Origin of the sequence: Alkalihalobacillus bogoriensis ATCC BAA-922 (assembly GCF_000621445.1) — a bacterium.
Classification (GTDB): domain Bacteria; phylum Bacillota; class Bacilli; order Bacillales; family Bacillaceae_F; genus Bacillus_AO; species Bacillus_AO bogoriense.
This window is the reverse complement of the sequence record NZ_KK211278.1, coordinates 1-57,671: the sequence shown is the minus strand read 5'-3', so window position 1 is coordinate 57,671 and position 57,671 is coordinate 1. Positions and strand designations below refer to the sequence as shown.

At 37.8% G+C, this 57,671-nt stretch carries 62 protein-coding genes (1 of these 62 running past the window's edge); 17 read left to right on the top strand and 45 right to left on the bottom strand.

What is annotated here, in order from left to right:
• The 17 genes from T323_RS0118710 to T323_RS0118630 form a co-directional block, all read right to left on the bottom strand.
• On the bottom strand, positions 1–222 hold the 5' portion of the coding sequence (locus T323_RS0118710; protein WP_026674654.1) for an ABC transporter ATP-binding protein. Its footprint begins 486 nt before the window's first position; only the first 222 of its 708 coding nucleotides appear in the window; the start codon lies at positions 220–222; the stop codon falls past the left edge of the window.
• Positions 209–979, bottom strand: coding sequence for an ABC transporter ATP-binding protein (locus T323_RS0118705; protein ID WP_026674653.1), 771 nt, complete (start codon positions 977–979; stop codon positions 209–211). The genes T323_RS0118710 and T323_RS0118705 overlap by 14 nt, the downstream gene beginning before the upstream one ends.
• 3 nt (positions 980–982) lie before the next feature.
• The gene (locus T323_RS27105; protein ID WP_051556614.1) at positions 983–1,969 is read right to left on the bottom strand and encodes a branched-chain amino acid ABC transporter permease; all 987 of its coding nucleotides are present in this window, start codon (positions 1,967–1,969) and stop codon (positions 983–985) included.
• The gene (locus T323_RS0118695; protein WP_026674652.1) at positions 1,969–2,832 is read right to left on the bottom strand and encodes a branched-chain amino acid ABC transporter permease; all 864 of its coding nucleotides are present in this window, start codon (positions 2,830–2,832) and stop codon (positions 1,969–1,971) included. Before T323_RS0118695 ends, T323_RS27105 begins: the two co-directional genes overlap by 1 nt.
• 70 nt (positions 2,833–2,902) lie before the next feature.
• Complete coding sequence (locus T323_RS0118690; protein ID WP_026674651.1) at positions 2,903–3,886, bottom strand: quinone oxidoreductase family protein; 984 nt, start codon at positions 3,884–3,886, stop codon at positions 2,903–2,905.
• Positions 3,887–3,951: 65 nt separating this feature from the next.
• Positions 3,952–4,707 carry an SDR family NAD(P)-dependent oxidoreductase gene (locus tag T323_RS0118685; RefSeq protein WP_026674650.1) on the bottom strand — a complete coding sequence of 252 codons (756 nt, stop codon included), beginning with the start codon at positions 4,705–4,707 and terminating at the stop codon, positions 3,952–3,954.
• A 12-nt stretch (positions 4,708–4,719) separates the two neighbouring features.
• Entirely contained in the window at positions 4,720–6,495 is a 1,776-nt protein-coding gene (locus T323_RS0118680) for an acyl-CoA dehydrogenase FadE (RefSeq protein ID WP_026674649.1), read from the bottom strand.
• 2 nt (positions 6,496–6,497) lie between these two features.
• Entirely contained in the window at positions 6,498–7,223 is a 726-nt protein-coding gene (locus tag T323_RS0118675) for a 2-phosphosulfolactate phosphatase (RefSeq protein ID WP_169737913.1), read from the bottom strand.
• Between the two features lie 9 nt (positions 7,224–7,232).
• The gene (locus T323_RS0118670) at positions 7,233–8,300 is read right to left on the bottom strand and encodes a phosphotransferase family protein (RefSeq protein WP_026674647.1); all 1,068 of its coding nucleotides are present in this window, start codon (positions 8,298–8,300) and stop codon (positions 7,233–7,235) included.
• 14 nt (positions 8,301–8,314) lie between these two features.
• Positions 8,315–9,097: an enoyl-CoA hydratase gene (locus T323_RS0118665; protein WP_026674646.1), complete on the bottom strand. Its 783-nt coding sequence runs from the start codon at positions 9,095–9,097 to the stop codon at positions 8,315–8,317.
• Positions 9,098–9,979 carry a 3-hydroxyacyl-CoA dehydrogenase family protein gene (locus T323_RS0118660; RefSeq protein WP_026674645.1) on the bottom strand — a complete coding sequence of 294 codons (882 nt, stop codon included), beginning with the start codon at positions 9,977–9,979 and terminating at the stop codon, positions 9,098–9,100.
• 81 nt (positions 9,980–10,060) lie between these two features.
• The gene (locus tag T323_RS0118655; RefSeq protein WP_026674644.1) at positions 10,061–10,624 is read right to left on the bottom strand and encodes a TetR/AcrR family transcriptional regulator; all 564 of its coding nucleotides are present in this window, start codon (positions 10,622–10,624) and stop codon (positions 10,061–10,063) included.
• A gap of 84 nt (positions 10,625–10,708) precedes the next feature.
• A complete protein-coding gene (locus tag T323_RS0118650; protein ID WP_026674643.1) occupies positions 10,709–11,461 on the bottom strand; it encodes an SDR family NAD(P)-dependent oxidoreductase in 753 nt (250 codons plus the stop codon).
• Positions 11,462–11,464: 3 nt separating this feature from the next.
• Complete coding sequence (locus T323_RS0118645) at positions 11,465–12,643, bottom strand: thiolase family protein (protein WP_026674642.1); 1,179 nt, start codon at positions 12,641–12,643, stop codon at positions 11,465–11,467.
• 136 nt (positions 12,644–12,779) lie between these two features.
• On the bottom strand, positions 12,780–13,553 hold the full coding sequence (locus T323_RS0118640) for an SDR family oxidoreductase (RefSeq protein WP_026674641.1): 774 nt from the start codon (positions 13,551–13,553) through the stop codon (positions 12,780–12,782).
• A 12-nt stretch (positions 13,554–13,565) separates the two neighbouring features.
• Positions 13,566–15,209 (bottom strand): long-chain-fatty-acid--CoA ligase, encoded by a 1,644-nt coding sequence (locus T323_RS0118635; RefSeq protein WP_156942483.1) that lies wholly within the window; start codon positions 15,207–15,209, stop codon positions 13,566–13,568.
• Positions 15,209–16,429 carry an acyl-CoA dehydrogenase family protein gene (locus T323_RS0118630; protein ID WP_026674639.1) on the bottom strand — a complete coding sequence of 407 codons (1,221 nt, stop codon included), beginning with the start codon at positions 16,427–16,429 and terminating at the stop codon, positions 15,209–15,211. Before T323_RS0118630 ends, T323_RS0118635 begins: the two co-directional genes overlap by 1 nt.
• Before the next feature lie 293 nt (positions 16,430–16,722).
• Between T323_RS0118630 and T323_RS0118625 the strand changes: the two genes are divergently transcribed.
• Entirely contained in the window at positions 16,723–17,655 is a 933-nt protein-coding gene (locus T323_RS0118625) for a Na/Pi symporter (protein WP_026674638.1), read from the top strand.
• Between the two features lie 159 nt (positions 17,656–17,814).
• On the opposite strand, the gene deoC is transcribed toward T323_RS0118625, so the two are convergent.
• The 13 genes from deoC to gpr form a co-directional block, all read right to left on the bottom strand.
• On the bottom strand, positions 17,815–18,483 hold the full coding sequence (gene deoC, locus T323_RS0118620) for a deoxyribose-phosphate aldolase (RefSeq protein ID WP_026674637.1): 669 nt from the start codon (positions 18,481–18,483) through the stop codon (positions 17,815–17,817).
• 409 nt (positions 18,484–18,892) lie between these two features.
• Positions 18,893–20,236: a tRNA (N(6)-L-threonylcarbamoyladenosine(37)-C(2))-methylthiotransferase MtaB gene (mtaB, locus tag T323_RS0118615; protein WP_026674636.1), complete on the bottom strand. Its 1,344-nt coding sequence runs from the start codon at positions 20,234–20,236 to the stop codon at positions 18,893–18,895.
• Between the two features lie 10 nt (positions 20,237–20,246).
• Complete coding sequence (locus T323_RS0118610) at positions 20,247–20,999, bottom strand: 16S rRNA (uracil(1498)-N(3))-methyltransferase (protein ID WP_026674635.1); 753 nt, start codon at positions 20,997–20,999, stop codon at positions 20,247–20,249.
• An 11-nt stretch (positions 21,000–21,010) separates the two neighbouring features.
• Entirely contained in the window at positions 21,011–21,949 is a 939-nt protein-coding gene (prmA, locus tag T323_RS0118605; RefSeq protein ID WP_026674634.1) for a 50S ribosomal protein L11 methyltransferase, read from the bottom strand.
• Positions 21,950–21,977: 28 nt separating this feature from the next.
• Positions 21,978–23,102: a molecular chaperone DnaJ gene (gene dnaJ / locus T323_RS0118600; protein ID WP_026674633.1), complete on the bottom strand. Its 1,125-nt coding sequence runs from the start codon at positions 23,100–23,102 to the stop codon at positions 21,978–21,980.
• Between the two features lie 131 nt (positions 23,103–23,233).
• The gene (gene dnaK, locus T323_RS0118595; protein WP_026674632.1) at positions 23,234–25,072 is read right to left on the bottom strand and encodes a molecular chaperone DnaK; all 1,839 of its coding nucleotides are present in this window, start codon (positions 25,070–25,072) and stop codon (positions 23,234–23,236) included.
• Between the two features lie 43 nt (positions 25,073–25,115).
• Positions 25,116–25,688, bottom strand: a complete 573-nt coding sequence (gene grpE, locus T323_RS0118590; RefSeq protein ID WP_084309354.1) for a nucleotide exchange factor GrpE — start codon at positions 25,686–25,688, stop codon at positions 25,116–25,118.
• 115 nt (positions 25,689–25,803) lie between these two features.
• Positions 25,804–26,835 carry a heat-inducible transcriptional repressor HrcA gene (hrcA, locus tag T323_RS0118585; protein WP_026674630.1) on the bottom strand — a complete coding sequence of 344 codons (1,032 nt, stop codon included), beginning with the start codon at positions 26,833–26,835 and terminating at the stop codon, positions 25,804–25,806.
• A gap of 84 nt (positions 26,836–26,919) precedes the next feature.
• Positions 26,920–28,059, bottom strand: a complete 1,140-nt coding sequence (gene hemW, locus T323_RS0118580; protein ID WP_026674629.1) for a radical SAM family heme chaperone HemW — start codon at positions 28,057–28,059, stop codon at positions 26,920–26,922.
• Between the two features lie 73 nt (positions 28,060–28,132).
• Entirely contained in the window at positions 28,133–29,962 is a 1,830-nt protein-coding gene (gene lepA, locus T323_RS0118575; RefSeq protein WP_026674628.1) for a translation elongation factor 4, read from the bottom strand.
• A 297-nt stretch (positions 29,963–30,259) separates the two neighbouring features.
• Positions 30,260–30,631, bottom strand: a complete 372-nt coding sequence (locus T323_RS0118570) for a DUF3679 domain-containing protein (RefSeq protein ID WP_026674627.1) — start codon at positions 30,629–30,631, stop codon at positions 30,260–30,262.
• A 24-nt stretch (positions 30,632–30,655) separates the two neighbouring features.
• Entirely contained in the window at positions 30,656–31,828 is a 1,173-nt protein-coding gene (spoIIP, locus tag T323_RS0118565) for a stage II sporulation protein P (protein WP_026674626.1), read from the bottom strand.
• A gap of 99 nt (positions 31,829–31,927) precedes the next feature.
• Positions 31,928–33,052: a GPR endopeptidase gene (gene gpr, locus T323_RS0118560; RefSeq protein WP_026674625.1), complete on the bottom strand. Its 1,125-nt coding sequence runs from the start codon at positions 33,050–33,052 to the stop codon at positions 31,928–31,930.
• Between the two features lie 143 nt (positions 33,053–33,195).
• On the opposite strand from gpr, the gene rpsT reads away from it, so the two are divergent.
• Positions 33,196–33,462, top strand: coding sequence for a 30S ribosomal protein S20 (gene rpsT, locus T323_RS0118555; RefSeq protein WP_026674624.1), 267 nt, complete (start codon positions 33,196–33,198; stop codon positions 33,460–33,462).
• 34 nt (positions 33,463–33,496) lie between these two features.
• Here rpsT and holA read toward each other — a convergent pair whose 3' ends face one another.
• A complete protein-coding gene (gene holA, locus T323_RS0118550; RefSeq protein WP_026674623.1) occupies positions 33,497–34,540 on the bottom strand; it encodes a DNA polymerase III subunit delta in 1,044 nt (347 codons plus the stop codon).
• Positions 34,541–34,892: 352 nt separating this feature from the next.
• On the opposite strand from holA, the gene T323_RS28515 reads away from it, so the two are divergent.
• Positions 34,893–35,030, top strand: coding sequence for a YqzM family protein (locus tag T323_RS28515; protein WP_026674622.1), 138 nt, complete (start codon positions 34,893–34,895; stop codon positions 35,028–35,030).
• Positions 35,031–35,065: 35 nt separating this feature from the next.
• On the opposite strand, the gene T323_RS27100 is transcribed toward T323_RS28515, so the two are convergent.
• From T323_RS27100 to T323_RS0118525, 4 genes are all read right to left on the bottom strand, one after another.
• Positions 35,066–37,399, bottom strand: coding sequence for a DNA internalization-related competence protein ComEC/Rec2 (locus T323_RS27100; protein WP_051556612.1), 2,334 nt, complete (start codon positions 37,397–37,399; stop codon positions 35,066–35,068).
• Between the two features lie 14 nt (positions 37,400–37,413).
• On the bottom strand, positions 37,414–37,983 hold the full coding sequence (locus T323_RS0118535; protein ID WP_026674621.1) for a ComE operon protein 2: 570 nt from the start codon (positions 37,981–37,983) through the stop codon (positions 37,414–37,416).
• A gap of 81 nt (positions 37,984–38,064) precedes the next feature.
• Positions 38,065–39,357 carry a homocysteine synthase gene (locus T323_RS0118530; RefSeq protein ID WP_026674620.1) on the bottom strand — a complete coding sequence of 431 codons (1,293 nt, stop codon included), beginning with the start codon at positions 39,355–39,357 and terminating at the stop codon, positions 38,065–38,067.
• An 88-nt stretch (positions 39,358–39,445) separates the two neighbouring features.
• A complete protein-coding gene (locus T323_RS0118525; protein ID WP_026674619.1) occupies positions 39,446–40,066 on the bottom strand; it encodes a helix-hairpin-helix domain-containing protein in 621 nt (206 codons plus the stop codon).
• A 50-nt stretch (positions 40,067–40,116) separates the two neighbouring features.
• On the opposite strand from T323_RS0118525, the gene T323_RS0118520 reads away from it, so the two are divergent.
• A complete protein-coding gene (locus T323_RS0118520; RefSeq protein WP_051556611.1) occupies positions 40,117–40,371 on the top strand; it encodes a DUF2533 family protein in 255 nt (84 codons plus the stop codon).
• A gap of 93 nt (positions 40,372–40,464) precedes the next feature.
• On the top strand, positions 40,465–41,277 hold the full coding sequence (gene comER, locus T323_RS0118515) for a late competence protein ComER (RefSeq protein ID WP_026674617.1): 813 nt from the start codon (positions 40,465–40,467) through the stop codon (positions 41,275–41,277).
• A gap of 81 nt (positions 41,278–41,358) precedes the next feature.
• Here comER and T323_RS0118510 read toward each other — a convergent pair whose 3' ends face one another.
• Genes T323_RS0118510 through yqeH form a run of 8 tightly spaced genes read right to left on the bottom strand, consistent with a single transcriptional unit; the run spans position 41,359 to position 46,719 of the window.
• Positions 41,359–42,093 (bottom strand): class I SAM-dependent DNA methyltransferase, encoded by a 735-nt coding sequence (locus tag T323_RS0118510; protein WP_026674616.1) that lies wholly within the window; start codon positions 42,091–42,093, stop codon positions 41,359–41,361.
• On the bottom strand, positions 42,090–42,947 hold the full coding sequence (locus T323_RS0118505; RefSeq protein ID WP_035179292.1) for a CvfB family protein: 858 nt from the start codon (positions 42,945–42,947) through the stop codon (positions 42,090–42,092). The genes T323_RS0118510 and T323_RS0118505 overlap by 4 nt, the downstream gene beginning before the upstream one ends.
• On the bottom strand, positions 42,947–43,300 hold the full coding sequence (gene rsfS, locus T323_RS0118500; RefSeq protein ID WP_026675056.1) for a ribosome silencing factor: 354 nt from the start codon (positions 43,298–43,300) through the stop codon (positions 42,947–42,949). Before rsfS ends, T323_RS0118505 begins: the two co-directional genes overlap by 1 nt.
• Before the next feature lies 1 nt (position 43,301).
• Positions 43,302–43,880 carry a bis(5'-nucleosyl)-tetraphosphatase (symmetrical) YqeK gene (yqeK, locus tag T323_RS0118495; RefSeq protein ID WP_026674614.1) on the bottom strand — a complete coding sequence of 193 codons (579 nt, stop codon included), beginning with the start codon at positions 43,878–43,880 and terminating at the stop codon, positions 43,302–43,304.
• On the bottom strand, positions 43,858–44,445 hold the full coding sequence (locus T323_RS0118490) for a nicotinate-nucleotide adenylyltransferase (protein WP_026674613.1): 588 nt from the start codon (positions 44,443–44,445) through the stop codon (positions 43,858–43,860). The genes yqeK and T323_RS0118490 overlap by 23 nt, the downstream gene beginning before the upstream one ends.
• A 35-nt stretch (positions 44,446–44,480) precedes the next feature.
• Positions 44,481–44,771: a ribosome assembly RNA-binding protein YhbY gene (gene yhbY, locus T323_RS0118485; RefSeq protein WP_026674612.1), complete on the bottom strand. Its 291-nt coding sequence runs from the start codon at positions 44,769–44,771 to the stop codon at positions 44,481–44,483.
• Positions 44,765–45,595 (bottom strand): shikimate dehydrogenase, encoded by an 831-nt coding sequence (gene aroE / locus T323_RS0118480; RefSeq protein ID WP_026674611.1) that lies wholly within the window; start codon positions 45,593–45,595, stop codon positions 44,765–44,767. Before aroE ends, yhbY begins: the two co-directional genes overlap by 7 nt.
• A 14-nt stretch (positions 45,596–45,609) precedes the next feature.
• The gene (yqeH, locus tag T323_RS0118475; protein WP_026674610.1) at positions 45,610–46,719 is read right to left on the bottom strand and encodes a ribosome biogenesis GTPase YqeH; all 1,110 of its coding nucleotides are present in this window, start codon (positions 46,717–46,719) and stop codon (positions 45,610–45,612) included.
• 628 nt (positions 46,720–47,347) lie between these two features.
• On the opposite strand from yqeH, the gene T323_RS0118470 reads away from it, so the two are divergent.
• Complete coding sequence (locus T323_RS0118470; RefSeq protein ID WP_026674609.1) at positions 47,348–47,488, top strand: sporulation histidine kinase inhibitor Sda; 141 nt, start codon at positions 47,348–47,350, stop codon at positions 47,486–47,488.
• A gap of 52 nt (positions 47,489–47,540) precedes the next feature.
• Here T323_RS0118470 and T323_RS0118465 read toward each other — a convergent pair whose 3' ends face one another.
• Positions 47,541–47,735: a hypothetical protein gene (locus T323_RS0118465; protein WP_026674608.1), complete on the bottom strand. Its 195-nt coding sequence runs from the start codon at positions 47,733–47,735 to the stop codon at positions 47,541–47,543.
• Positions 47,736–48,120: 385 nt separating this feature from the next.
• On the opposite strand from T323_RS0118465, the gene T323_RS0118460 reads away from it, so the two are divergent.
• Genes T323_RS0118460 through mnhG form a run of 7 tightly spaced genes read left to right on the top strand, consistent with a single transcriptional unit; the run spans position 48,121 to position 53,886 of the window.
• Positions 48,121–50,529: a Na+/H+ antiporter subunit A gene (locus T323_RS0118460; protein WP_026674607.1), complete on the top strand. Its 2,409-nt coding sequence runs from the start codon at positions 48,121–48,123 to the stop codon at positions 50,527–50,529.
• Positions 50,526–50,951 carry a Na(+)/H(+) antiporter subunit B gene (locus T323_RS0118455; RefSeq protein ID WP_026674606.1) on the top strand — a complete coding sequence of 142 codons (426 nt, stop codon included), beginning with the start codon at positions 50,526–50,528 and terminating at the stop codon, positions 50,949–50,951. The genes T323_RS0118460 and T323_RS0118455 overlap by 4 nt, the downstream gene beginning before the upstream one ends.
• A complete protein-coding gene (locus tag T323_RS0118450; RefSeq protein WP_026674605.1) occupies positions 50,951–51,289 on the top strand; it encodes a Na(+)/H(+) antiporter subunit C in 339 nt (112 codons plus the stop codon). The genes T323_RS0118455 and T323_RS0118450 overlap by 1 nt, the downstream gene beginning before the upstream one ends.
• A complete protein-coding gene (locus T323_RS0118445; RefSeq protein ID WP_026674604.1) occupies positions 51,282–52,763 on the top strand; it encodes a Na+/H+ antiporter subunit D in 1,482 nt (493 codons plus the stop codon). Before T323_RS0118450 ends, T323_RS0118445 begins: the two co-directional genes overlap by 8 nt.
• A gap of 4 nt (positions 52,764–52,767) precedes the next feature.
• The gene (locus T323_RS0118440; RefSeq protein WP_026674603.1) at positions 52,768–53,244 is read left to right on the top strand and encodes a Na+/H+ antiporter subunit E; all 477 of its coding nucleotides are present in this window, start codon (positions 52,768–52,770) and stop codon (positions 53,242–53,244) included.
• Positions 53,244–53,531, top strand: coding sequence for a Na(+)/H(+) antiporter subunit F1 (locus T323_RS0118435; protein WP_026674602.1), 288 nt, complete (start codon positions 53,244–53,246; stop codon positions 53,529–53,531). The genes T323_RS0118440 and T323_RS0118435 overlap by 1 nt, the downstream gene beginning before the upstream one ends.
• Positions 53,506–53,886, top strand: coding sequence for a monovalent cation/H(+) antiporter subunit G (mnhG, locus tag T323_RS0118430; RefSeq protein ID WP_035179288.1), 381 nt, complete (start codon positions 53,506–53,508; stop codon positions 53,884–53,886). The genes T323_RS0118435 and mnhG overlap by 26 nt, the downstream gene beginning before the upstream one ends.
• Positions 53,887–53,939: 53 nt before the next feature.
• Here the strand turns inward: mnhG and T323_RS0118425 are convergent, their stop codons facing one another.
• Positions 53,940–54,716 carry a phosphatidylserine decarboxylase gene (locus tag T323_RS0118425; protein WP_026674600.1) on the bottom strand — a complete coding sequence of 259 codons (777 nt, stop codon included), beginning with the start codon at positions 54,714–54,716 and terminating at the stop codon, positions 53,940–53,942.
• A gap of 424 nt (positions 54,717–55,140) precedes the next feature.
• On the opposite strand from T323_RS0118425, the gene hbs reads away from it, so the two are divergent.
• The 4 genes from hbs to T323_RS0118400 all read left to right on the top strand — a co-directional run bounded on the left by hbs (position 55,141) and on the right by T323_RS0118400 (position 57,565).
• Positions 55,141–55,413, top strand: coding sequence for a non-specific DNA-binding protein Hbs (gene hbs / locus T323_RS0118415; RefSeq protein WP_026674598.1), 273 nt, complete (start codon positions 55,141–55,143; stop codon positions 55,411–55,413).
• Positions 55,414–55,641: 228 nt separating this feature from the next.
• Positions 55,642–56,010: a GntR family transcriptional regulator gene (locus T323_RS0118410; protein ID WP_026674597.1), complete on the top strand. Its 369-nt coding sequence runs from the start codon at positions 55,642–55,644 to the stop codon at positions 56,008–56,010.
• Entirely contained in the window at positions 56,007–56,888 is an 882-nt protein-coding gene (locus T323_RS0118405; protein WP_026674596.1) for an ABC transporter ATP-binding protein, read from the top strand. Before T323_RS0118410 ends, T323_RS0118405 begins: the two co-directional genes overlap by 4 nt.
• Positions 56,885–57,565 carry a hypothetical protein gene (locus tag T323_RS0118400; protein WP_026674595.1) on the top strand — a complete coding sequence of 227 codons (681 nt, stop codon included), beginning with the start codon at positions 56,885–56,887 and terminating at the stop codon, positions 57,563–57,565. Before T323_RS0118405 ends, T323_RS0118400 begins: the two co-directional genes overlap by 4 nt.
• Positions 57,566–57,671 lie beyond the last annotated feature (106 nt).

The following is a 57,671-nucleotide window of genomic DNA, read 5'->3' as shown; positions in this document are numbered from 1 at the left end:
GACCAAACGATTGGGAGCGAGTCCATGAATAGTCCGATCTTCAAATTTCATTTCACCTTGACTAGGTTTCATTAATCCGCTTATCGTTTGAAAAAGTGTACTCTTTCCAGCACCGTTTGAGCCTAATAAAACAACCAATTCTCCTTTTTCAACCGACAAAGAAATCTCGTGTAACGCTCGAACATTTCCATAATAAGTAGAGATCCGATTAAGCACTAACATGGGCATCTCCCCCTAAATACGCTTCAATGACATTTTTGTTTAACTGAATTTCTTCCGGTGTTCCTTCAGCTATTTTCTCACCATGATTTAGTACGATAATATGGTCGGCTAAAGACATAATCATCGGCATTTTATGCTCAATTAAACAAACCGTTTTTCCGTGACTTACCATTTTTCGAATTAGTTGAACTAATCCATCTGTTTCATCTGGATTCACCCCTGCGGCTGGTTCATCTAATAACACAATTTCTGGGTCTGTCGCTAACGCTAACGCAATGGCAACTCTTTTTTTCTCTTCCTGAGTAATAGAAGAAACAGAGGTGTAAGCTGCATGTAATAGTCCAACGAAACTTAACACTTCTTCCGCTTTTTCCTTACATTGCTTTTGCTCTCTTTTTTCTCGTTTTGTTTTAAAAATAGCATCAAATAATCCTGATTTTGTTCGTAAACGATGTCCTATTAACACATTATCCATAATCGTCTGTTGTTCAAATAAGTGGGTCGTTTGGAACGTTCTGCCGATCCCTAACCTTGCGACTTTTTCCACCGGTAATGTCGTAATATCTTCGCCTTGAAAAGAAATGTGACCTGATGTAGGCTGATGGAACCCACTAATTAAATTAAAGAACGTTGATTTTCCCGCTCCATTTGGGCCAATGACAGCCGTAATTTTTCCTTTTTCAATGTTCGCATCGACTTGATTAACCGCTGTCAGTCCCCCAAATGATTTTGTCAGCTTTTCAATTTGTAACAACAATGATTAAGCCTCCTTTGTCTTGTTATTGCTTTCTCTTTCACTCTTTTTCTTCTGTTTCATTTTCCATACTAAATATCCACCAGCAATTCCCCTTGGATAAAATAAAATCAGTAAAACGACAACAGGACCAAAAACGAGCATTCGATATTGCTCTAAAAATTGAAGCATTTGAGTGAGCACGACAACAATCAATGTACCTAAAATGGGACCCGCCATTGTTCCTATCCCACCGACTAAAAGATAAAGTAGCAGTTCGAATGATTTATGAATGTCAGCCATTTCTGGCCCAATAAAGCGAATATATGACGCATATAAAGCTCCAGCCATTCCCGCAATGACAGCAGAAAGAACAAAAGCAATCAACTTATTTTTCATCACCGAAATTCCAAGTGTTTGCGCTAATTCTTCACTATTACGAATAGCTACAAAAGTTCTCCCTAATAAAGAATGAGTTAATCGATACATAAAAAAGATAACGAGTAACAGGAAGGCCAGCATTAAATAGTATTGAGATGTTATCGTTTCAAATGTTAACGGACCAAGCGGAGTGGGATTCGGAATACCAATTAACCCTCGAACTCCCCCGGTTAAATCATCCCATTTATAAATAATGAGGTAAATTAAAAAGCCAACAGATAACGTATAAATCGCAAAGAAGTGTGATTTAGTTCGTAATGCGACAAGACCAATTAACAATCCAATCACAGCACAAATGACAAGGGCGAGAAAAAAAGCTATCCAAAAAGGGAGTTCAACTGATACGGTTAAAATTCCTAATCCATATGCACCAATTGCAAAGAATCCAGCATGAGCAAGTGATAATTGTCCGGTTAATCCTGTTATCGTATTTAGTCCATAAACAGCAATAGACCAAATAAATACTAAAATTAAAATTTGAATATAATATTGATTTGGAATAAAAAGCGGAAATAGTATAAAGAACAGAAGTAATCCTCCATACAACAAATAATGTCTAGTTGCAATTGGCATTAATGAACCCCCTTCCCAAATAAGCCGTTCGGTTTCATCGTTAAGATAATGACGAGTAAGGCAAAAGCAATAACGTCTTTATAATCAGCAGAAATATAAGTTCCACCTAAGCTTTCGGTTATGCCTAAAATATACCCACCAATAATTGCTCCGGGAATACTCCCCATTCCTCCAATAATAATTATGACAAACGCTTTCATAATGACTAAATTTCCCATGCTTGGAAATACAAGATTAATAGGGGCTGACAATGAAGCTGCAGCTGCAGCTAATCCACCGGCAATTGCAAACGTTAGCATGGCAACTTTATTTGCATTGATCCCAACTAGAAATGCTCCTTTTCGATTTTGAGACATCGCCACAATTGCCGATCCTGTCATTGTTTTCGTCAAAAACAAATGCAATAAAATCATTAATATAACAGCCGCTACAATAACGAGGATTCGTTGATACGTGACGGTAATCCCAAGAAATTGAACTGTATCTCCGTACGGTGTTATCATTCGTTGATATTGACTTCCCCATAAATAAAGGGCCGCTGATTCAAGAAAAAACAATATACCAATCGCCGCAATCATCATCGCAAGCGGGTCTTTTGCATCAATCCGACTAAATACGAGACGTTCAAACACGATCGATAATAACCCGACACTTACAATAGAAATAATAATCGCTATCCAATAATTCATACCGAGTGCGGTCATCACAAGAAGAGTAATATAAGCACCAATCATGTAAAATGCGCCATGAGCAAAGTTCGGAACATGCAATATTCCGAATACAAGGGTCAACCCAAGTGCAACTAGGCTATAAATACTTCCTACCGTAAGGCCATTTACAAGCTGTTGTAGAAATAAATCCACAAGTTTGCCCTCCTTTTAAATCCAGAATATTCAGTAATTTTTATCTATAGGGAAGGGGAAGCCCAGTCCCCTATGGTTGCAATATTAATTTCCCTATCGTTTTCCTTCCCTGAAGCAATTCATGAACTTGACTTGCTTCTTCCAATGGGTATGTCCCCCCAATTGTGAGCTTTAATTTACCTGTACCTACAAGCTTAAGCAATTCAACAAGACTTTGTTGGAATAACGCCGGTTTTCTCATCATTTGTGGAAGAAAGAAACCAATAACAGACTGGTTTTTAGCCATTAGAGATGAAGGATAAAACCGACTTTGCTCTCCACTAGCCACACCGTAAATCACAACTCTTCCAAACGGTGCGAGGCATAAAAGTGTATCATTGAAAATTCTTCCTCCTGCCATTTCAAGAGCAACATCGACTCCTTTGCCTTCCGTTGCTTCTAACACACGCTCATACCAGTTTTCCTCTGTATAATTGACTGTCACATCTGCCCCAAGTTGTTTGGCAACCGATCGCTTTTCTTCCGTGCTTGCAGTGGCGATTATATTCCCCGCTCCAAAATGTTTTGCTAGCTGGACCGCTAACGAGCCAACTCCTCCAGCTGCCGCATGAATCAATACGGTTTCGTCCTTTTCTAGACGTCCCATCGTTTTTAATATATGGTAGGCACTTAAACCTTGTAATGGAAGCGCACAAGCTTGCTCAAAGCTCACATTTTCTGGGACGGGGATTAAACCAGACTCATGTGCCACCGTATATTCAGCATATCCCGTTGCTCGTTTTGAGCTTAACAAGGTGACGACTTTATCCCCTACCTTTGTTTTTTTTACTTGTTCACCAACAGCAGTAACAATACCGGCTACTTCGGCCCCTGGAACAAACGGTAAAGGGGTAGGAATGACATATTGCCCCTCTCGTCTAGCAGTATCCGCATAATTTACACCAATCGCTTTAATTTCGAGTAACACTTCATTTTCCTTCGGAGCAGGTACGTCAAGTTCGACGAGTTTGAGTACTTCTGGACCACCATATTGACTTAGTTGAATCGCTTTCATATTAACACTCCCTTTTGTTTGTCTTTCCTTAGAAACTATCTCTTTTTTTATGACTGGATTTTGACTTATGTAATAAGCCAACCACCATCAACAAGCAAGTCAGTTCCTGTCATATAACTAGCATCGGATGAGGCAACAAATGCAACGACCTTCGCGATTTCGTGCGGCTGTCCGATTCGATTCAGAGCCGTATGCCGTTGAATCGTCTTTTGAAACTGTTCATTTTCAAGATTTCCGGCTGTCATTGGCGTCTCGACAAATCCTGGTGAGACAGAATTGACTCGAATTCCTTTTGGGGCAAGCTCTGCTGCTAATGCTTTTGTAAAGTGAATAACCGCTGCTTTTGCTGTACTATAATGAGGGATTTTCGCTCCTGCTTTATGTCCTGATAACGAAGCAATATTCACAATCGCTTTATTTTCTCCCTCTATCAACGATGCCATATGTTTTGACATTAAAAATACACTTGTTACATTTGCCGTTTGAACTTTTTCCCACTCAGACTGATCAAGGTTTACTATTGAACTACCTGAAGACATTCCGGCATTATTTACTAATACCGTTATATGTCCATACTTGTCTTTAAGGTGACCAGCTAATTTTTCGATTTCCTTTTCGTTCGTTACATCGGTTTGATAGTAAGAGGCGGTGTTTTTACCGAAACGTTCATTAATCTCTCTTGTTACGGCTTCAAGCTTTTGCAACGTCCGACCGACCAAACATATTTTTGCCCCTTCTAATGCTAGTTGAATAGCAACTTCTTTCCCAATTCCACTTCCTGCCCCTGTGATAACCGCAATGTCATGTTGAAATCTCTGCACAAATTCACCTCCTTAATCACATCTATACTCCCTTGCTTCAATGATAAAGTTCGCGATATCCCGATTTCGCTTCGTCGCACTTGAAAATGAATAGCAGGAAAACTCTGTTGCTAAAAACTTCAATAAGCCATCTCGCTTTTGTGAAACATCAAAACCATAAAGCAATTGCTTTGTTAACGCATCCACTTTTTGTAGACTACCTTGAATACTAGAAATCATCATTTGCTTTTTTAGGTCAGCCTTTTCTTCCCCTTGCTTTTCTATCGCTTTTACAGTTCGTAACAATGTCGATTCACTAGCATATAATTCAATGGCGATATCCGCTAACTTCATTGTCACCTCTTGATGTTCTGTTAGTTGGTCACCCAGTTGTTCATATGCAAATCCGGCTAAGGTTAAAAAAGCACGTCTGATAGATGATACAACTGCTCGTACTTCAGATAATTGCTCGACTTCCCGACTTTCATCGTTTTGTTTCAGCTCCATTACTGCACTCTCTATCGCATGTTGTATCGGTAGTTCACCCTTTGCGCCTTTCTTAAAAAAAGTGCCTGGGATAAGGAGACGGTTAATTTCGTTTGTTCCTTCAAAAATTCGATTAATTCTAGAATCTCGATAAGCCTGCTCTATCGGGTATTCTTTAATATACCCCGCTCCTCCATGAAGTTGTAACGACTCATCGACGACATAATCTAGCACTTCAGAGCCATAGACTTTACAAATTGCGCATTCCATCGCAAATTCCATTAATCGTTTCGTGACAAGAGAACGGTCCTCAATATCATAAACATCGTGTAGTACCCCTTCTAGTAAACCAGCAGAGCGATATTGCAGAGATTCTGCCGTATAAAGCTTACAAGCCATTTTTGCAATTTTTTCTTTTGTGGCACCAAAATCAGCTATTAATCTATTAAACTGCTTTCTTTGTGTCGTGTGCTCAATGGCTAACCCAAGTGCTGCTTTTGCTCCTCCCATACAAGCAGCCCCCAAATTAAACCGTCCTAAATTCAAGACATTTAAGGCAATGAGATGACCATTTCCTATTTCTCCTAAGACATTTTCTATCGGTACAAGGCAATCTTCAAGCACGACAGAACGCGTTGAAGAACCTTTAATTCCCATCTTTTTTTCTTCTGGTCCAAGCGAAAGACCCGGAAAGTCTTTTTCTACTATGAAAGCTGTAAATTTAGTTCCATCTACTTTTGCATAAACGATAAACGTATCTGAAAAGCCAGCATTTGTAATATAAAGTTTTGTTCCGTTTAAAATATAATGAGTATTTTGTTCGTTTAATACCGCTGTTGTTTTTGCTGCTAAAGCATCTGAGCCGGAACCTGGTTCGGTTAAACAATATGCCCCTATATACTCACCAGATGCTAATTTCGGTAAATACTTTTGTTTTTGCTGCTTTGTACCGTAATACGTAATCGGTAACGTTGCAATACATGTTTGATTTGAATGGGCAACCCCATAAGTACCGGCACGACCGACCATTTCACCGACAACAGCATTACTCATCTTGTCTAACCCTAATCCACCGTAAGATTCTGGAATACTATGGGCTAGTAACCCTAATTCCCCTGCCTTACGTAAAAGCGAAACAACCGTATCAAAATCTTGTTCTTCTATTGTTTCTCTTTTCGGGTATACTTCATTTTCAATAAACTGTTTCCCTGTTTGCTTTATCATGTGATGCTCATCAGAAAAGTCTTCTGGAGTAAAAACCATATCTGCTTCGATTTCAGACGTTAGAAATTGTCCACCTCTTATTTCCATTTTTGTTTCCATACTTACTCCTCCTTTTTAATAATTTCATGGCCATTAAACACCGGTACAACCGTATAAATTCCTTTTTGTGCAACATAGTCAAGTGCTTCATCATAACCGTATTGAGCTAAAAGCATTCCTACTTGCGATTCCCGCAGTATCGTGTTCGCGTTTCCTGTCTTGTAAAAAGAAAGTGCTGCCTTCGCTGAATCTGTTAACCTCCACCCTTTTTCGTGAGCCAAAAACTCACGGATAAGATAACCAGCACCATAGAAGTCTTCTAAGCAAAATTGATTGGAAGACCCTGAGCAAACGATAACGACCGACTGAGCCTTTTCTATCGTTTGATAAATCTCTTTAACAATTGCCGTTGCATTTAATAGACTTGCAATATAAAGTTGCTTTGCAGCTTTTGCTTTCACAATCGCAACTGTCCCATTCGTTGTTGATAAAATTACGTGTTTGTTTTCCACTTGACGTTGTAGTTCAAGAGGGTTTGGTGATAAAAAACCTTCCAATGTTTGACCCTCATACTCACCAATAAAGATTGTGTCTTTTTTTTCATATAGTGTAGAAACGTAGGTAACATCTTCTTTCTTTTCTAATGGAAGAATAGACTTCGCTTTATGCTGGAACAACGACACTATCGTTGAAGTTGCTAAAAGAACATCTAATACAATCACAATATTACTTGTAAGCTTTTCAGGGATGATGTCTTCTTTTTTTAATATGACTTGTAATGTCCTCATCATTTCCTCCTAACGAAAAGCTTGCAGTGATGTTTCTCTTCCATGTGTTATTAAAGAGGCGACGGTTTCATTAAAACGCGCAAAACGTGGATCTTTTGTTTGCCCCATTTTATAACGATAATAAATTTGTTGAGCGATGACCGCTAATTTAAAATAGGCAAATGTGATATAGTAATTGAGATGTTGAAGATCTCGCCCACTTCGTTTTGCATACTGTTCTGCAAATTGTTGTCGCGTGTAAAAACCTGGTAATACCGTAACAGGTGGTTTCCCGAATCCTTGCTTTAATAAAGAAGGGTCATCTTCTTGAATCCAATAACTCAACGCCACACCGAGATCTGCTAACGGGTCACCAATCGTAGCCATTTCCCAATCGAATAATCCATTCATCTCCGTAAACGAAGGTGAAAACATCGCATTGTTTAATTTAAAGTCGTAATGAATAATCGTTGGTGGTAAAGACGACGGGATATGTTTGGCAAGCCATGCTGTTAACTGTTCAACATGAGGAACCTCATCCGTTTTCGCCTTTTCATATCTTTTTATCCACCCAAGCACTTGTCTCTCTAAAAACCCTTCAGGACGACTAATGTCTAGTAATTTTGTTTTTGAAAAATCAATATCATGAAGCTTCACTAAAGATTCAACCATAAGATTTGAAATTGTCTCATTCATTTCTTTCGTAGGAACGATTTCTTCTGGAAATTGCGTATCAATCACAATCCCTCTTCTTCGTTCCATAATAAAAAATTCACTACCAATTAAGTCAGAGTTCTCATAATATAAGATTGGCTTTGGGGCAAGTGGAAAAAACGGATGAATTTCTTGTAGTATAAATGATTCACGTTTCATATCATGAGCCTTTGCAGCAACAGGTCCTAATGGTCTTTTTCGCAGTACTGCTTCCCAATTACTAATTTGAAGGGCGTACGTTAAATTCGAATGACCTGATGGAAATTGTTCAATTTTTAATGGGGCCTCAGGAAGGTCACTGAGTTGTCTTCGTAAAAATCGTTCTACTTTATCTTTATCGAGTTCTTCACCTGGCCGAACCGAAATCGTATCTTTATAGGTCAATGGCATTCACTCCTTTAGCGGTGCTGAAAACTTGGCTTACGCTTTTCGATAAAAGCTGAAACACCTTCTCGAACATCTTCAGTGCGAAACACCGCTTCAAATAATGAGGCTTCAAGTTCAATTCCCGCAGCTAAATGTTGCTCTCCACCTTCATCTACTGCTTTTTTTATACGAGATAATGATTGAAGAGAATGACGGGCGATTTTGTTGGCCAGATTCTTTGCTTTTTCCATCCCTTCTCCTGTTGAAACAACATGATTCACTAACCCTATTTTCTCCGCTTCTAGGGCTGAAATAGGATCCCCTGTAAACATCATTTCTTTTGCCTTTGCTTCTCCAATTAACCTAGGTAATCGTTGCGTCCCCCCACTTCCAGGAAATAATCCAAGCTTTACTTCCGGTAATCCGATTTGACTATGCTCTTCTGCGATGCGTATATCACAAGTTAATGCCAGTTCACATCCTCCACCAAAAGTTAAGCCATTTAATACGGCAATCGTCGGTTTGTGTAAGAAGTCAATTTGATTGTAAACAGCATGTGTTGCCAATACACTTTCTTTCATATTTGGGTCATCCATAAGATGAGGAAACTCCTTTATATCTGCTCCTGCCATGAATGCGGTGTTTCCTGCTCCTGTTAAAATCACAACGATAACTTTTTCGTCAGTTTCAAGTTCAGTAAACACGCTCTGTAATTGTTTAACTACTTTAGCACTTAACACATTCAGAGGGGGATTATTTATTGTGACTGTTGCAATTCCCTTCTCTATTTCAAGCTCAACAACCTGTGATTCCATTTATTTCACCTCTACCTGTTCATAGTTATACCAGCCTTGCCCCGTCTTTCTTCCTAGAGTACCTGCTTTTACTTTCTCCTCTACACATTTTGGTGGCTTGTCATTTGGATCTCCTGTTTCTGCATAGCGTTGCTGGTCGACAAAATAGGCAATATCAATCCCAGATAAGTCCATTAAAGCAAATGGTCCAATTGGGTGATTTAGTGCTTTTGTACAAATGAGGTCGATATCTTCAAAGTCAGCATATCCTTCTTCATAAAGAGAAACCGCTTCTCTTGTTAACGCTCCTAAAATTCGGTTCGCAATAAATCCAGAAATTTCTTTATGAAGCAGCACTGCCGTACGATTAATGCGCTTACATAAATTCATTGTAATTTGGGCTGTTTCATCTGAGGTTTGCTCACTTTTCACAACTTCAACACAATCCATCACTAATGGTGGGAAAAAGAAATGCATATTACAAACTTTTTCAGGTCGATTTGTGACTGCGGCAATTTTTGAATTGACGATCGTTGACGAGTTTGTTGCTAAAATGGCATGTGGAGGTGCAAGTTGATCTACTTTTTGAAACACTTGCTGCTTCACATCTAGTTTTTCGACTATCGCTTCGATTACAAAATCTGTATGAATAACTGCTTCTTCTAAACTTGTAACAAATGTTAATCGTGAAAATGCCGCTTCCTTATCAGCCTCAGATATTTTTCCTTTTTTCATCCATTTCCCGATTTGGTACTCTAAACTCTCTTTTGCTTTTTGTAATGCTGTTTCTTCTATATCTTGAATCGTAGTTTCATAGCCACCTAGCGCACATAACATTGCAATTTGATGACCCATAGAACCTGCACCTAACACTGTAATTCTTTTAATATTATCAATATTCATGTTCATATCCACCTTCCTTGACTAACCGGTTAGTATGTTATTACAATACTCCACTCTAGCAAGAGTAGAAGAGTGAATGAATTAAGCTTGAATTCCATTTATAATTAAATCTAAGTATATATCTGAGATTTGCAATTCTGTTAATGGACCCTTTGGATCAAACCAATGATAGCCCCAGTTTGCAGCACCTAATATCGCCAACGTAATAATTTCAGCATTAATGTCTTGCCGAAATTCACCCATTTCCATACCTTTTTCAATGACAAATTGCGTTTGCTTTCGGAATTGGTCTCTTTTCTTAAAAATATCTTGTAAATGTTCTTCATTTAAATTTTGCATTTCACGGAAAAAGACTTTTGCACTTTGTCCTTGACCTTCAATGTTTTTTAATAACATATAAACGATTCCGTGTAATTTCTCTTTAGCAGATTTTGATTCATCTTCAACAATCGCTTTTTGCGTTTGAAGTAACTCATTGATAAAACGCAAATGGATTTCCATTAGCAATTCTTCTTTACTAGTAAAATAATAGTAAAAGGTTCCTTTCGTGACGCCTAGCTCTTCAACTATATGTTGGATTGAAGTTTCCGTAAACCCATTTTTCCCAAATAAAATGATGCTTTTTTCAAAGATTTTTTCTTTCATGTTGCAAGCTCCTCACTATTCTCAAGTCATTTTTTAGTATACCATACCGTTGTACACCTCACTTTAGGTTTACCTAAATTCCACTTAAAATGTCAAGCCTCCACCATCGACCATAATCGTCGTTCCTGTAATAAAAGAAGATTCTTTGGATGCTAAGAAAACAACAACGTTGGCGACCTCTATCGGAGTGCCTAATCTTCTTAACGCATTTGCTCTTGAAATAATGTTCCACTTCTCTGGATGTTTTCTCCATTCATCGATAATAGGTGTGTCAATGACTCCAGGCGCAATCGCATTAACGCGAATATTTTGTTCCCCATATTCTAGAGCTGCATTTTTCGTCAACGTTAGGACACCAGCTTTTGATGCATTATACGGCGCTACATATTTTTTCCCTTTAATCCCTAAAAGACTAGAAGTGTTAATAATGGAGCCACCTGTTTGCTTCATCATTTCTGGGATAACATATTTCATCCCAAGAAATATTGACTTTAAATTCACATTAATGACCTTATCCCATTCTTCACTCTTCATGTCTACAAGTCTTTTTTCTTCATTGCCAATGCCGGCATTATTGAAGAGAATATCGATTCGGCCAAATTGACTAATCGTCTTATTTACTACTTGTTGAATTTCTGTTTCGTTTGTTACATCAGCTTTAACAAATAAGGCATCATACCCATCGTTTGTCAGTGTTTGTTGTAACTGTTGTCCTTGGTCTATCTTTATATCTGTTAAAACTAGTTTTGCCCCTTCTTCTGCGAATCTAAATGCTGTTGCTCGACCAATTCCGCTGCTAGCTCCAGTAATAATCGCGACCTTTCCTTCAAGACGCACGAATTAATCCTCCTCTCGTTTCAGCAATGTTGCGATTCCTTGACCACCACCAATACAAGCTGACACAACTGCATATGTCCCTTGGCGTCGCTTTAATTCATACACTGCTTTTGTTATTAATATTCCTCCTGTCGCACCAAGTGGATGTCCATGGGCAATCGCGCCACCATTGACATTCAACTTTTCATCAGGGATGCCTAGTTCTTTATTACATGCTAATATTTGAGCGGCAAAGGCTTCATTGATTTCAACAAAATCAACTTCATCTAATGACACTTTTGTTTTTTCAACTAACGCATGTATCGCTGGGACAGGACCAATCCCCATTTTATTTGGGTCGACACCGGTAACCGTATACCCAATAACTGCACCCAACGGTTTTACCCCGAGTTCTTCTGCTTTTTCTCTTGACATAAGTACAAGTGCAGAAGCTGCATCATTCAAGCCTGAACTACTCCCAGCAGTTACTGAGCCACCTTGGATAAAAGCAGGGGGAAGTTTCGCTAATGCTTCTAACGATGTATTTGGTCTAGGATGTTCATCTTCTTGAAACACAATCGGTTCGCCTTTTCGAGTAGGTATGGAAATCGGAACTATTTGCTCTGTAAAATAGCCTTGTTTCATCGCTTTAGCCATTTTTTGTTGACTGCAAAGGGCATACTTATCCTGTTCTTCTCTAGTAATCGAATATTCGTTTGCTAGATTTTCAGCCGTTATCCCCATCGGTGGATCTCCAATTTCTTTCGGAGAGAGTTGTGCTGGTAAAATCTTTGGCGGAGCTGTAGCATATGCTTTTGTCGGTTTTTCTAATAAGAAAGGGGCACGACTCATACTTTCTGTACCACCTGCAACGACAATCTCGCAATCTCCAGCTTTTATCGCTTGCGCCGCTAAGTTTATGGCATTAATTCCTGATCCACACTGACGGTCAACCGTAACTCCTGGAATCGATAGTGATAGTCCTGTTTGTAATGCAGATAATCTAGCAATGTTGCCTCCGCCACTTAACACATTTCCAAAAATAACATCATCAACATGTTCTGCATGAACCTTTGCACGACTTAAAGCCTCTTTAATAACAACAGCTCCAAATTCATGTGCTTTTAACGAAGCCATTGCTCCTCCTTGCTTTCCAATCGGTGTCCGTACGGCAGCTACAATGACCGGATCTCGTTTTGACATGATATTTCCCCTCCTTTTAAAGCCATCTTTGAAATCACGAAAATTACTTCACACGTTTTTTCATAGTGTTTTGTCTATTAGAACTCTTCTATTGAACATTTTCTCTTCGGTTTTCGCTGAGTTTGACTGATACTCGCTACATCGCATTCATACCACCATCAACAACAACAACTTCTCCTGTCACATAATCAGAAGCTTGCGATGCTAAAAATAAAGCTGCTCCTTTCAAGTCATCTTCATTTCCAAATCTTTGTAAAGGGGTTCGTTCTAAAATTAAATTTCCACCATGTTCTAATAATCCTTTTGACATTTTCGTTGGGAAAAAGCCTGGTGCTATGGCATTCACGTTAATTTGATGTTGCCCCCATTTTGCAGCTAAATCTTTCGTAAACGTAATCACAGCCCCTTTACTCGTGTTGTACACAATCGTATCCATATATTTAGGGTCAGCTCCCCTTAAGCCCGCTACTGAAGCAATATTTATGATTTTTCCGTTTTTTTGTTCAATCATCACTTTTCCAACCGCTTTTGCCATTAAGAACGTTCCCGTTACATTCACGTCCATTACTTTTTTCCATGCTTCGCTCGGCATATCAACAACTGGTGTTCCCCATGTTGCTCCACTATTATTGACAAGAATATCGATAGTACCAAACCTGTTGACGGTTTGTTCTACTACATTCGTGACATCAGTTTCGCTTGTCACATCACATGCGAGGGATAATGTTTGGACCCCTTTTTCCTCTAACTCCTTTGCCACTTCATCACACGCTTCTTTTTTCCGGGAACAAATGACAACATTTGCTCCCGCATCGGCAAAGGCGTGGGCGATTTGTGCCCCTAATCCTCGTCCTCCTCCTGTTACGATCGCGGTTTTCCCTGTTAATTGAAATAATGAGAGTGCATTCATCATGGGCCTCCTTTACGACAATTGGTTCGTGTTTTGTTTTTGAAGTTCCTCATCGCGGAGTTTTCGCTTAAGTAATTTTCCAACTGCTGATTTTGGAAGCTCATCTCGAAACTCTACTAGTTTAGGAACTTTGTAGGCTGCTAAGTATTTTTGACAAAATTGTATGATCGACTCCTCTGTTAATGTTGTATTCGGTTTTGGTGTGATATAAGCTTTAATAGTCTCTCCACGGTATGCATCTGGAACTCCTAAAACAATGACTTCCTGCACTGCATCATGTTGATAAATTACTTCTTCGATTTCTCGCGGATATACATTGTAACCGCTTGCAATAATCATATCTTTTTTTCGATCAACTATATAAAAATACCCATCCTCATCCATCTTTGCTAAATCGCCTGTAAAAAGCCAGCCATCCTTTATCGTTTGCGCTGTCACTTCTTCTTTGCGCCAATAGCCTTTCATCACTTGAGGACCTTTAATGACGAGTTCACCTACTTCACCAATTGGAACTTCTTCAATCCCTGCATCTGTTTCACGAACAACTCTAGCATCTGTACTTGGAATCGGAATCCCGATACTGCCTGCTTTTCTTTCTCGAAATGACGGATTAAAATGGGTCACTGGCGCTGTTTCTGATAAGCCATAACCTTCACAAATTTGATTGTTCACCGCTTTTTCAAACGTTTCTAATGCTTCAACTGGTAAGGAAGAACCCCCACTAATAAAAGCTTTAATTTTATCAAGGTCAAACTTCTGATGTTCACCAACAGCATTAAAGCCAACATACATTGTCGGTACACCTGAAAAGGAAAATGGCTGTTCTCTTTTTAATGTTTCAAGGACCTCTCGCATTTCAAAACGCGGAAGTAAAATTTGGTTTCCACCAATTCGAACCGTTAAGAAATTGGCACAAGTTAAACTGAAAATATGAAACAGCGGGAGCACATTCATAATTTTGGCATTTTCCGGTATATCATCTCGGACACGGTACATAAAGTCATAAGTTTGCTCTATATTTGAAATAAAATTTAAATGAGTGAGCATAACTCCTTTAGATACACCTGTCGTTCCTCCCGTGTACTGAAGAACAGCAATATCCTCTTCAGGATTGATATCAACTGTTGGTGCTCCCTTTGTTCCTTTTTTCAAAAAGTCTTCAAAGTGTTCGTCACCTTCTGAAAGTTGAAGGTCTGAATCAGCTTTTAAACTAACGACAATCGCTTTTTTTACACTCGTCTTTTCTCTTACTTGCTCTAGTATCGGATATAAGTCGGATAAAATGACAATATGTGTAGCCCCAGAATCATTTAATATATACTCTAGCTCTCTAGCGACATACATTGGGTTTACTTGAACAACCGTTCCCCCTACTCGAAATGTCGCAAATAAGCTAAATACATAATGAGGACAGTTTGGTAACATAATCGCAAGACGATCCCCTTTTTGAAATTGTTCCTGATGAAGGGCACTAGCAAATGCTTCTGCCATTTGTACCAATTGGTTATATGTCCACTTATGCTCATAAAAAGTAAGAGCTGTACTATCCCCTGATTTGTTTTGCGTTTGGAGAAGAAGCTCATATAAAGATTTTGATTGGACCGTTGTCGTTTCATGTAATGATTCATGATAAAGTGATAACCATCTTTTTTTCATCATCCCTCATCCTTTCTGTAATAAGGCTTTAATTCTAATTTGGCGACCGCTTCTTGATGGACTTCATCAGGGCCATCCGCTAACCGTAATGTTCGAATACTTGCATATTGAAAAGCGAGTGGGAAATCGTTGCTGACACCTGCCCCTCCTAATGCTTGAATTGCTCTGTCAATCACATGAAGAGCAATATTTGGAGCAACGACTTTTATCATAGCAATCTCTTTTTTCGCTTGTTTGTTTCCGACAGTGTCCATCATATATGCTGCTTTCATCGTTAATAGCCTTGCTTGCTCAATTTCAATTCTTGATTTCGCTATCCATTCTCTTATTACTCCTTGCTCAGCCAACGGTTTTCCAAATGCCTCACGATGAATTACACGGTTACATAAAATTGATAATGCTCTTTCTGCTGCTCCTATCGTTCGCATACAATGATGGATTCGGCCTGGTCCTAATCGGCCTTGAGCTATAGCAAACCCCATCCCTTCTCCTAACAACATGTTTTCTGCCGGAACACGGACATTGTTAAATGTAATTTCAGCATGACCGTGTGGTGCATCATCATATCCAAACACCGGTAACATTCGTTCAATCGTTATGCCTGGAGTATCGAGTGGAACTAGAATCATAGATTGTTGTTCGTATTTATGAGCATTTGGGTCGGTTTTCCCCATAAAAATTAAAATTTTGCATCTTGGATCACCAGCACCAGAGGACCACCATTTTTTTCCATTTATTATATAACCATCCCCACTACGACGAATTTCTGATTGGATATTCGTCGCATCAGAGGAAGCTACAGCTGGCTCTGTCATTGCAAAAGCTGACCGAATGTCCCCTTGTAAAAGTGGAGTAAGCCATTTATCTTTTTGTTTTTGGGTACCGTATCTAGCTAACACCTCCATATTGCCTGTATCTGGAGCATTACAATTAAACACTTCAGGTGCAATCGGGGAGTGCCCCATGATTTCACAAAGGGGTGCATATTCAACATTTGTTAAACCTGCTCCATATTCACTTTCAGGTAAAAATAAATTCCATAGGTTTCGCTCTTTTGCTTTTGCTTTCATTTCTTCCATGATGGGAGGGATTTTTGAGAATCGATTTTCTTTACACAATTGTTCTTCATACACTTTTTCGTTTGGATATATCACTTCATCCATAAACTGCAGTAGCTCATCTTGTAAGCGCTTTACTTTTTCGGAATGCTCAAAGTACAAGTAATGTTCCTCCTTCTCTTATATTATACTAACCGGTTAGTATGTTATGAACATAAAAAATAAAATAAACCTTGAGAACCATAGATTATTGTTCACAAATACTAACTAACCAGTCGGTATGTTTGATGTAAAAAAATAACTAACCATCTAGTATGTTAATTGAAAAATAATACAATTCCTATTACATTTTTTACTATAACTGATATTATCTAAATTTTCAATCATTATATTTATCTTTTTTTCTGTCATTGTCTGAATTCCTTGTCCATACATTTAATATAGAGGTGATACTAATGACGAAAGAAATTCTTTCCCTACTTGCTGTTTTTATATCGATATTTCTATTTGGCATGATTATCATGCGGTTTGGGTTATTAAATTTAGGGGAAGAACGAGTAAGACAAGTTTTACATAAGATGACAAGTGCCCCGTGGAAAGGGCTTCTAGCAGGAACACTCATTACTGCAGTCATCCAAAGTAGCTCAGCTTTAATGGTGATTGTTGTTGGACTTGTGGCTGCTCGTTTTATCACCTTTCGCCACTCAATCGGTCTAATATTAGGGGCCAATATCGGGACGTGTTTAACTTTAGAGCTCATTGCGATTGATTTGTCTTCTTATATACTACCCATGTTATTTTTAGGATTGCTTTTACTGCTCATTCCAAAAGCGTTAACGTATTCTTTAGGATGTGTTTGTTTTGGACTTGCTTGTATTTTTGTTGCCATGGATGGGCTTGAAACTTTAGCGTATCCGTTAGCCAGCATTCCCATCTTTCATTCTTTTTTTGAAATCACGAATGAGGTTTATATTTTAGGTGTTGCGATTGGCACTGTGTTAACCGCTATTATACAATCGAGTACGGCTACTACTGCAATTGCAATGGGATTTTTAAATGAAGATGTCTTATCCTTACCATCAAGTGTTGCGATTATGCTTGGTGCCAATATTGGAACTTGTGTGACAGCCTACCTTGCTAGTCTCGGTGCCGGAAGAGAAGCTAAGCTTGTCGCTTACGCTAATATTTGGTTGAATGTTATTGGGGTATTACTATTTTTGCCTCTCATCGGATTACTTAGTGCTGTCGCTAGTTCATTGGCTGATTTACCAAGCTTACAACTAGCCCATGCTAGCATGATATTTAATATTGTCTGCTCATTATTATTTTTCCCGTTTATTTCAATGTTTGCTACATTTATCACTGCCGTCCACGGCCGACATTTATAGCAGAAGGACCAAAAGGAAGTTCACCTTTTGGTCTGTTTCGTTCCGCTCGCTGCGCGCATTCGAGAAGAAGATCGCTTCTCGATGCTTAAAGAACGGCAGCGGCTTCTCTTCACTGACGCAGAAGGACCAAAAGGAAGTTCACCTTTTGGTCCTTCTGCTTTAGTATTCTGTTGTTCCTTTTTTGCCTTTGATGATGGCGATTCCGGCGCTGGCTCCGATTCTTGTTGCTCCGGCTTCTGTCATTGCTTTAGCTCCGGCTGCGTCTCTTACTCCGCCAGAGGCTTTGACTCCGATTTCTGGTCCGACTACTTTTCTCATGAGCGCGATATCTTCTACGGTTGCTCCACCTGTTGAAAATCCTGTTGATGTTTTGACAAAGTCTGCCCCTGCTTTAACAGCTAGTTCGCATGCTCTTCTTTTTTCTTCTTCGTTTAACAGGCTTGTTTCAATAATTACTTTTGTTAGTGCTTTTCCTTTTGCTTCTTGTACAACAGCTCTTATGTCCTCTTCTACTAAAGCATCATTTTTATCTTTTAACGCGCCAATATTTATGACCATATCTACTTCTGTTGCACCATGGGCAATCGCTGTTTTTGTTTCGAATGCCTTTACTTCTGTCGCTGTTGCTCCTAAAGGAAACCCAATTACTGTACACACTTTTACAGCTGGTGTGTCAGCTAATAGTTGGGCACAATATTTCACCCATGTTGGGTTTACACAAACAGAGGCAAACTGATATTCTTTTGCTTCATTACATAATGTTAAAATTTGTTCTTTTGTCGCATCCGCCTTCAGCAATGTGTGGTCGATCATTTGTCCGATATTCATATTTCCAATCCTTTCTCTTTTACATTTCCATTTTCTATCATACCATAATTCTCACTTATCAAATAATGCTATCCACTATACTCCTAAGAGCTATTTATCGGACATCTATTCCTCTATTTCGATTAAAAGCTAGGTTTGTTTATTTCTTACGGACATCTGTTCCGTTATTGGACCAGAAACTGTGTTTAAATTTGCTCTTTTTCATAATATAACGGAACAAATGTCCGATAGCTTTTGAAAAACCTTATTTTTTGTTGAATTAGCGGAACAGATGTCCGTAAAGAAACACACACAGGTGCAAGCCTTCGCTGTTCTAGGATAAGCTTTCAAAACTTTTCTTATCTTTTAAAAAAAGCTGTCGATCTATTCTCGACAGCTTGAGCCTATTTTTATAAAGAAAACGTTATCCTTATCCGTGAACCACTTCTTTTTGTTCAGACACGATGCGGACAAATTCCCCTTCGTTATAAGGATACCCGGCTTTTGTAATTTTAACTTTTACAATTTCACCAATGAGCTCATCAGTACCTGCTACTTTTACTTTTAAATAATTATCGGTATAGCCAATATACAGTCCGCTTTCAGGGTTGTCTTTGTCTCGTTCTTCTGGAATGATTTCTAATACTTCTCCCTCAAACTGTGATGCATATTCTTTCGCAAGTTGATTCGATAATTCAATGAGACGATGAACGCGTTCGTTTTTCACATCTTCATCAACCTGGTCTTCCATTCTTGCTGCAGGTGTACCTGTTCGTTTTGAATAAGGAAACACATGAAGTTCGGAAAATTTATGCTTTGCGATAAAATCATATGTTTCTTGGAATTCTTCAGCTGTTTCTCCTGGGAATCCAACAATGACATCGGATGTCACCGCTAATCCTGGTAACACTTCTTTCAATCGTTCTAGACGTTCAGCAAAAAAGGCCATTGAATATTTTCGTCTCATTCGCTTTAATACCGTGTCTGAGCCTGATTGAATCGGAATATGCAAATGGCGTACAATTTTTGTTGATTTATCAATAACAGAAATCACTTCATCTGTAATTTGGCTTGCCTCAATCGATGAAATTCGAATTCGTTTCAAGCCTTCAACTAACTCTAATTCTTCTAACAAACGGGCTAAACTATAATCTTTTAAATCTTCCCCGTACCCACCTGTATGAATTCCAGTTAACACAATTTCCTTATAACCAGCTTCAACAAGCTGAGTTGCTTGTTTAATAACTTCTTGTGGGTCTCTTGAACGCATAAGACCTCTTGCCCACGGGATGATACAAAACGTACAAAAGTTATTGCAGCCTTCTTGGATTTTTAAAGAGGCTCGTGTTCGGTCCGTAAAGGCAGGAACATCGAGTTCTTCATACACCCGTGATTTCATAATATTTCCTACACCATTTATTGGCTTTCGTTCTTCTTTAAATTGTTCAATATACCCAAGCATTTTATTTCGATCTTGCGTGCCTACTACGATGTCGACACCTGGTATCGCCATAATTTCTGCTGGTGATGTTTGCGCGTAACAGCCAGTAACACAAATAACTGCATCTGGATTTTTTCGGATCGCACGTCGAATGACTTGACGACTCTTTTTATCCCCTGTATTCGTGACAGTACATGTATTTATAACATAAACATCGGCAGCCGTTTCGAACTCTACTTTTTCATAACCTTCACTTTTAAACAATTGCCAAATGGCTTCTGTTTCATAATGATTTACTTTGCAACCTAATGTATGAAATGCTACTGATGACATTATTTCCACCTCACATAATTTCAAAATGGTAAGAGACTGCTGATAACACATACATTGCTGCGGTTTCTGTTCTTACGATTCGTGGCCCTAAACTACAAGGGATAAATCCTGCATCAGTAAGCTTTGTTACTTCCTTCGTTGTTAACCCGCCTTCAGGTCCGATAACACATACGAAAGAATCCCCTCGATTTGTATGATTCAACAGTTTATACAATTGACTTGGTTCATCTGTTTTTTTGGCTTTTTCCTCATAAGCGATCATCTTTGTTGTATAGGATTTTGTCTTTTGAATAATTTCCTCTACTGACATCGATTGTGTGATATAAGGAATTTTGGCTCGGTATGATTGCTCTGCTGCTTCTTTCGCTATTTTTTCAAGACGTTCGATTTTCTTCTCTTGTTTTTTTCGGTCCCATTTTACAATCGTCCGTTCACTTTGAAACGGAATAAACATGGAAGCTCCTAGCTCTGTTCCTTTTTGGACAATCGTATCTAACTTGTCTCCTTTAGGTAAGCCTTGGACAATCGTAACGTTGATAGGCAGCTCTGTGTTTGTCGTGATATCTTCCAAAATATTTGTATGCACAGCTTGATCTGAAATGCTCTCAATCTCTACTTTACAGACTCTTCCCTGATTATTGCAACAAATTATTTTATCTCCTTGTGACATTCTCATCACTCGGGCAATATGCTTTACATCCTCACCAATAATTTCAACGGTTGTTTCCGTCATTTGCTCTGGCTTTACAAAATATCGCTGCATCTCTTCACCCACTACGCCTTTTTTGCTATAATGGCAACCCAATCTTCCATTTCAATGATTTCTTCAATCGTAAATTGATGGGCGAGGAGGGCATCTTTTACTTCTTGCTTTTTCCGTTGAATGATTCCTGATGTAATAAAAATGCCATCTTGCTTCAGTACTTTTGCTGCGTCTTCAACAAATCTAACAATAATTTCAGCCAAAATATTGGCAACAATCACATCTTTTGATTCGTGAATGCCTTCGATCAAATTATTTTGTTTTACACTAACAATATGTTCGACTTGATTTAGTTCAACATTCGTTTGAGCACTTTTCACCGCAACATCATCAAGGTCAAGTGCTAGTACACTTTTCGCTCCTAGCTTTGCAGCAGCAATACTTAAGACACCTGAACCTGTTCCAACGTCAATAACCGTATCTCTTTTTTTCATCCACTTTTCCAAAGCTTGTATACACAAAACCGTCGTTGGATGCGTACCTGTTCCAAATGCCATCCCAGGATCTAACTCAATGATGCATTCATCTTCTCGAACTGGGGTATACTCTTCCCATGTAGGAATAATCGTAATCGAATTTGATACTTTTACTGGCTTGTAATACTTTTTCCAAGCTGTTGCCCAATCTTCTTCTTCAACTTCATGTAATACAACTTTATTAAAACCGAGGTCAATATCATATAATAATAACCCATTAATCGCTTCTTTCGTTTCTTCAATTGTCTCTGCTAAAAAACTATTGACTGGAAAATACGCTTTTACGATAACCCCTTCTTCTGGGTAATCATCAGGGGAGAGTTGATAGATTTCACCAAGATTTACTCCCCACTCCTTTACTAAGTCCTGTGGGTCTTCAATGACAACACCGCTTGCACCTGCTTCATGCAAAATATTACAAACCGGTTCAACTGCCTCTTGGGTCGTATGGATACTAAATTCAGACCATTTCATTCTACCAACTCCATTTCAAATACTCGTATTATTCCCCTTTAAATGCGCGTTTCACTTTAGCAAAGAAATTTTCTTGCTGTTCATCGACTTTTTGGTTTCCACTTTCGACTCCAAATTCACGTAATAATTCTTTTTGTTTCTCACTTAAGTTTCTCGGAGTAATGACACGCACTTTCACATGTTGGTCACCTTGGCCTCGTCCATGAACATTGGGAACCCCTTTACCACGCAAGCGGAAGCTTGTTCCTGTTTGTGTGCCCGCTGGAATTTTTAGCTTTACTTTTCCTTCTAATGTTGGCACTTCGATTTCATCGCCTAATGCAACCTGGGTAAACGTTAACGGCATTTCGCAATAAATGTCATCGCCTTCACGTTCAAAAAACTCATGTGGTTTTACATTAAAGACAACATATAAATCACCTGGAGGTCCACCGTTTGCACCTGGCTCCCCTTGACCAGAAATACGAATTTGTTGACCGTAATCGATTCCTGCTGGTACTTTCACTTTAATTTTCTTACGTTTTTGTACTTTTCCATCTCCACCACAAGTACGGCATTTTTCTTTAATAAATTTCCCAGTACCATTACAGTGGTGACATACTCTTCGATTCACAATTCGTCCAAACGCCGTATTTTGCTCGACATTTAACTGTCCAGAGCCACCACAATGTGAACAAGTTTCCGGTTTCGTACCTGGCTTTGCCCCTGAACCATCACATGTTTGACACTCTTCCTCACGCGGAATTTCAATTTCTGTTTCTTTTCCGAAGACAGCTTCTTTAAACGTAATTGTCATTGTATATTGCAAGTCTGCCCCTTGACGAGGTGCGTTCGGGTTACGGCGATTGCCACCGCCCCCAAAAAACATATCAAAGATATCGCCAAATCCACCGAAATCTTGACCACCACCACCAAATCCACCAAACCCTTGATTTGGGTTGGAATGTCCGAATTGGTCGTAATGTGATTTCTTTTGTGGGTCACTTAGTGTATCATACGCTTCTTTTACTTCTTTAAACTTTTCTGTCGCATCCGGTGCTTTGTTCACATCTGGATGGTATTGCCGAGCAAGTTTACGATACGCTTTTTTCACTTCATCAACCGACGCATTTTTATCAACACCAAGTACGTCATAATAATCTCTCTTACTCATCCTATCCACTCCCGATTCCTATTACATAACGATAATCTTACCACTTTTTCTTTTGTTTTTGCAAGGGTGCCATTACATTCGAAAAAGTCAAAGCCAAGATACCCTGACTTTGACTTTTCCCGTTTGTTCGATTATTTCTTTTCTTCGTCTTTTACTTCTTCATAATCAGCGTCAACGACATTGTCATCTGATTTTTGTTCTGCTTGAGCTCCCTCTGAACCTTCTTGTCCTTGTGCGGCTTGAGCAGCTTGCTCATATAATTTTACAGATAGCTGTTGAACAATTTCTTGAAGCTCGTCTTTAGCCGTACGAATCGCTTCAATATCTGTTCCTTCTAACGCAGATTTTAATTTATCTTTCGCTTCGTTTGCTTTATCGATTTCCGCTTGGTCAACTTTATCACCTAAGTCTTTTAACGTTTTTTCAGTTGTAAAGACTAAGTGGTCCCCTTCATTGCGAAGGTCAGCTTCTTCACGTTGCTTTTTATCCGCTTCCGCATTTGCTTCCGCTTCTTTCACCATTTTTTCGATTTCATCATCAGATAAACCTGAAGAAGAAGTAATCGTAATGGATTGTTCTTTATTTGTTCCTAAGTCTTTTGCTTTTACATTTACAATTCCATTTGCATCAATATCAAAGGATACTTCGATTTGAGGTACTCCACGTGGTGCAGGAGGAATATCTGTTAATTGGAAACGACCTAATGTTTTGTTGTAAGCCGCCATTTCACGCTCCCCTTGCAATACGTGAATGTCTACAGATGGCTGATTGTCAGCCGCTGTTGAGAATACTTGTGATTTACTTGTTGGAATTGTAGTATTTCGCTCAATTAATTTTGTAAAGACGCCACCCATAGTTTCAATCCCGAGTGAAAGTGGTGTTACATCAAGAAGAACAACATCTTTTACATCACCAGTTAACACACCCGCTTGTACTGCAGCCCCTAAAGCAACAACTTCATCTGGGTTTACCCCTTTATGTGGGTCTTTTCCAGTTAATTTCTTAATTTCTGCTTGTACTGCTGGAATACGAGTAGAACCACCTACAAGGACAACTTTATCAATTTCATTTGCTGTTAAACCAGCATCTTTTAAAGCTTGACGAGTTGGGCCAAGTGTACGTTCAACAAGGTCAGCAGATAACTCTTCGAATTTAGCACGGCTTAATGAAAGCTCTAAGTGCTTTGGTCCTGTAGCATCAGCTGTAATAAACGGTAGTGAAATTTGGGTTTGTGTTACACCTGATAAATCTTTTTTCGCTTTTTCAGCTGCATCTTTTAAACGTTGCATCGCCATTTTATCTTGAGATAAATCAATACCATTGTCTTTTTTAAATTGTTCAACAAGGTAATCGATAATCACTTGGTCAAAGTCATCTCCACCAAGTTTGTTATCACCAGATGTTGCTTTAACTTCGAAGAAACCATCACCTAGCTCAAGAATTGAAACGTCAAAAGTACCACCACCAAGGTCATATACTAAGATCGTTTGGTCTTCTCCTTTTTCAAGGCCATAAGCTAGAGCAGCTGCTGTCGGCTCGTTAACAATGCGGTCTACTTCAAGACCAGCAATTTTTCCAGCATCTTTTGTAGCTTGACGTTGTGAATCGTTAAAATAAGCAGGGACAGTAATAACAGCTTTTGTCACTTTTTCACCAAGGTAAGCTTCAGCATCTGATTTTAGTTTTTGTAAAATAATCGCAGAGATTTCTTGTGGCGTATATTTTTTTCCATCCACTTCCTCTGTGTGACTTGTACCCATATGACGTTTAATTGATATGATAGTATTTGGGTTTGTTATTGCTTGGCGTTTTGCCACTTCACCTACTAAACGCTCTCCATCTTTAAATGCGACAACTGATGGAGTTGTGCGGTTTCCTTCTGCATTTGGAATAACAACAGCCTCTCCACCTTCCATTACTGCTACGCAAGAGTTTGTTGTACCAAGGTCAATCCCAATAATTTTACTCATCGTCTTTTCCTCCTATTTTTTTGTTCTTTTATGTAAGCGTTCATTATGCATTTACCTTTACCATTGCTGGTCGTATAATGCGGTCTTTTAATTTATAACCTTTTTGCAATTCTTCAATCACTTCATTTGGTTCATGCTCGCTGCTTTCTTCTTGCATGACAGCTTGGTGTAAATGAGGATCAAACTTTTGTCCCTTTGCCTCAATGACAGCTACACCTTCTTTTATTAAAGCATCTTGAAGCTGGCGATACACCATTTCCATTCCTTGTAATAATGATTTTGCCTCATCGTTTTCAACAGAAACTGAAAGAGCTCTTTCAAAATTATCTAACACAGGTAATAATTCTTCTACAATACTTTGTGCTCTATATTTAGCAGCCGCTTCTTTTTCTTCTCTCGTACGGCGACGAAAATTTTCATAATCGGCATTCACACGAAGATAGCGTTGATTTAACTCTGCCACTTGCTGTTCTAATTCCGCAAGTTTCGTTTGTTCGCTATTTACTTCATTTTCATCAGCATCAATGACCTCAATCGTGTCTTCTCCTACTTCATCAGCTTTACTAACGGTTTCTTCCGTTTGTTCCACCTTTTCTTCGGCTTGGTCATCAACCATTTGGTCTTTTTGTTGTTCTTCCAACCTGTTCACCTCCCTATAAAATTCAAACAAAATTTATCAATAAGTGTGGGAGAGACAGCTCTCCCACAACTAATTGTCAATATTACCATTCTTAGTCTCTTTGATACAAATTAGTCAGCATTTTCGTCAAATCTTTAGAAATATAATCTAATACGCTAATGACTCTTCGGTATTCCATTCGTGTTGGCCCTAAAATGCCAATCGTACCCATCTCTTTTCCACCAACCGAATAGGATGCTGTAATAATACTACAATTCTCAAATGCTTCCATATCATTTTCATGACCAATTCTCACTTGTATTCCATGAGAATCTGTTTTAAATATTTGTTGAACCAACTGATCTTCTTCCAAGATGTTATAAAGAAGCCTTACTTTTTCAATATCTTTAAATTCCGGCTGGTTTAACAAATTTGTTTTCCCACCATAAAACACTCTTTCCCCTTTATCAGGTTGTAATGTTTGATTTAAGGCGGACACGATTTGACGGTAGTTGCGAATATTTGCTTTTAATACATGCGATACTTCTTTAGCAATTTTCTGTCGTAATTGAACGAGGGGGACACCTTGTAATCTTTCATTCAAAATATTGACGACTTTCTCCAGTTCTTCTGAATCTATGCCCTCTGGAATCGAAAATGTGTAGTTCTCTACATGACCAGAATCAGTAACGAGAATGATAACCGCTTTTTGGTCTGAGAGTGGAATGATCTGGACATGTTTCATTTTCATGTCATACATTTCAGGGCCTAATACAACTGAAATATAACTAGTGACTGTCGATAATATTTTGGCAGATTGTTGGATTACCTGCTCTGTTTCTTGAAACCTTTCTTCAAATAAGGTTTTTATAGTACCCGCGTCATCACTAGATAAATGATGAGGAAAAAGCAAGTTATCTACATAATAGCGATATCCTTTATGAGATGGTATACGTCCGGCAGAGCTATGTGGTTTCTCAATATAGCCTAATTCTTCTAAATCTGCCATTTCGTTACGAATGGTTGCCGCACTATATGTGACATCTTCTCGCTTTGAAATGCTTCTTGAGCCCACTGGCTCAGCAGAACGAATATAATCATCAACAATCGCTTGTAAAATCTGGAGTTGTCGCTCTGATAACATATCAAATCACCTCTGTTAGCACTCTCTGATGTCGAGTGCTAAATCTAAAGATAAATTAACAAAAAGCCTAGCAAATGTCAACTATTATTCGATTAAAAACTGTTCAAAAACTTCGTTTGATAAAAACAATCCTGTTTCCGTTAAGTAAATCGACTTTTCTGTTTCCTCTAACCAGCCTTTTTCTTTTAACTTTCTTATTTTCGTACCGTACACATTATCAATTACCTGACCATAACGAGTGAAAAATTGCTTTTTCTCCACACCTTTTCTTTTTCGAAGACCCATAAACATAAATTCTTCCATCGCTTCTCGCGGTGAAACCGAATGGCTTTCTAAAATCGGTTTTTTATTGTCACGAGCCAATTGAATATATTTCGTAACAGGACCAACATTCGCATATCGGACTCCGTCAACATAGCCGTGCGCTCCTGCTCCAAACCCAAAGTATTCATCGTTGTTCCAGTATGTTAAGTTATGACGGCTTTCAAATCCTTTTTTCGCAAAATTACTAATCTCATATGGTAGAAAGCGATGTTCGCTCATTTGTTCAATTAAAAATTTATACATATTCAACTCTTCTTCTTCTGGAGGAAGCTGTAATTTTCCTTTACGTTGCATATTAAAAAACACAGTTTTTTCCTCAACCTTTAACGAATAAGCCGAAAAATGCTCAACACTTAATTTACATGCCGACTCGAGTGTTTGCTTGAACATGTCCATCGTTTGACCCGGTAAGCCAAACATTAAATCGACTGAAAGATTCGTAAACCCGATGTGCTTGGCTTGTTCGATCGTTTCAAGTACATCTGTTTGATTATGGGTTCTTCCAATTTTGTGTAATAACCCTTCATCAAATGTTTGCGCTCCAATGCTTAACCGATTCACGCCCTTTTCAAACATCACCTGTAATTTTTCACGTAAGTCTCCACCTGGATTTACTTCGACTGTCCATTCCACATGGTCACTAATACGTGGAAACAATCTTCTCATACTCGTTAACAGTCGATCTAATTGTTCAACAGATAATGCAGTAGGAGTTCCACCACCAATATAAATTGAATCAATGAAAGGGACATCTCTATTTTGCAAAACTCGCTCCATTTCATCTTCAAGTGCTGTCATATATTCATCAACAGGTTGTCCATGTAGAAACACTTTATTAAAGTCACAATAATGGCATATATGCTCACAAAAAGGAATATGGACATACAACGCATTTGGCATCTCTTTCACTTCTTTCTAGTTCTTTACTTTTATAAACAGGAAAACCGCAGACTTAAGAGCCGCGGTTTTTTTATTATTGTTTTGGGTCATCCATCCGTAACACAGCCATAAATGCCTCTTGTGGTACTTCTACATTTCCTACGGCTTTCATTCGTTTCTTTCCTTCTTTTTGTTTTTCGAGAAGTTTTCGTTTACGAGAGATGTCTCCTCCATAACATTTAGCAAGAACGTTTTTACGCATCGCTTTAATCGTCGAGCGGGCAATGATTTTTTGACCAATACTTGCTTGGACAGGAACTTCAAATTGTTGTCTTGGAATAAGCTCTTTCAACTTTTCAACAATGAGTTTCCCGCGCTCATATGCTGAGTCACGGTGGACAATAATTGATAAGGCGTCAACTGTTTCCCCGTTTAACAATATATCCATTTTCACAAGCTTGGATTCTTTATAGCCAATTAATTCATAGTCGAAGGACGCATACCCTTTTGTACTTGATTTTAATTGGTCGAAAAAGTCATACACAATTTCCGCTAATGGAATTTCATAAATAATGGATACCCGATTTTCATCATAATATTGCATATCGATAAAAATCCCCCGTTTTCCTTGACAAAGCTCCATAACCGCTCCGACATAATCATTTGGCACCATGATGCTTGCTTTTACATACGGTTCTTCCACATACTCTGTTTTCTGTGGGTCAGGCATATTGGATGGGTTATCAATTTCAATCTTTTCCCCATTTGTCATATACACATGGTAAATAACACTAGGCGCTGTTGTAATTAACGTAATATTAAATTCACGTTCAATTCTTTCTTGAATAATTTCCATATGAAGCAGCCCTAAAAATCCACAGCGGAAACCAAATCCTAACGCTTGTGATGTTTCAGGTTCGAACTGTAAAGAAGCGTCATTTAACTGGAGGCGCTCTAGTGCTTCACGTAAATCATTATAGTCGTTTGTATCAATTGGATATAAACCACAATATACCATTGGGTTTAATTTACGGTAACCCGGCAATGCTTCTGCTGCTGGGTTTTGACTGCTTGTTACCGTATCACCGACACGACAATCACTTACATTTTTTATCGCAGCTGTTAAAAAGCCTACATCTCCGACCGTTAACTCATCACGTTTTTCTGGCTTTGGAGTGAAAACTCCAACTTCTGAAACTTCAAATTCTTTTCCTGTTGCCATCATTTTAATTTTCTGGCCAGGCTTTACCGTTCCTTCTGTGATTCGCAAATAAGCAATAACCCCTCGATACGGGTCATAGAGAGAATCAAAGATCAGAGCTTTTAATGGCCCTTCAGGATCACCCGACGGAGCCGGTACTCGTTCCACGATTTGTTCAAGTATATCGGATATGCCAATTCCGTTTTTGGCAGAAGCTAATACAGCATCGGAAGCATCTAACCCGATGACATCTTCCACTTCTTGTCTTACTCTTTCAGGTTCAGCACTTGGTAAATCAATTTTATTAATGACCGGCAAGATCTCAAGGTCATTATCTAACGCTAAATAAACATTTGCGAGCGTTTGTGCTTCGATTCCTTGCGCCGCATCAACAATTAACAGAGCTCCTTCGCAAGCTGCTAAGCTTCGAGAAACCTCATACGTAAAGTCGACATGCCCTGGTGTATCAATCAAGTGAAAGATATACTCTTCCCCATCTTTTGCTTTATAAACAAGCTGAACAGCATTTAATTTAATTGTAATTCCTCTTTCACGCTCAAGGTCCATTGCATCAAGCATTTGATCCTTCATTTCCCTTTGAGTCAATGCACTTGTTGCTTCTAAAATTCGGTCAGCAAGTGTAGATTTCCCGTGGTCAATATGGGCAATAATCGAGAAATTTCTAATTTTCGATCGACGTTTTAACCGCTCTTCCTTATTCATTTTCATAATCACTCCTACAAACATCACTAGTATCTCGAATCAGTAGGGTATTTGATGCTTGATCACGTAACATATCTGACATTCAAAATACACTAACTTTGATTATACCAATGACTAGGCATTCATTCAATCTTTCTTCGGAAAAGCTACTGAATGATTTCAATTAAAAAACTGAGACCAAGACAAAATAGGTTTTATGAGAGAGCGTTTGTGCATCAAACCCGCTACGGAAATATACTTCGCTAGTTTTCATCCTCAAAAAACACTATATTTTTGTCACAATCTCAGTCTTATTCTCTATTCATTCAGCAACGAGTGGATGGTTGTTGATACAAATGCGACTACATGGAAAAATATTGATTCCATCCATTCACCTATCGTTGAGCCTAATTCTGAGTAAAAGTTCATTGGCTCGACTTCTACTATTCGTTGTTGTTTTTGCACTAACTCTTCTCGCCCATCTTTTGGCACTTCTTTTTTGACTTTTTGCTTTGCGCTATCTTCTTTTTTTTCTTTCGAAGGTTCTGCTTTTATTGTTTCTTCTTTTTGTTCAGTTGAAGGAACATCTATCTTTTTACTTTCTGTCCCATTTGCTTGGTGGAATCCGAAGAGGACTCCAAATAATAAAATACTAGCAATCAAGATCACTTGAATGGTGAATTTTTTCATTTTTTTCATCCTCTCCAGACCGTTTTATTCTTCGCTTACTTTTTCTGCATCCCAATAATACTTACTAAACACTTCTGCAAAAGCGTCTGCTGATCTGAACGCTTCTTCTAAATTGTTATCTACCCCACCAACTTCTAGTAATAACGATCGTGGTGATAAATCTTGATTGTACACACCATTTGTACCTGCACTTGGTGGGAAAAAGACCCCTCGACTTAGACCTGGATAATGTTCCTCTAATAAATCATGTAACTCTTCAGCAATCGCTAAATTCTGTTCATAATTTTTATTACCTTTTCCGATAACGAATAGTGTTCTCGCATATTGTTCACCATTGATCGTAACTGTTGTTTTCTCTCGTGGCTGTGTATCACGGTGAAACTCAAAGAAAAACTCTAAATGTTCATTTGCTGCCGTTGCTTCTTTTACAATTTCTCTTCCAGCATCATACGATTTTCCGTATTGCCATCCTCGCTCACTCAAAACCGAACCAACGTCGGTATCATCGACTTCAGCACCAATTCCATGACGTTCAAGAGCTTGGCCAAATCGTTTTCCTACTAACGTAATATTCACTTCTGAATGAAAGGCACTACTTGCTCCTTCTTCTAGCTCTGGCCAAAATGATTCACGGTTATGAGAATGCATGACATGAACGACCCTTCTTTCTCCAGTCGTTTGCTCTGCATTTCCAGCTGGGAGCGGTTGTAAATTTTCTAGTTCTTCTAAACTACGAAGGGAAGCTTGTCTTTCCTCCATTAACACTTCAAGTGGAGGTGCTGATTCTATCGGCATCGTGGTAAAATTCGTCCCATCTCCGGCAACGACGATATGCCCGTCAAACAAAGCAAATCCCGGTAGTTCTCGTCCAAGTAAACTTCTTGGGTCATCCGGATTTATACTAGTCATTAGTTCAAACGCTAAACTCCCTACATTCGGTAAAGCACTGCCTTCAGGTAATACTTGTGTAAAATACGAGTTCTCCATCCCAAGAACATGTACTAAGCTTTCTCCATCAATTTGCCCTGCCCATTGATGAATTGTAGAAGAGGCTAGTCCATGTTTAGAATCTAGAGACGTAATAATTCCAGTTAAAATAAAAATGCTAATCATACCAACGATCGTAAGTACAATTAATCGTCTTATACTTGTCCGATTTACAGAAAACGTAAATCCTCGGTATTGGTTGCTTCTCATTTCTGGCCACCCTTTCTCTCTTGTCAGAGTATATGTGCCAGCGAAACAAAATAGACCAAAAAAAAAGATTGTCTCAAAAACGAGACAATCTTACGTATATTAATGTGTATATGCATTAACATTTCCTTGATTCACATCACCATGAAGTGCTGCATTTAACCCTGATGCAATCACATTGGCCATGTCTTCAATAAATACATCCACTTCTTTTGGTGTAACCATTAAATTATGCCCTAGAGGTGCTAATACTTCTTGAATCAGTTGTCTTTTTTCTTGTTCTTCTAAATTCCCTATCATCCCTAAAATCGTTTCACGTTTATCCTTATCGGGTAAATCTTCCTCTGATAACGTTCGTTTTTCTCCAAATGTCATCCCGGCCGGCACTAAGCTTCGTGAAGGTTTATTGCCTTCTTTCATTTCACGTCCGAAATGCTTTAACACAAAGTCAATCGTATCACTCGTAATCGACACCGCATCCACTACAGTTGGAATACCAACAGCTATAACTGGAATGCCCAACGTTTCTTTACTTAATTCTTTTCGTTTATTGCCAACTCCACTTCCTGGATGTATGCCCGTATCGGATACTTGAATTGTAGTATTAACTCGTTCAATCGATCTCGATGCTAACGCATCAATGGCGATAACAAAATCAGGTTTTGTTTTTTCAATGACACCGTGGATGATATCACTCGTTTCAATCCCCGTTATTCCCATTACCCCAGGAGATATCGCACTTACTTGACGGAATCCATCTTGTACTTGTTCAGGAGCCAAGCTAAACAAGTGCTTTGTAATGAGTAAATTTTCGACTGCAATCGGTCCTAGTGCATCCGGTGTCACGTTCCAATTTCCTAAGCCGACCACTAAACATGTATCATTTTCTTTAATCCCACAAGCGGTCATAAATTGATGGAACTCCGAAGCAAAGACTTCTTCTACTTGTTGTTGTAGTTCAGAATCTTTTTTTCGAATGCCTTGAGATTCAAACGTAACATATCTTCCTGCTTTTTTTCCTAATCTAGTTGCACCGTCTTCCGTAATTTCCACGGTTGTTATTTTTACTTCCTCCACCGTTCGTTCTTTTACAATTACACCATCAACGGTTTGTCGTTGCTTCACTTTTTTTGCTTCTCTTTCTTGCACCATCTCATGGGCTTCTAACGCTAAATCAGTACGAACACTATAAGCACTTAAATCAAGGTCTTTTTGTTCATTTGCCATCTCGCTCACGCTCCTTGTCAATCTCGATAAAAATAGCGTCCCCAACCTTTCTCGTTTTCATTCTCTATTGCATTTATGTTCTGTTTTTGGTAAAATGCAATTTGTTGTAGAAGTTTGGAAACACCACTAGGGAGGTGAAAGATATGCCTAACATTAAATCAGCGATTAAGCGTGTAAAAACAAGTGATAAAAAACGTGCACAAAATGCTGCTGTTAAATCAGCTTTACGTACTGCAATTAAAAGCTTTGAAACAAAAGTAGCTAGCAACGATGTTGAAAGTGCAAAAGAAGCTCTTTTAGTTGCGATTAAAAAGCTTGACAAAGCAGCAAACAAAGGCCTTATTCATAAAAATGCAGCTTCACGTCAAAAATCTCGTTTACAAAAACAGCTTAACAGCCTATCAGCATAATAAAAACCGGAGCGGGTAACCACTCCGGTTTTTATTATGCTTTTGAAACAACATTTTCTTTTGGATTCATCTTCATTAAAAATAATTCTACGGCTAGTTTTTTATCCATTTGTCCTGTTTTAATTTGAAAGTCCACTGTAGCCAATCCATCTAACCATACTAATAACTGACGTTCATTAAACTTTTTTGCTTGTTGACCAGCCAGCTTTACAACATATGGATGTAGCTTTAATTGAGATGCCATCTGCTTTTGTGAGTAGCCTTGTTTACTCATCTCACTGACCATGTATAAAATACGAAACTGCCTTGCTAGTAACGCCACTACTTTTAATGGGTCTTCTTTTTGGCGAAGTAGATCGAAAAAGATATCTAACCCTTTTTCAATTCGACGATGAATCACGTGATCAATCAACGAGAAAATATCTTGTTCAATCGTTCTGGCTACTAATAAATGAACAATTTCCTCATCAATCGTTCCTCCTTCTCCAACATACAGAGCAAGCTTTTTCACCTCGTTGGCGATCATGAGTAAATTCCCACTTTGTAATTGAATTAGCGTTTCCTTTCCCTTATCTGTTATATCCGCCCCAAACTCACGAGCTTGGGCTGTTAACCATTCCATTGTCATCTTCTCATCAAATTCTTTTGAATCTACAACTTCCGTTTTCTCCTTGAGCACTTTCGTTATTTTTTTCCGTTCATCTAGTTTTTCGTACGGCGCTGTAATAATGAGGACTGTTTCATTTGCTGGATTTTGAACATACTCTTCTAGCACTTTTACATTATGTTCAATTTTTGCTTCATCTCTTTGGCCAGTAAGGAAATAAGCTTCTTTCACAATAACAACTCTTTTTTCACCTAAAAAAGGTAATGTTTGTGCATCCTCAATTGCCATATCCACAGGCGTTTCCTTCATCTCAAATACAGATAAATTGAAATCCCTTTCTGCTTCATTTAGTGTTTGATTGACAACAGAATGAGTAATATCATCAATTAAAAAAGCTTCTGTACCTGTTAATAAATAAACAGGAGCGATTTTATTTTTTTCGATATTTCGTTTCGTATGTAAATAAGACATTGTATCCCAACCTTTATAAGATAGACCATTAATTCTATCCTAGACAACGAAATGCCGTTTGACAAGTGAAAAAGAGAGTTAGCTGCAAGAGCTAACCCTCCATTTATGATAAACGTCATCAAAAGAGCCCTAGGAATCTCTTCTGACGACGATGATCACCGTCGCTCCATTACATTAGTTATAATATCCTATGCACACGAAAACTATAGGTGACAACTCTTAGCAACAGTGGTAAGAAGCGATGATGTATATTTAAATTTTTACAATTGAAATTCACGATATCTCCAATATGTGATATGGATTTTTTTTATTACTTGCCTTATACTAATAACAGTAATAGGAGGGATTCTAAATGAGCCAATTCGAAAAGAAAGTTCAATGCAGACGTAACGACGCTATCGATACTGCTGTCGGTTTCATTGTTCCTTTTGGGTTTTTTGCATTAATTTTTGTTATTGCAACACTCGTTGACGTATTTGGTAACATGTAAGTTACATACAAAAACGGGTACAAGGTAGGAGTGCTTTATTGCAATCCTCCTTGTTTTTTTATTTTCGATTCAAATTGTTTCGTGTTCTTCGTAAATTGAAACCGTATTGCCCCGTGTTGATCTGTTCGGAATGTCATGACCCCAACTTCCTCAAGCCCTTTTACAACATCAGGATGTGGATGACCAAATCTGTTTTGTTTTCCAACTGGAATAAGGGCGATGCTTGGAGATATATGCTCTATAAACAAAGGGGTTGACGATGTTTTACTTCCATGGTGACCTACTTTTAATACATCAACAGGTAAATCTGTATATTCCTGTATAAGTCTCGCTTCTCCCTCTTGCTCTAAATCTCCCGTAAACAGCCAGCGATAACCTCCAATATAAGCATAGAGGACAATCGAGCGATTATTTAAGCTTTGTTCATGGCCTTGCGGAGATAAAACAATGAACTGGGCATCTCCTTCTTTCCACTTTTCCCCTTCTCCTACAAACTGAATGGAGCTTCCACTTTCGTATAGCTGTTGTAATAACTGTTGTTCAAATTCACCTTCAACAACACCTTGACTGTAGAGAACTTCTTTAATCTCGATTTCACCTAGTAAAGCTTCGACACCGCCAATATGGTCATAATGACCATGGGACAAAATGAGTTTATCAATTTTTGTGATACCTTTTGACTTCAAGTAAGGTAAGATAACATCTTTCCCCACTTCAAATGTACGTATCTTTTCCCGCCACTTTTCATTATTAAACGCGACAAGCCCTCCTGCATCAAGCAAATACACAGACTTTCGATATGGAAATTCGATTAAAATACAATCACCTTGTCCAACATCTAATACCGTAATTTCACCAGTTTTGGTTACATATGGGGTAATTTTTGCAGCAAACAAAAAAACAGTTAATAAGAAAATTGGGAGTAATAGCCTATTTTTCATAGTTTTCCTCTCATTTCTCATAAATAGAAATGCAATAGTACCAAATAATGCGACTACTATAGAAGAAGGAAGCTTTCCAACCGATAATTTTCCGAAAGAAAAAGAATCAACAAATAGCAAAAACATATGGCTTACTTGAATAAGCGGCGTAAGAATGGTAATAACGAGTTGGCTTGCTTCCGTTGAAATAGGCAATAAGAGAGACAGTAACATAGATAGTGGCAAAATAATAAAAGAGACCAATGGAATAAAAATGAAATTCAAAGGAAGGCTTAATACGGAAATTTCATAAAAATAGTGGAGAATGAACGGAAGAGAGATGAGTTGACTAATCCCGGTAACAAAAAATAAAAGCTGGACGTAATTTTTTTCTTTTAGCGTAAACACCGAAAGAAGTAATGCCATTGTCGTGAGGAACGAAAGTTGAAACCCTATATGAAACAAGGATAAAGGCTGGACAAGCAAATAAATCATTCCGATTATACATACAAGGTCTAGTGGTTGTATATTTATGTTTATCCTTTTAAATAAAAGGGCAATCATGACCATCGTCGCCGCACGGATAACAGAAGGGGCCCCTCCTGCAATAACGATATACATAGGTAAGATAAGTAAAAGTATATCTATCGTGCGTTCACGCGTTATTCCAATTCGTATGAGCAAGAAATAAAAAGCTCCTACTACTAAACCGACATGCAATCCTGATACCGCTAATAAATGTATAATTCCTAATCGTTGATAAGCTTGTAAAATATCTTCTTCCATGAAACTTCTTTCCCCATAAACTAAAGCCGCAACAATGCCAGCGGTCGGTTCAGGTATCGATGTTCGAACAGACTCTAACCCTTTTTGGCGAAATTCAATTAACTCGTTGATACCATTCCATCGCCCAGAGTAACAAGATTCAAATGAGGTTGGTATAAAAATCCAATGAATTCCCTTTTCATATAAATGCTGTTCATAATCAAATCCATTGAAATTTGTCGCTGGCCCAGGTTTTCGGAATTCTCCTTTTATCGTACACTTCATCCCTTTCTTTAATTGACGCAATTGGTGTTGCTCCTCAACCGAATGAAGATAATATTGAACTTGAACCTTTTCCTTATCGTTTGTTTTAAATTCAAACCGCAAACGGTCCCCATCAATGGATGGCATAGAATAAATTTGGCCAGAAAGCAAAAGAGATTGATTTTGTAATGAAAGAGGATAATGACTTTGATTAAGGATATCGTGAAAAGTAGTAGTAGAATAAAAGAGGATAAAAGAAAAGACAAGAAAAAGAAGGTGGATTCGTCCTTTTGTCTTGTCTTTTAATGAAAGGTACACAAGAAATGATCCAACGAGTAAACACCAAACACTAAAACCGTAAACAGCAATAGAAATACTTATGATTGCCGCTAAGAAAAGCATGTACCATTTCCCAGCCACAAGCCACCTCCAACTTAAGTCGATGTAAAAAGTTTATTCGCCTGTTGTGTTAATGATTGGAGCTCTTCATCTTGAACTCCTGCTTGCTTTAATTTTTCTAATAGCGCTGCTGTAAACTTTAATTTTTCACTATTGTGACGATCTAAAATCATTTCTTCCAATTCAACTTGTTGGACGGTCACCCCTGCTTTTTCAAATAATTCTATTGCATAAGGATGATTTTTGTAGTCTTGTGCATAATAGACAGCTTTAATACCAGCTTGAATCAATGCTTTTGTACAATGAACACAAGGGTAATGCGTCACATAAATTTCGGCACCTTCAGATGGCACACCAAATTTAGCACATTGTAAGAGTGCATTTACTTCTGCATGTATTGTCCGGATACAATGGTTATCAACAACATAACATCCTTCATCAATACAATGGTCACCACCAGAAACAGAACCATTATAGCCCCCAGCAATAATTCGCTTATCTCGAACGATTGTCGCCCCCACCATTAAACGGGTACATGTACTTCTTAATGCTAGCAAATGACTTTGAGCCATAAAATATTGATCCCATGATATTCTTCCTGTCAATGTCTTTCATCTCCTATTTGGTAAACTATCGACATTTTACCACATGTTTTTCAATAAGACGATGAAAACGGAAGACATTGCTTATTCCTTAGCTTGACTCGCTTGTAATGCTTGGTCAAGGTCAGCTATAATATCATTCACATTTTCAATTCCAATCGATAGGCGAATAAGCTCAGGTGTGACGCCCGCTGCTTTTTGATCAGCCTCTGACAATTGTTGATGTGTCGTACTAGCTGGATGAATGACTAATGACTTCGCATCTCCAACATTGGCTACATGTGAAAATAATGAGAGGTGATTTATAAATTTTTTCCCTTCCTCTACTCCACCTTTAATACCAAATGTTAAAATAGCACCTTGTCCATTCGGTAAATATTTTTGCGCTAAGGCATAAGAAGAGTGTGATGGTAAGCCTGAATAACTGACCCACTCAACAAGGTGATGACCTTCTAAATATTCCACAACTTTTTTTGTGTTTTCACAATGCCTTTCCATGCGTAAATGTAGTGTTTCTAATCCTTGCAATAGCAAAAATGAATTAAATGGCGCAATCGCTGGACCTAAATCACGAAGCAATTGTACTCTTGCTTTAATAATATATGCTAGTGGACCGAGAGCTTCCGTGTAGACTAAGCCATGATAGCTTGGATCTGGTTCTGTTAAGCCAGGAAATTTCCCATTACTCCAATCAAATTTCCCCGCATCAATAATGACACCCCCGATGGATGTTCCATGTCCGCCAATAAACTTTGTCGCCGAGTGAACAACAATATCAGCACCGTGCTCAATTGGACGACAAAGGGCTGGAGTTGTTAACGTAGCATCGACCATGAGAGGAATTCCATTAGCATGAGCAATATTAGCAACTGCTTCAATATCTAAAATATTCCCTTGAGGATTTCCAATGATTTCACCATATAATAATTTTGTTTTAGGTGTAATTGCTTGTGCAAACTCTTCAGGGTTTGTCCCATCAACTAAGTGAACTTTAATCCCTAATTTTTTAAAAGTATGAACAAATAAGTTGTATGTACCTCCATAAAGAGCACTAGACGCTACAATTTCATCTCCTGCTTCACAAATATTTAAAATAGCAAGGTGTATAGCCGAGCTTCCGCTTGCTGTCGCTAATGCTGCAATTCCACCTTCAAGTTCAGCCATACGCTTTTCAAATACATCTTGAGTCGGATTCATAATTCGTGTATATATGTTACCAAATTCAGATAATGAAAATAAATTAGCTGCGTGTTCCGTATCTTTAAAGCTATATGATGTCGTTTGATAAATTGGAACTGCTCTTGCTTGTGTTGCAGAATCTACTTCTTGTCCTCCATGTACTGCAATTGTTTCTAAAGACCATTTTCTTTCCGTCATGCTTTTCCCCTCCAATGATTGGTTTGGTAATTTTTACGAAATTATATCTCTAATTTCAACATAATTCAATCTTTTCTAAAAACTTATATTAAAACTCAATCTCTTCCCGAAGTTTTTCTAACGATTTTGGACCAATGCCTGAAACTTTTAATACATCTTCAGGGGTTTGAAACGGTCCATGTTCTTCTCGATATGAAATAATTGCTGCCGCTTTACTTGGTCCTATTCCGGATAGCGTTTGAAGCTCTTCTGCTGTTGCATTATTAATATTAATTTTTCCACTTCCGCTTTGCTGGCCTCCTGCTGCAACCATCGCTTGAGGTAAACTGATTTCTTCACCAACTACCGGGACATAAATCACCATTTCATCTTGAATTTTCATTGCTAAATTAATTTTCGTTTCATCAGCAGACTCACTTAAGCCTCCTGCTAAGTCAATGAGATGATACACCCTACTTTCTTTATTCACTTCATAAATACCAGGCTTTTTCACTGCACCTTTCACATCTACGACAAATCGCTCCTCTTGTTGTTTAATTTCGTCGCCTTTACCTTCATCCTCTTTTTCAATTGATTCCATGTCAAATAACCACTCTTCCCTGTCATTTACTGGTTCCCTTGTGACAAAATGATAAAAGGCACCTGCACTAATCACAATTAAAATAAAAATTACACCGACAAATACTTGCTCCCGTCTTGACAAATCCATACAAAACACCTCATTATTTAAAGATAGCTCTACGGAAAGGAATGGAGAACATGAGTGTACATTTACAAATTGCAAACCAAATAAGCAAACATATTGATGGCCAACTACAATTTAAACAATTAGACGAACTAAGAGAGGCCGCTATCGAAGAAGCTTTAACTTTAGCAAAACAACAAAAAGAATTTTCTACAGCTAACATTAATGCCATTACAAATAAAATGAATGAAATTGCATCACAATTTCATTTTCCGATGCGTAAACAAGTAACACGCGAAATGGTGTTAGAATATATCAAACGTTCGTAAACTCCTATCATATTCTCCTCCTAACTCACATACAAATGAGGGTAAACGTGTTTTTTAGGCGTTTTGCACGATTTAAGGAGGAGGGGATGCATAATGAAGATCGGAATTATTGGAACAGGAAGCATGGGAACAATTTTGGTCGATTCATTTATAGAATCTAACGCTATGGCCCCAACACAACTACACATTACCAACCGTTCAGTCGAAAAGGCAAAACAACTTGCTGCCCGACATCCTGGTATTCGTGTAGAAGACAACGCTCAGGCCGTTGTCTATGAGTGTGATGTTGTATTTCTTTGCGTAAAACCATTGCAATTTCATGAAGTACTGCAACCGATCGAGTTCCTAGAAAGTCAATTGCTTGTATCGATTACAAGTCCGTTTTCCGTTGAACAGTTAGAGCAAATCGTCAATTGCAAAGTAGCACGAGCCATTCCAAGTATTTTAAACCGCGCTCACTCTGGTCCATCATTACTTAGCTTCGGGACCCGATGTACAGCTGAAGATAAGCAGATGCTTAATCACTTAATGGGAGCTATCTCGACTCCACTAGTGATAGAAGAAAACATTACACGCGTTGCTTCTGATATTGTCAGTTGTGGACCGGCGTTTTTTAGCTATTTAACTCAACGGTTTATTGATGGTGCCGTACGTGAAACGGAAATCTCGGAAGAAGAAGCAACTATTTTAGCGACCGACATGCTAATTGGATTAGGAAAATTGTTAGAAAAAGAAATTTTTACATTACCCGCTCTTCAAAAACGAGTGTGTGTCCCAGGCGGAATTACGGGAGAAGGTATCAAAGTGTTAGAAACTGAAATCGGGGATATGTTTGATCAACTTTTCCGTCAAACTCATGCAAAATACAAAGAAGATAAAGAAATTATTCAAAAGCAATTTCATTAATTGAAAATAAGGGTGTCACACTAGTCATATGACGATGTGACACCCATTAATTTCGTGACGAAAACAAAATCTCCTGCTTGTTTATTTTTTTTGGGCAGTAAAAAAAATTCGTTCACTTGTTTCTGTAACTTTCTTCGAGAAATCCGCTTCAATGGTTATGTTTGTAAAACCAGCTTCTTTAAGCCATCTTTCATAATCCTCTATTGGAAAAGTCCGTTGCTCATGCCATTCTTGAAATTTACGATACAATTCATTTTCTTCTCTCACAAAAAAAGTTAATTCATGTTCAACCGAAAAAGGATGTTCCCCTTCAAAACTTTGCCAAATATATGCTACTTCTTCACTGTCATAGGTGAACGTTTGGTCTTTAAAAATTGACTCCATCTTGTAGATGGAGTGAATATCAAAAAGTAACTGTCCCCCTGATCGAAGGATTGAATAAAAATTAAACAAGCTCTTTTTGACATCTTCTTCAGTTTGTAAATAATTTAAAGAATCACAAAATACCGTTACCGCATCAAATGTCCCAATATTTTCGAGATATCTCATATCTTGTTCAAATAGTCGAACAGAATGGCCTTGCTCCATGATTTTCTCATTTGCGATGGCTAACATATTCGCAGAAAGGTCAACCCCAGACACATCATATCCAGCATTTTTTAATTTAAGAATAAATTGTCCTGTTCCACAACCAACATCTAATATATGCGGTACTTGATAAGATGCTAATTTTTCTTTCGTAAATTGTAACCATTCGTCATATGGCGCATCTTCCATAAGCACGTCATAAACATAAGCAAACCGTTGATAACTCATTCTTTCTCCTTCGCATACGTCCAACCGTCTTTTTGATAAACTTTATCTTCTTTCATCAGTTTCCCTAATGCCCGTTTAAAAGCCGCTTTACTTATGTTAAATCGGGATTTCACCTCGTCAGCAGGAGTTTTGTCCCCATAAGGCATTGATCCACCCCGATTCACTAAATGCCGATATACCTTTTCTGAATCTTCTACTTGACTTTCCATTTTAGAAGCATGCATCGAAACGTTAATGCGCCCGTCTTCCCTAACAAACGTGACACGCACTTCCAATCGTTCTCCTAATCTTGGGTGATCTTTCATTTCACTTTCATGTAAAAACGCTAAATACTTTTCGTCCGTTAACAAAAACACACCTTCACTTCCAAAGTGGTACACAATCCCTGAAACTTCTGTGTTCATAATTATTTTATCAGCTTTTTTTGCTTCTTTTTCAATCGGTTGTCCACTAACGAGCTTTCCCATTACTCGTCCTTTTTTATCAAACGTTGGGGTCACTGGAAGGCTGTCACCTTCTTGTGGCCATAAATTCCGGTCGGTTGGAAGCTCGTCCATGGAAACAAATAAATCCCTTGATATGCCATTATTTAAAAATAATCCATCACGAGGTTTGACTGTAACAACTTCTAACCAAGCAATTTCACCAAGAATAACGTGTGGTCTTGTCATCGTTGCAGCGATTCGATTTTGATGGTCATGGTATAAATAGACGGTTACTTCTTCTTCTTCTTCTAACACTTTCGTTGCTTCTCTTTCATGAAGCAACACGTCAACTTGGCCATCGGTTAAGAAATATCCAAACTTAGCTTTTCGCGCTACTTTTAACGTTTCCATTTGACCTGGTGTTAGCATTATCGCAACACACCTTCTAATTGTACAACAGGCGCATCTCCCCACAGTTTTTCAAGGTTGTAAAATAACCTTTCATCTTTATGGAATACGTGGACAATAACATCTCCTAAATCGATTAAGACCCATCTTGCTTGGTCATATCCTTCTAGCCTTTTTAAATCCATCCCATGCTCTTGTGCGGCTTTTTTCACCTCGTAAGCAATAGCTTGTACTTGCTTTTCCGAATTTCCATGACAAATGACAAAGTATTCTGCCATTAAAGAAATCCCTTTCATATCCATCGCCACAATATTTTCTGCCTTTTTGTCGTCACACGCTTTTACTGCTAATTCTAACACATTATTTTCTGTCATTTTATACCCTCCTTTTATTTTGCCTGCTTTGTACCATTTCGTTATACGTCGCTAGTGTTCCAGGATAAACGAGTTGGTTCTTCTTCATGAGAAAAGTCACTGTATTTTTTATCGACATAAGGATTCCTTCATCTATATCTTGAAATGTGACTTGTCGAACTTCTTCCACCCCTGGAAAAATCCGATTTGGTTCGATATAATCAGAAATAAATATGATTTTCTCTAACATCGTCATATTTGGACGACCTGTCGTATGAGATTCAATGGCTTGCAATACTTCTTCATCATCGATACCAACTTCTTGTTTTACAAGATAAGCACCACAAGGGGCATGTAACAATTCATCTCCATAATCAAGCATATCCACCGCTATTTGCTGTTGCAGGAGAATAGCCTTCATTTCATCTTTAGGACGAAATTTAGCATAATCATGAAAAATCGCTGCTAATTCTGCTTTTTCTTTATTTTGTCCATATTTTTTTGCAAGTAAAATTGCGGTTTCCATGACACCGACCGTATGAGTATACCTATGTTCGGTTAGATGAGCTTTTACAATTTCAAGTGCTTCTTCCCTCTCCATATAATCCCCTCTCTCGAATAAACGTACCAACCGGATCAGGTACTAAATAGCGAATACTTTCCCCACGACTAACTCGTTGTCGTATTAACGAGGAGGAAATATCAACTTGTGGTACATCCACCTCAATGATTTGATTTTTATATGGCGTATTGTGATCAAATTGTGGGCGTTTTAGTCCAACGAAGGTGACTAACCCTAATAAGTACTCAATCTCCACCCATGTATGAAGCTGTCCAATCATATCCCCACCGATAATAAAATAAAATGCAACATCAGCATACTGTGCTTTTAATTGCTTCATTGTGTCAATCGTATATGAGCGCCCTTTTCTTTCAATTTCTAATGTTGAGAGTGAAAAATATCCATTATCTTTAATCGCTAATTCTACCATTGTTTTTCTTTCAACAGACGAAGAAAGATCATGACGATTTTTGTGAGGGGGAATATAAGACGGCATAAACCATATCTCATCCAATGTCAGTTGTGACCTTACTTCTTCTGCAATTAATAAGTGACCTAAATGCGGAGGATCAAAAGTCCCCCCTAAAATACCAATTTTCTTCATTCCAAACAAGGTCCCCTCGTCTTAATTTATAGAGTTTAAGGTAATTCAATCGCTTTATTTTCTCTTGATTCTTTATATAATACGATCGTATTCCCAATCACTTGAACGAGCTCAGCTTTTGCTCCAACCTTTAACATTTCTGCTACTTCATCTTTATCTTCATCACAATTTTGTAGCACACTTATCTTTAATAATTCTCTTGCTTCTAACGCTTCCTCAATTTGTTTAATCATGTTTTCATTTACTCCACCTTTTCCAACTTGAAAAATCGGTTGTAAATGATGAGCCTTCGCTCGCAAAAATCGTTTTTGTTTTCCAGTTAACATAATGAACCTCCAAGTTCCTTTAATACACGCTCTTTCATTTTATTACGGTCAGGTTGAATGCCTGTCCACTTTTCAAACGCAAGTGCGCCTTGTCCAACAAACATCCCGACTCCTTCAACAATTAAAGCATTTTTCTTTTTCGCTTCTTTAAGGAGTTTTGTTTCAAGCGGGTTATAAATCAAATCACTTACAACTGTGCCTTCTTTCATTTTTTCCAAGCTTAAAGGCATCTCATTTATCTTGGGACTCATCCCAACCGAAGTGGTATTAATAATTAAGTCAAAAGTAGCTAACTGTTGTTCTGCGTCTTGTATACTAATTGACTTTGTCATTGTCTCACTAGCAAGGGTATTTGCTTTTTCTTTTGTCCGATTACAAATGGTCACATCACCTACACCGTGAGAAACTAGGACTGTAACGATCGCTCTAGCCGCTCCTCCTGCTCCAATAACAAGAACAGACTTTTGTTGTAGCGTCAGACCCGTCACGTCAAGTAGGGATTCTAAATATCCTCTTCCATCTGTGTTATAGCCAATCAATTTCCCATCTTCTACTACAACTGTATTAACGGCACCAATTTTCTTAGCCTCATCATCTATTTCATCCAAGTATTTCATAATGGCCACTTTGTGTGGGATCGTAACATTAAAACCAGCAATGCCTAATGCTTTAATACCAGCAACAGCTTTTTCTAATTGAGTTTCTTCCACATTAAAAGCGTGATAATAATGTGGCAACTGTAAAAAAGTAAACATTTCATTATGCATCGCCGGCGATAATGAATGCCCAACAGGATTTCCTAAAAGGCCAAATAGTTTCCCCATCTTTTCTCCTCCCCCTATACTAACGAACTCCGAATGGACACTCCCACACCTTTAGGTACGTAGGCACTAACAGTAACATGCGGTTGGTGAACAGCAACCCACCCTAAACCGGAAAAGACGATATCACATTTTTCTTCCTTAATAGTAAAGTCATGTCGAACGAATTCGGGTAATGTCTCTTTTGTATCTTCGCCAGGAGGAGTTAGCAATTCACCGAGGTGATTTTTATATAACTCGTCTGCTTTTTCTAATTTTGTCCGATGAATCATTAACTCATTTGAGAAATAACAGACAAATGACCCGTGACCACCTGTTTTAAAGTCAAATCGAGCTAACCCACCAAAAAATAAGCTTTGTTCTTCATTTAATTGGAATACTCTCGGTTTGATTTCCTTTTTCGGTGTAATGACCTTTAGTTCTTTTTTATCAATATAATGAGCAATTTGATGATGATTTATAATTCCTGGGGTATCATAAAGAAATTTCCCATCATCTAATGGAATGTCAATCATATCTAATGTCGTCCCTGGAAAATGGGACGTCGTTATTTTTAATTCATCTTCTCCACCAAAAGCTTCAATTAATTTATTTATAAAGGTAGACTTTCCTACGTTCGTTGCCCCCACAATATAAACGTCTTTCCCTTTTCTAAGCTCATCAATTCGATTTGCCGCTTCAATAATTCCTTGCCCTTTCGACGCACTTAAAAGGTGAACATCGATTGGTTTTAATCCATGTTCTTTCGCAGACTTTTTTAACCAGTTTGTTAACCTGTTTACATTTAACGACTTTGGCAATAAATCCGTTTTATTTCCTAATAATAAAACATCATTATTTCCGACAAATCTGTGTAATCCAGGCAACCAACTTCCATTCACATCAAAAATATCAATGATTTTAACGATTAGCGCATTTGTATGGCCAAGGCTCGTTAAAATTTTGAGAAAATCATCATCTGTTAAAGAAACATCTTGAACTTCATTATAATGTCTTAACCGAAAGCACCGTTGACATATGACTATATCTTTTTGTAGTGCCGATGCTGGAGTATATCCTAATTTATCTTTATGTTCGGATTGGACTTTTACCCCACAACCTGCACAAATAGTCTCTCGTTCGAGCATATTCATCACTCAACCCTTTCTTTTTCTATTTATCATGAAACGATTTAGCCTATGTTTACGTACATAATAGAAGATATCTTCCATCTAACTTGTTATGTTGTTCTTCTTCATAGTATGTAATATCGTTACTGTCTTCATCCTTGATTGCTAGTACATGCACTTACACAAAAGATAACATAAGTAATTCAAACGGTAAGTATACCCTTAAATCTCATATTTTTCAATCCTTATGCAAAAGTCACCCTTCGACAAAAAACCACTCCATTTATTTGCAATTTATAAGTTTATGCTTAAAACAAAAAAAAATTCAAAAACTTTTCGACAAAAGATCCTTCATATCTACAGTTGTGGATAACGTTATACACGTCTCAACATCTAGTAAAATCAATCGTTTTTTTCTTTATAAACAAGTAACCCACAGGTTATCCACTACCAAATGTGGATAAAACGAACGGTTGTTCCTTTTTACAATTCATGGTAGGATGAATGTAACAAAAAGAGACAAGCATTCTACCCAATAAAAAGAGAAATGTAAATCCAACACAATAACCTTTTTTCACTAGGAAATTAGATATACCTTGATAAAGAATATTAGGGAGGTGAACTGCCGTAACTAGGCAGAGACAAGATGAAAAAATTATCTGATGACTTGCTTATCGAAACTTATTATAAAGCAATCGAGCTACAGCTTAGTGAAGATTTTGTTTATTTAGTCAAATTAGAAATTGACCGTCGCTCCTTAACTGATAAAATTAAACTTTCTTCATAATAAAGAAATTAAAAAAACCACTGCATCGGCAGTGGTTTTTTTTATCGGAATCCTAACGGTGTCGGATATATTCACGCGAATTAAATCGTTCAAGTGGCACTAATTGTTGTGGTGCAACTTCTAGGATGCCAATGTCTTCTCTTTCTGGGTGCTGAACATAACGGTTGTTGACGGCATCAGCACGCCAAGCCGCTATGAACATCACTAGAAAAATTAAGAAAGCTATAATCCCTTTTCGTACATTCATGATTACTCACTCCAAGTCGTTTCTACTATTAGAATGAGAAACCGTTTGGAAAAATATACGTCGAATTTCAAAAACAAGCATATTTTTTTCATGAGGATAAATAATATGAGTTGTCTCCTTAAATTTGAGATCGTTTTCAAAAAAAAATTTTTTTTTGCGGAATTACTCGTTTCTTCATATTTATAATGGGGTAAACAAATCGTGATTGTGTCAAGGTTTCTAGTGTGCATGTAGTGAAAATTTAGTATATAATTTTTAATGTGCCTAAAACACCTCTCCCTTTCCGGTCTAATTCGTCCCATACAAAACCAAAATAAAAACTTGGTTAGCCAAGTTTTATTTCATGTAAAAGAAAAAGTTAATCATTAAAAGGAGGTCATAAACTTTGACAGCATTACACTGGGCAACATTATCACCATTCTTACTAGCCATCCTAATCCCATTCTTGTATAAATACGTAAGAAAGATACATACTGGTTGGTTTGTCCTACTATTACCTATCACTTTGTTTATTCTTTTCCTACAGTATTTACCAACCACATCAAGTGGATTAGTTGTGATGGAAACCATTGCATGGGTTCCTTCTCTCGGGATTAATTTTACTGTTTATCTTGATGGACTAAGCTTATTATTTGCATTATTAATAACAGGAATTGGTGCCTTAGTCGTCCTTTATTCCATTTACTATTTATCAAATAAAACCGAGTCCTTAAATAATTTTTACGTTTATTTACTTATGTTTATGGGAGCTATGCTAGGGGTTGTTATTTCCGATAACCTCATTGTTCTTTATGTGTTTTGGGAACTTACAAGTTTAGCATCGTCATTATTAATCAGTTACTGGTTCCATAGGGAGAAATCAACATACGGTGCCCAAAAATCCATGTTAATTACTGTGTTCGGTGGGTTCGGTATGTTAGGGGGCTTCTCTTTGCTTTACGTTATGACAAACACGTTTAGCATCAGAGGCATTATTGAGCAAGCAGATGTTATTGCTCAAAACCCACTATTCATCCCGGCAATGTTACTTGTATTATTGGGAGCATTTACGAAATCTGCTCAATTTCCATTTCATATTTGGTTACCAGATGCCATGGAAGCTCCAACACCTGTTAGTGCGTATTTACACTCCGCTACGATGGTAAAAGCAGGGATTTACTTAGTGGCAAGATTAACGCCTGTTTTCGGTGGAGTAGCTGAATGGTTTTGGATTATATCTGCAGTAGGTTTATTCACGTTATTGTGGGGTTCTGTCTCCGCGGTCCGACAAAAAGACTTAAAGTCAATTTTGGCTTTTTCTACGATAAGTCAACTTGGGTTAATTATGTGTTTACTCGGTCTTGGGTCTGCTTCTCTTTATGTCGGATTTGAAGGTACTGAAACGATATTATTTACTACCGCAACATTAGCGGCAATTTTCCATCTTATAAACCATGCCACCTTTAAAGGAAGTCTCTTCATGACTGTCGGAATTATCGACCATGAAACAGGAACACGAGATATTCGAAAACTTGGTGGTTTGATGGCGATTATGCCAATCACATTTACAATTTCATTGGTAGGGTTAGCCGCTATGGCAGGTTTACCACCATTTAATGGTTTCTTAAGTAAAGAAATGTTCTTTACGGGGCTTGTCAATGCTACACAACTAGATATTTTCAATATGCAAACATGGGGATTCATCTTCCCTATTGTCGGTTGGGTTGCTAGTGTGTTTACATTCGCTTACTGTTTAATCATGTTTTTCAAGACGTTCTTCGGAAAATTCAAACCGGAAAATTTCGATGTAAAACATGTTCATGAAGCTCCAATCGGAATGTTAATTAGTCCAATTATATTAGGGTCCCTCGTTATTTTAATTGGGTTCTTCCCTAATTTATTAACTCATTCCATTATTGAACCAGCAATATCCGCTATTTTACCTGATCAACGATTCTATTTAGATATTTATCACTGGCATGGTATAAATACCGAATTGCTAATGACGTTAGGGGTTATTGCTTTTGGTACAATGATTTATTTAACCGCCAAGAAATGGATGCAATTGTCGATTTATTTAAGAGAACGCGATCCATTAAATTATGTGTATGACAACGGCTTAGTCGGCCTCATTAAAGGCTCAACAAAAGTAACGCAAATGCAAATGACTGGCTTATTGCGTGATTACTTCGCTTATATGCTAACGTTCTTTATTTTAGCGATTGGCTATACATTTATCCGCTATGAAGCCTTTGCCATTGATACTGTCAATGTTGCTCCAATTTCACCATTTATGTGGATATTAGTGTTGATCTTTATTGCAGCTACTTTATCTGTACCGTTTATTCATCACCGGATTTCAGCTGTTATCGTTGTCGGTGTCATCGGCTTTTTAATCGCTTTATTTTTCGCCGTGTTTAGTGCACCTGATTTAGTATTAACACAGCTTCTTGTAGAAACGGTTATGGTTGTCTTATTATTACTTGCGTTTTATCATTTACCAGAGTTACGTAAAGAAAAGTTTACGCCTAGATTCAATGGTGTAAATTTAATTATATCGATTGGTGTCGGTGTGCTTGTTACGTTAACAGCATTAAGTTCATTTGCATTAAGTAATCAAAATGGGTTACAACCTATCTCTGATTTCTTCTTAGAAAATGCTTATAAATTAGCTGGTGGAAAAAATGTCGTAAACGTCATCCTCGTCGACTTCCGTGGCATTGATACATTATTAGAAGTACTCGTTTTAGGGATAGCGGCTCTAGGTGTCGTTACACTCATTAAATTACGTATGACAGGGAGGGAAGATGTGTGAAGACGAATAATGTCATGCTTCATACGATTACGAGAATCGTTACGTTTATCATTCTAATCTTCTCCGTCTATTTATTTTTTGCAGGCCATAACAACCCTGGCGGTGGTTTTATCGGCGGTCTCATGACCGCCTCCGCCTTATTGCTACTATATTTAGGGTTTGACATGGGTTCAATAAAAAAAGCATTGCCCATTAATTTCACGACGATGATAGCTGCGGGATTACTTATTTCATTACTTACCGGAATTACGAGTATGTTTATGGGCGACCCATTCCTTACTCAATATTTCGATTATTTTCAATTACCGATTTTAGGTGAAACTGAACTTACGACCGCCCTACCGTTTGACCTTGGGATTTATCTCGTTGTTGTCGGAATTGCGCTATTAATTATATTAACGATTGGAGAGGATGAAGCGTAATGGAAATCTTAATGTCAGTAGCTATCGGCATCCTCTTTATGGTCGGTACGTATTTAATTTTAACGAAAAGTTTGCTCAGAGTTGTTCTAGGTCTTATGTTGCTCTCACATGGTGCACATTTACTATTACTCACAATGGCTGGATTAATGAGAGGAGCTCCTCCCCTCCTTGGTGAAGAAGCGGCGGCTTATGCTGACCCGCTTCCACAAGCATTAATTTTAACCGCCATTGTTATCAGTTTTGGGGTTACAGCTTTCTTGCTTGTATTAGCTTATCGAACATATAAAGAGCATAAAACAGATGATTTAGATAAATTAAGGGGAACTGCTGATGAATAATTTAGTGATATTACCAATATTAATACCTTTTTTAATCGGCACAATCTTGATTTTCTTTGCAAAGCAACATCAAATTCAACGGGTAATTAGCGGATTCACCGCCGTTGCTTTACTTGGAATTTCGATTTATATGGCTGTCGTTGTTTATCACCAAGGCATTACAACGCTAGCAGTCGGAAACTGGCAACCTCCGTTTGGAATTGTGTTAGTAGCCGATATGTTTGCGACGATGATGCTAATTTTATCGAGTATCGTTGGAGTCGTTTGTCTTTTCTTTGCTTTTCAAACGATATCAAATGAAAGAGAAAAGTTTTACTTTTATCCGTTTTACTTTTTTCTCCTTGCTGGAGTTAACGGAGCCTTTTTAACAGGTGACTTGTTTAACTTGTTCGTCTTTTTCGAAGTTATGCTTATTGCTTCCTATATTTTAATTGTAATTGGGGGCACAAAATATCAGTTGCGTGAATCACTTAAGTACGTCATTATCAACATTTTTGCTTCGATATTGTTTATCGTTGGTGTTGCTTATATATATGCAGCAACTGGAACATTGAATTTTGCTGACTTAGCAGTGAAAGTAGCCGAACTTGAGCAACAAGGTGTTTTGAATGTTATTGCGATTCTTTTCTTAATTGTTTTTGCAATGAAAGGAGCGTTATTCCCTCTTTATTTTTGGTTACCACGTTCTTATTATGGCCCACCCGCAGCCATTGCTGCCCTATTCGGTGGACTATTAACAAAAGTAGGGATTTACGCGATATTCCGAATGTTTACGCTCGTTTTCAACCATGACCCAGGCTTTACCCATAATATTATTCTTGCTTTAGCAGGATTGACGATGTTCTTTGGGGTACTAGGAGCTGTTTCACAATTTGACTTTAAACGCATCCTTTCTTATCACATCATTAGTCAGGTTGGTTATATGGTAATGGGGCTTGGAATTTTCACACCATTAGCAATAGCTGGTGCGATTTATTATATTGCTCACCACATTATCGTAAAAGCTGCATTATTTTTATTTGCTGGTGCAACGCAAAAACTTACGGGAACGACAAACTTAAAAGAAATGGGTGGGATATTAAAAACTCATCCATGGCTCGCATGGTTGTTCTTTATATCCGCTATTTCATTAGCTGGTATACCTCCATTAAGTGGATTCTTTAGTAAATTCGCTCTGATTTTAGCCGGGTTTGAAGAAGGGCGTTATATAATCGTTACCGTTGCTTTAATTGTTGGTTTACTAACATTATTTTCAATGATGAAAATCTTTATTTATGCTTTCTGGGGTGAGCAAAAGATGACCACAGAACAAGCGAAACAAAAAATTGGCAAAGTCATTTTACCTATTGTTCCTTTAGTTGCGTTAACAATTATTTTAGGATTTTTCGCAGAACCTATCTTTCAATATTCATTAGCCGTTGCTAATGAAATATTAGACCCTTCAATTTATATTAATTCTGTGCTAAAGGAGTAGTGCTATGGCTTTTCAAATCTTATTAAACGTCGTCTTAGCCGTCATTTGGGTATTTTTACAAAACAGCTATACATTTGTCGACTTTCTAGTAGGCTACGTAATCGGGTTAGGGATTTTACTTGTCTTACGACGGTTTCTTGTTTTTGATTTTTACTTTCGAAGGCTCTACGCTTTTATAAAGTTACTGTTACTTTTTAGTAAAGAGTTAATTCTTTCAAACATCGATTTAATTAAAATTGTGCTTAGTCCAAAAATGGACATCAAGCCAGGGATTGTTGCCGTACCAACAAAATTAACGTCTGACTGGGAGCTCACGTTGCTAGCTTCTCTTATAACGTTAACTCCAGGGACATTAACAATGGATTTTTCAGATGATAATAAAATTTTGTACATTCACTCTATCCATGTCCCTGATAAAGAAGCGATGATTAAACAAATCCAAACGACGTTTGAAAAAGCGATTATGGAGGTGAGCCACTAATGCTTGATACGATTTTGATTACTGTATTAGTGATGATGTCCATTTCGTTGCTCGTTCGCTTCATTCGCGTCGTTATCGGTCCGACGATGCCTGACCGTGTTGTTGCTTTAGACACATTCGGTATCAATTTAATTGGCTTTATCGCCTTATTAATGATTTTACAACGGACATCTGCTTATGCAGAGATTATCCTCGTCATCGGGATTTTAGCTTTCGTTGGTTCCATCGCTTTAGCAAAGTTTCTAGAAAGGGGTGTCGTCATTGACCGTGACCGAAATAGTCATTAGTGTTTTCGCCATTATCGGGGGTTTATTAAGCTTATTAGGGGCTGTCGGGATGATTCGCTTTCCTGACGTATATGGAAGGTTACATGCCGCCACAAAAAGTGCAACATTAGGTGTTATATCGATTATGGCATCCACATTTATTTATTTTCTTGTCATTGAAGGACAATTTATCGCCAAAATATTATTAACGATTTTCTTCGTGTTTTTAACTGCACCTGTTGCCGGTTTAATGATGTCACGGTCTGCTTATCGAACCGGTGTCCCATTAGCTGATATCAGCATCCAAGATGATTTAAAGCATAAAAAAAGCATTCACCCAAAAGAACAGGAAACAGTAGAAAAGCTAAAGGGATAATTCCCTTTAGCTTTTTAGTTTAGAGATTTTTTACAATACAGCGCTTCTAACCGCTACTGGAATGTTGCAATCCTTGACCCCACTGTCATTTCTGTTGGAACTTCTTTCACATCCGACTCAATCATCCCCTCTTCAAAAAGGAGAATCACCGTGGAACCAAATGAGAAATACGCCATTTCCTCTCCTTTTTTAATTTGATTAGTTTCATGTGTAGTATGAATACTGTTCACATTTAAGGCCCCTACTTTGACGATAGCAACATGTGAAGAGTCTACTTCTACTTCAGAAATAAGACGATAGTTTCTCGACAATGGTCGTTTTCCGTACTTAAGCCCACTTTGATTGACTGGGTACGACCTTGAACCTAACTGCCATTGCTTTTCGATCTCTCCATTAACAGGACTATGTATACGATGATAATGGCTTGGACTTAAGTAAAACAAATAAAACATACCATCTTTGTATTTGACAGCATCTTCTTTTGACCCTAACATTTCCTCAAGGCTATAGTCCTGCCCTTTCACAAAAAAACTGCATTCAGAGGTAATTTGCCCAACTTTTGCTAAAACGCCATCTACTGGGCTAACAACCGCCTTAGAATCGACATCAATAGGTCGAGCCCCCTTTTTTAAACGGCGGATAAATAATTGTTGTAATGATTCGTATTGTTTTAGCGGATACTCCATTTCCTCTTCATTAATTTTATAAGTTTTCACAAATGACTTTGTTATTGGTTTACTTAGCTTTGATTCGGTGAATTTCTTTAAAATAAGTGAGTGAACTGGACTGTTTGATAATTCTACAAATAAACGATAAAGCTTTTTTTTCATCATAATCCTCCATATTCCCTTTTTCCTGTGGTTTTTTATGTAATTTTATGGGAATCCCTTGTTTCTTTCAGCTGTGTTTTTTAAGATATGTATAGCTTGTTTTCATAAAACTATCATATGATTATACTTGATTTTAATGGAAAAAGCCAAATGACAACAGGTGACCACTTTTATAAAATTTACGCTTGTTTTCATGTAGAAAATTGTCAAGAAGTGTGTGAAACTATGAAAAAATATGACGAATTCAGTCGAATTTCGAGTGTTTTTTCAAACTCAAATCTCCGTTTTGTCAAGAAATTTAGCAAAAAAAAGAGAAATTTTGGTTTTTTTTCTTTTATTTCTCTCGAAAGTATTGACACGACTAGGTTTCACGGTTAAATTTGAAATGCAAGTATTTATTTAAGCAATGAAAGGGAGTAATTTCATGAACAAGACAGATTTAATTAATGCCGTTGCTGAACAAGCAGAACTTTCTAAAAAGGACGCATCAAAAGCAGTTGATGCTGTATTTGAAAGCATCACTGGTGCTTTAAAAGATGGTGGAAAAGTACAATTAGTTGGTTTTGGTAGTTTCGAAGTTCGCGAGCGCTCTGCACGCAAAGGTCGTAACCCACAAACTGGTGAAGAAATTGAAATTCCAGCAACTAAAAACCCAGCTTTCAAACCAGGTAAACAATTAAAAGATTCTGTAAACTAATATGTTTTAGAGCAGTAGCTTCTCGCTACTGCTCTTATTCATTTTTACAAGGTTTTCTCCCCTCCTTTCTTTCAACTCCACTTCTCTTATTTTATTCCTATAATAATTATTCACTTCAGTTTACACCATTTCTAGGACTAAATTCTCATTTGTGAATGATTGAATTGACAATGAACTTCATTGGTATTATGGTTAGTTACATAAGTAATGAACCATGGAGGTTAACATATGCAGTCTTTTGATGACAGTCGTCCTATCTTCTTGCAAATCGCAAGTCGCATTGCAGACGATATCATAAACGAAACGATACAGGAAGGTGAACAAGTACCGTCAACAAATCAATTTGCAAAGCACTACAATATCAACCCTGCGACCGCAGCAAAAGGAATTAACCTTCTTGTCGATGAAGGAATTTTATTTAAAAAACGAGGTGTTGGCATGTTTGTCAGTGAAGGTGCACGTGAAAAAATTATGGACCAAAGACGGGATCAATTTTATACCGAATTTGTTGTTCCACTTCTTCATGAAGCCGATAAACTTCAACTTTCACGTAATATGATTTTAGAAATGATTGAAAAGGGGAGAGAAGAAAGATGAAAAAGGCAATTACGCTCAAATCTGTTTCGAAATCGATGAAAAAACAAGAAATTATCACACCTATGACATGTTCACTTGAAGAAAATAAAATTTACGGATTACTAGGAAGAAATGGTGCAGGAAAAACAACGTTAATGAGAATGATAACAGGTCAACTCCTTCCTACTTCTGGCTCAATAGAAGTTCTTGGAGAACAACCTTTTGATAATGCCACCATTCAAAAACAAATTTGTTTTATTAAAGAAAGCGGAAACTTTAAAGATACATTAAAAATAAAAGATTTACTCACGATCTTGCCTTCCTTTTATCCAAATTGGGACAATGAACTCGCTTTAGATTTATTAAAAGAATTTTCCTTACCTATCCAAAAACGAATCTCACAATTATCAAAAGGGATGGGATCTGCGCTTGGGATTACTGTCGGATTAGCCAGTAAAGCCCCTATTACAATTTTTGATGAGCCGTATATTGGTATGGATGCTGCAGCAAGACAAACTTTTTATAATATTTTACTTGAGGAATACACTCAACAACCTCGAACAATTATTTTTTCAACTCATTTAATTGATGAAGTTAGCAATCTATTTCAAGAAGTAATCATTTTAGATAAAGGGTCATTAGTTTTACATGAAGATACAGATACAATTGCCGAATCTGTTTTTACATTAACAGGTTCTAAAGATGAAATCACCCCGCTATTACACAATGTTACGGTACTATATGATAAAACATTCATGGGGGATTATGCCGTTACTGTGCTTGACCGCCATCGTCAATTACAGTCACTACCACCAACAGTAAAAAAACGAGTGCTTCCTATCCAAGAAGTTATGATTAATGCTTCAAAATTATCTGAAGGAATGGAGAGAATAAAATGAGTCAGCCATTAACTTTTTACCGAATTCAACTTATGGATACCCGTTCATCCACATTAATTTTTTGGTCAATTTTAGCCATTACTTCGATATTTTCACTCGTTATCTCGTTTATGTTTGAATCTACCAATATGATTATGGTCACAACAATGCCTGTCATCATATTTATTGCGATTACTAGCTTTGTTTCAGTAAAAGGGATGTTCCCATTCACGATTCATTTAGGGGTAACTAGAAAACAATATGTCATTCACTATTCTATTTTTCTCGTCTTATTTACGCTAGGTTTGGCTTTGATAAATCAGCTTTTTAACTTTTTAATCAATGTTATCGTTGATTTCTTCCATGCTGAACAAATTCAATTTTTATATTTAACGCATTTTTTAGAGATGCCGGCATATTCATTGAATGATATTATAATTGACTGGATGCTCTTTCTCTTATTTGGCTTTGTTAATTTCTTTTTAGCTTCCTTGCTTTATCGTTACGGGAAAATCGCCGTATACTGTGTTATCGCATTGTGCGTACTCATTTTCCTCATTCCTGATGTACAACATTCCTTATTTAAATGGATACAAGGATTGGTAGAGAGTAGCGCGTATCCTTTATTTATCTTTGTCCCTATTTGTTTCGTTTTTGCACTATTAAGTTATGTCACCTTAAAACGTTCTGCCGTTTAACTTTACTATCTAAAATCAAAACCACCCGTGTGAACGGGTGGTTTGTTCTGCGGCTGAAAGCCTTTGTTACTGACCAAGCCCTAAAGGGCTACTGAATGGTTCGCCA

Excerpts from the sequence above, each read along its gene's own strand:
- T323_RS27105 (WP_051556614.1), bottom strand. The coding sequence starts at position 1,969 with ATGCCAATTGCAACTAGACATTATTTGTTGTATGGAGGATTACTTCTG.
- T323_RS0118690 (WP_026674651.1), bottom strand. The coding sequence starts at position 3,886 with ATGAAAGCGATTCAACTAAGTCAATATGGTGGTCCAGAAGTACTCAAA.
- T323_RS0118680 (WP_026674649.1), bottom strand. The coding sequence starts at position 6,495 with ATGGAAACAAAAATGGAAATAAGAGGTGGACAATTTCTAACGTCTGAA.
- T323_RS0118675 (WP_169737913.1), bottom strand. The coding sequence starts at position 7,223 with ATGAGGACATTACAAGTCATATTAAAAAAAGAAGACATCATCCCTGAA.
- T323_RS0118665 (WP_026674646.1), bottom strand. The coding sequence starts at position 9,097 with ATGGAATCACAGGTTGTTGAGCTTGAAATAGAGAAGGGAATTGCAACA.
- T323_RS0118660 (WP_026674645.1), bottom strand. The coding sequence starts at position 9,979 with ATGAATATTGATAATATTAAAAGAATTACAGTGTTAGGTGCAGGTTCT.
- T323_RS0118655 (WP_026674644.1), bottom strand. The coding sequence starts at position 10,624 with ATGAAAGAAAAAATCTTTGAAAAAAGCATCATTTTATTTGGGAAAAAT.
- T323_RS0118645 (WP_026674642.1), bottom strand. The coding sequence starts at position 12,643 with ATGTCAAAACGAGATCCGGTCATTGTAGCTGCCGTACGGACACCGATT.
- T323_RS0118640 (WP_026674641.1), bottom strand. The coding sequence starts at position 13,553 with ATGAATGCACTCTCATTATTTCAATTAACAGGGAAAACCGCGATCGTA.
- T323_RS0118635 (WP_156942483.1), bottom strand. The coding sequence starts at position 15,209 with ATGAAAAAAAGATGGTTATCACTTTATCATGAATCATTACATGAAACG.
- T323_RS0118625 (WP_026674638.1), top strand. The coding sequence starts at position 16,723 with ATGACGAAAGAAATTCTTTCCCTACTTGCTGTTTTTATATCGATATTT.
- deoC (WP_026674637.1), bottom strand. The coding sequence starts at position 18,483 with ATGAATATCGGACAAATGATCGACCACACATTGCTGAAGGCGGATGCG.
- mtaB (WP_026674636.1), bottom strand. The coding sequence starts at position 20,236 with ATGTCATCAGTAGCATTTCATACATTAGGTTGCAAAGTAAATCATTAT.
- T323_RS0118610 (WP_026674635.1), bottom strand. The coding sequence starts at position 20,999 with ATGCAGCGATATTTTGTAAAGCCAGAGCAAATGACGGAAACAACCGTT.
- prmA (WP_026674634.1), bottom strand. The coding sequence starts at position 21,949 with ATGAAATGGTCTGAATTTAGTATCCATACGACCCAAGAGGCAGTTGAA.
- dnaJ (WP_026674633.1), bottom strand. The coding sequence starts at position 23,102 with ATGAGTAAGAGAGATTATTATGACGTACTTGGTGTTGATAAAAATGCG.
- dnaK (WP_026674632.1), bottom strand. The coding sequence starts at position 25,072 with ATGAGTAAAATTATTGGGATTGACCTTGGTACAACAAACTCTTGCGTA.
- grpE (WP_084309354.1), bottom strand. The coding sequence starts at position 25,688 with ATGGTTGATGACCAAGCCGAAGAAAAGGTGGAACAAACGGAAGAAACC.
- hrcA (WP_026674630.1), bottom strand. The coding sequence starts at position 26,835 with ATGTTATCAGAGCGACAACTCCAGATTTTACAAGCGATTGTTGATGAT.
- hemW (WP_026674629.1), bottom strand. The coding sequence starts at position 28,059 with ATGCCAAATGCGTTGTATGTCCATATTCCTTTTTGTGAGCATATATGC.
- lepA (WP_026674628.1), bottom strand. The coding sequence starts at position 29,962 with ATGAATAAGGAAGAGCGGTTAAAACGTCGATCGAAAATTAGAAATTTC.
- T323_RS0118570 (WP_026674627.1), bottom strand. The coding sequence starts at position 30,631 with ATGAAAAAATTCACCATTCAAGTGATCTTGATTGCTAGTATTTTATTA.
- spoIIP (WP_026674626.1), bottom strand. The coding sequence starts at position 31,828 with ATGAGAAGCAACCAATACCGAGGATTTACGTTTTCTGTAAATCGGACA.
- gpr (WP_026674625.1), bottom strand. The coding sequence starts at position 33,052 with ATGGCAAATGAACAAAAAGACCTTGATTTAAGTGCTTATAGTGTTCGT.
- rpsT (WP_026674624.1), top strand. The coding sequence starts at position 33,196 with ATGCCTAACATTAAATCAGCGATTAAGCGTGTAAAAACAAGTGATAAA.
- holA (WP_026674623.1), bottom strand. The coding sequence starts at position 34,540 with ATGTCTTATTTACATACGAAACGAAATATCGAAAAAAATAAAATCGCT.
- T323_RS28515 (WP_026674622.1), top strand. The coding sequence starts at position 34,893 with ATGAGCCAATTCGAAAAGAAAGTTCAATGCAGACGTAACGACGCTATC.
- T323_RS0118530 (WP_026674620.1), bottom strand. The coding sequence starts at position 39,357 with ATGACGGAAAGAAAATGGTCTTTAGAAACAATTGCAGTACATGGAGGA.
- T323_RS0118525 (WP_026674619.1), bottom strand. The coding sequence starts at position 40,066 with ATGGATTTGTCAAGACGGGAGCAAGTATTTGTCGGTGTAATTTTTATT.
- T323_RS0118520 (WP_051556611.1), top strand. The coding sequence starts at position 40,117 with ATGAGTGTACATTTACAAATTGCAAACCAAATAAGCAAACATATTGAT.
- comER (WP_026674617.1), top strand. The coding sequence starts at position 40,465 with ATGAAGATCGGAATTATTGGAACAGGAAGCATGGGAACAATTTTGGTC.
- T323_RS0118510 (WP_026674616.1), bottom strand. The coding sequence starts at position 42,093 with ATGAGTTATCAACGGTTTGCTTATGTTTATGACGTGCTTATGGAAGAT.
- T323_RS0118505 (WP_035179292.1), bottom strand. The coding sequence starts at position 42,947 with ATGCTAACACCAGGTCAAATGGAAACGTTAAAAGTAGCGCGAAAAGCT.
- rsfS (WP_026675056.1), bottom strand. The coding sequence starts at position 43,300 with ATGACAGAAAATAATGTGTTAGAATTAGCAGTAAAAGCGTGTGACGAC.
- yqeK (WP_026674614.1), bottom strand. The coding sequence starts at position 43,880 with ATGGAGAGGGAAGAAGCACTTGAAATTGTAAAAGCTCATCTAACCGAA.
- T323_RS0118490 (WP_026674613.1), bottom strand. The coding sequence starts at position 44,445 with ATGAAGAAAATTGGTATTTTAGGGGGGACTTTTGATCCTCCGCATTTA.
- yhbY (WP_026674612.1), bottom strand. The coding sequence starts at position 44,771 with ATGTTAACTGGAAAACAAAAACGATTTTTGCGAGCGAAGGCTCATCAT.
- aroE (WP_026674611.1), bottom strand. The coding sequence starts at position 45,595 with ATGGGGAAACTATTTGGCCTTTTAGGAAATCCTGTTGGGCATTCATTA.
- yqeH (WP_026674610.1), bottom strand. The coding sequence starts at position 46,719 with ATGCTCGAACGAGAGACTATTTGTGCAGGTTGTGGGGTAAAAGTCCAA.
- T323_RS0118470 (WP_026674609.1), top strand. The coding sequence starts at position 47,348 with ATGAAAAAATTATCTGATGACTTGCTTATCGAAACTTATTATAAAGCA.
- T323_RS0118465 (WP_026674608.1), bottom strand. The coding sequence starts at position 47,735 with ATGAATGTACGAAAAGGGATTATAGCTTTCTTAATTTTTCTAGTGATG.
- T323_RS0118450 (WP_026674605.1), top strand. The coding sequence starts at position 50,951 with ATGGAAATCTTAATGTCAGTAGCTATCGGCATCCTCTTTATGGTCGGT.
- T323_RS0118445 (WP_026674604.1), top strand. The coding sequence starts at position 51,282 with ATGAATAATTTAGTGATATTACCAATATTAATACCTTTTTTAATCGGC.
- T323_RS0118440 (WP_026674603.1), top strand. The coding sequence starts at position 52,768 with ATGGCTTTTCAAATCTTATTAAACGTCGTCTTAGCCGTCATTTGGGTA.
- T323_RS0118435 (WP_026674602.1), top strand. The coding sequence starts at position 53,244 with ATGCTTGATACGATTTTGATTACTGTATTAGTGATGATGTCCATTTCG.
- T323_RS0118425 (WP_026674600.1), bottom strand. The coding sequence starts at position 54,716 with ATGAAAAAAAAGCTTTATCGTTTATTTGTAGAATTATCAAACAGTCCA.
- hbs (WP_026674598.1), top strand. The coding sequence starts at position 55,141 with ATGAACAAGACAGATTTAATTAATGCCGTTGCTGAACAAGCAGAACTT.
- T323_RS0118410 (WP_026674597.1), top strand. The coding sequence starts at position 55,642 with ATGCAGTCTTTTGATGACAGTCGTCCTATCTTCTTGCAAATCGCAAGT.
- T323_RS0118405 (WP_026674596.1), top strand. The coding sequence starts at position 56,007 with ATGAAAAAGGCAATTACGCTCAAATCTGTTTCGAAATCGATGAAAAAA.
- T323_RS0118400 (WP_026674595.1), top strand. The coding sequence starts at position 56,885 with ATGAGTCAGCCATTAACTTTTTACCGAATTCAACTTATGGATACCCGT.